The following is a 44,763-nucleotide window of genomic DNA, read 5'->3' as shown; positions in this document are numbered from 1 at the left end:
GCCGACCAGGGCCCCGTCGGCCCCGCCCCGGTGCTCCAGGCCCGAGCCCTGCGCCACTCCTACGGGGAGAAGGCCGGTGCGACCCTCGCGCTGGACGGCGTGGACCTCGACATCCGCGCCGCCGAGTCGGTCGCGGTGATGGGCCCCTCCGGCTGCGGGAAGACCACCCTGCTGCACGTGCTCGCCGGAATCCTGCCGCCCACCTCCGGGAGCGTCGTCCACGCGGGCGCCTCGCTGGACTCCCTCTCCGACGCCGCGCGCACGCGGCTGCGGCGCACGAGCTTCGGCTTCGTCTTCCAGGACGGCCAGCTCCTTCCCGAGCTGACCGCCCTGGAGAACGTGGTGCTCCCGCGCATGCTCGGCGGCGCCTCCCGTCGCTCCGCGAGCGCCGAGGCGTCGGCCTGGCTCGACCGTCTGGGCCTCGCGGGCATGCACGAGCGCCGACCCGGCCAGCTCTCGGGCGGCCAGGCCCAGCGCGTCGCGATCGCCCGCGCGCTCGCCGGCCGGCCCTCGGTGGTCTTCGCCGACGAGCCCACCGGCGCGCTCGACCAGACCACCGGCCACAGCGTCCTCCAGGTGCTCGCCGAGGCCTGCCAGGACGCGGGCGCGGCCCTCGTCATGGTCACCCACGACCCGTCGGTCGCCGCGACCTGCGAGCGGACGATCGCCATGCGCGACGGCCGCATCGCCCAGCAGTTCCACCGCGAGGGAGGCGCGCGATGAACCTCCTCAGCACTGCTCCTCTGGTTCTCCGGCGCCGCGGCGGGATCGCCACGGCCCTGCCGATCATCGGCTTCACGGCCTCGACCGGCATCCTCGCGACCGTCCTCGGCGGTCTCGGCGCCTTCGCCTCCCGCGCGGCCGCCGCGCCCGTCGGCGACGGGCCGCCCTCGGCCGAGGCCTCCAACCTGTCCTTCCTCATGTCCTGCGCGATCGTCGCGACCGTGCTGCTCGTGCCCAGCGCCATGGGCCTGGGAAGCGCCGCCGCGAAGCTCAGCCTGTCCCGCCGCGAGCGGGACCTCGCCGCGGTGCGCCTGGTGGGCGGCACCACCGCCCAGGTCGGCGCGCTCGCCGTGGCCGACGTCCTCGCGCAGGCGCTCATCGGCTCGCTGGTCGGGCTGCTCGCGCACCTCGCCGTCACCCCGGCGCTCACGGCTCTCGACTTCGGGATGGCCCCGTTCACCGTCGGCGAGCTGCTGATGCCGCTCTGGGCCTATCCGGTGCTGGTGATCGCGGCGACGCTGCTCGCGGGCGTCTCCGCCGGCATCGGCCTGGCGGGCGTCGCGATCTCACCGCTCGGGGTGGCCCGGGACTCGCGGATCGTGCGGATGTCCGTGGTGCGGCTGATCGTGTGGGCGGCGCTGATCGTGCTGTTCATCGCCGCGTTCCAGATCCTTCCCCAGATCGTGGGCGGGATCCCGAACGGGATCGGCGTGCTGATCGCCGTGCTCGCGATCCTCATGGCGCTCGTGCTCGGCAGCGTGAACATCGTCGGCCCGTTCGTGGTCTGGGTGGTCGCACGGATCATCGCCGCCGTCGCTCCCGGACCCGCCCTGCTGGTAGGGGCCCGACGGCTCGCGGCCGATCCCCGCGCCGGATGGCGCGCCGTCTCCGGCATCACCTTCGGGCTCGTCATCGCCGGGTTCCTGACGCTGACCAGCATGTTCGGGAACATGGACGAGACCGCCTCCGAGCGGGCGCTGAGCACCGCGCTGCACACCGGCGGGCTGCTCACGCTGGGCATCGCCGCCGTGCTGGCCGCCGTCTCCACCGGGGTCACGCAGACCGCCCGTGTGCTCGACCAGGCGCGCGTCTACCGCTCCCAGCACGTCGCGGGCGCGACGGTCAGCGCCCTCCAGCGCGCCCGCATCGCCGAGATCGCGATCCCGCTCGCACTCGCCGCGATCGTGGCGGGCCTGAGCGCCGCGGGCCTCCTCGCCCCCGTGATGAGCGGCGGCTTCTCCCTGGGCGCGGTCGTGCAGTACATCGCCTCGGCGATCGGCGCGCTCGGCCTGGTCGCACTCAGCGTCGCCGTGAGCGCGCCGCTCGTGGGGCGGGTCGCGCGGTCCGACGCGTGAGGAGGACGGGGCGCCCGGTCCGAGGCGTGAACGGGAAGGGTCGGACCGGTCCGACAGGTGAGCGGCACGGATCGGCCGGGTCGACGCGCGGGCAGCACGCGCCGCCCGTCGGCTCGTAGGCTGGGGGCCATGGACATCGAATCCGTGGCCCCCACCGAGATCCCCGAGGGCGCGCACCTCATCGACGTGCGCGAGGACGACGAATGGACCGCCGGCCACGCCCCGCGCGCGCAGCACGTGCCGGCGAGCTCCTTCATGGAGCACCTGGGCGAGCTCCCCGAGGACGACGACCCGCTCTTCATCGTGTGCCGCTCCGGCGGGCGCAGCTTCCAGGTCACCCAGTGGCTGAACCAGAACGGCTTCGAGGCGATCAACGTCGCCGGGGGCATGGACATCTGGTTCGAGTCCTCACTGCCGATGGTCAGCGAGACGGACGCCGAGCCCTACGTGCTCTGAGGCGCGGCCGATCCCGACCCGCCGCTCGCGCTCGTGCTGGCGCACAACCCCCGCGAGAGGTGAGTTGATGCGGCATCACCCCCGCGAGAGGTGAGTTGATGTCGCCATTCGCGCGTTTTGGGGACCACAACTCACCTCTCGGCGAGGTGCCGCCGAGCGCGTCACCGTCTCCGGGGCAGGCCAGCCCCGCCCAGTCCCAGCCCCGCTCAGCCCCGCCCAGCGCGGCTCAGCCCAGCAGCGCGCGCAGGTGGTCGTTGAGGAAGAGGCCGTGCGGGTCGAGCTCCGCGCGCACCTCGTCGAAGACGCCCAGCTGCGGGTAGAGCTCCTCCGCCCGGGCGCGGTCGAGCAGGTGCAGCTTGCCCCAGTGGGGGCGCGCGCCGAGCTCCTCGCCGATCGCGTCGGCCGCGGTGAGCAGCGGCCAGTAATCCGAGCTGGTCTTCGCGGTCAGCGCGATCGTCACCCGCGGCCCGCCCTGCGCGATCGAGAGGGGAGTGTCGTCCCCGGCGACCCAGCGCAGCTCGATGGGGTACTGGTGCTCCGGGAAGTCCTCCACGTTCAGCGAGGTCAGACGTGAGAACGCCTCGTCGGCCCGATCCGCGGGGAACGCGAGCTCCATCTCGTGGAAGGGCTTCGTGGAGCGGCCCGTGAACACCTGGTAGGCGGGTGCGGCATCCTCCTCGCCCTCCTGGGCGACGTGGAGGCGCCGCACGAGAGCCTTCCCCGCGGCGCTCGCGCCCTCCTCGACGTCCAGCTGCAGCAGCGCGGGCGAGGCATCGGCGGGGAACCAGTGGACCTGCACGTGGCGGGCGCTCTCCCCGAGCGCGGCCAGATCCGCCGACGAGGGGTCGAGATCCACGAGCTCGCGGCGATCTCGCAGGTGGAAGGCGGGAACCGTCTGCAGCTCGACCTCGAGGATCACGCCGAGCGCACCCAGAGAGACCCGTGCCGCGCGCAGGCGGTCCACGTCGTCCTCGCCGATCTCCACGATCCCGCCGCGCCCGTCGACGAGGCGCAGGCCCGTGATCGCCTCGCTCATGATCTGCGAGTCGGTGCCGGAGCCGTGGGTGCCGGTGGCCAGCGCGCCCGCGATCGACTGGGCGTCGTGGTCTCCCTGCACGGGCAGCGAGAGGCCCTGCGCCCAGAGCTCCTCGAACAGCTGGGACAGGGGAGTGCCCGCATGCGCGCGCACGCGCCCGCTCCCGGCGTCAACGCCGGTCAGGCCGCTCATCGCGCCGAGCTTCACGAGCACGCCGCCGGTGGGGATCAGCGGGGAGAACGAGTGTCCGGCGCCCATCGTGCGCACGGGCAGGCGGCGTCCGATCGCCCAGCGCACGGCCTCGACGACCTCGGCCTCGGTCTCCGGTTGGACCACCGCCTGCGGGGTGAAGCGGTGGTTGCCGCCCCAGTTGTTGGAGCGCTGCTCGATCGTGGCGTGCGGAGGCAGGGAGAAGACCATGCGCCCAGGCTATCGGCAGGAGGTGGGGAGGGGCATGGTGCTGGGTGCGCCCCGGCCCGAGCCCGCGTCCACGCCCTACAGACCCAGCACGCCCTTCAGCAGCGCGTATCCCACGAACGCCACCACATCGAGCAGCGTGTGGGCGGCGACCAGCGGGCCCACGCGGCGGGTGCGTCGGAAGCACTCGGTGAAGACCAGGCCCATCGCGAGGTTCGCGATGCCGGGGCCGATGCCCTGGTAGAGGTGGTAGCTGCCGCGCAGCACCGCCGTGATCACGAGGATCCCCGCCGTGCCCACGCCCAGGCGCTCGAGCCTCTGCACGAGATACCCGGAGACGATCACCTCTTCGAGCACGGCGTTCTTCGCGGCCTGCAGGATCAGCACGGGGACCGTCCACCAGTGCGCGTCCAGCGCCGCCGGGATCACCTCGAGGGTCGCGCCGATCGCCCGGCCCGCGTAGTAGACGGCGAGCCCCGGGATGCCGATGCAGGCCGCGATCACGACGCCGCGCACGCTGTCGCCGAGCGGCCTCGCGGGTGCGAGGCCGAGGCCCGCGAGGGCGGCCCGCAGACTGCCCGCGCTCACGCTCAGCAGGAGGATCACCAGTGCCACGGGTGCGAGGGTGAAGGCGATCCCGAGCAGCTGCTGCAGCAGGTCGAACCAGGGATTCGTGTCCTGCGAGCTGTTCAGCGTCGCCTGCTGGCTGCTCAGCGGCCCCGCTGCGAGCGACCGCGCGAGGGAGACGATCGAGTACACGCCCGAGCGCCCCAGGGACAGCGCCAGCACGATCACGATCTCCGCCACCAGGAACGCCGACGGCAGGTCGACACCCGGGCGGCTCATCGGTGCCGCGCCGCTCCGGGGCGTCCGCGGGTCAGGGCTGATCTCGTCCACGGACACATGGTGCCACCGAGGGGTGCGCGGGTTCCGCGCCGATGCGGACGCCGCCGTCCATGCCGACGCCGCCGTCCATGCGGATGCAGGCGCCGCGGGAATGCCGAGCCGCCCGGACCCGTTGCTCCCTGTCGTGAGCGAGAACGTGCAGCGACCCGACCGACCCGACCATGAGAACCCCTGGGAGATGCAGCTCGTGGTGCACCGCGTGAAGGCGGACCCCGCGCACCATGAGGACGTCGTCGAGGCCGCGGCTCAGGCCGTCGTGCAGCTCCTGGACGACGAGCGCTCCCGCACGGGCGAGTGGGCCGGGCAGGTCGAGCACTGGCGCGCGGGCTGGATCCGCAAGGTCGTGCGACGGGCCGACGGCGCCCGCTGGGACGCGGTGCAGTCCCTGCCCGGCGTCACCGTCACCCACGGCACCGCGCAGGTGCGCGCCTTCGTCCCGGGGCCGCTGCAGCCGCTGCCCAAGGACCTCGCGAAGCTGCAGGTGGGCGGCACCGAATTCCCCCGCGGCGACCGCGAGGATGCCTCCGCCTCCGCCGCACCCGCCGTCGCCGCTCCCACAGCCCCCACAGCCCCCGCGGCCTTCGTCGACATCGAGATCACCCCGCTCGAGGAGATCTCCACCGGCAAGACCGCCGCGCAGGCGGGCCATGCCGCGCAGCTCCTGTACGAGCAGATGGGGGAGCGGGAGCGCGCGACCTGGCGCGCCGACGGCTTCCGCGTCCAGCTGCTCCCGTCCGACGAGGCCGCCTGGGAGGATCCGGGCGATGCGGTCCGCGTGATCGACGCGGGACTCACCGAGGTCGACGGGCCGACGGAGACCGCCCGGGCGCACCGTCACCGCGCCCTGGGAGAATGACCGCATGAGCATCTCCGAGACCTCTCCCGCATCCGCCCGTCGGCCCGCCGTCCTCATCACCGGCGCCTCCCGCGGCATCGGCCGCGCCGTCGCCGACGAGCTCGCCGGCGACCACCGGCTGATCCTCGGCGGCCGCGACGCCGCGGCGCTCGCCGAGCTCGCCGCGTCCTATCCCGAGGCCGAGCCCTTCGCCGTGGACGTCACCGACTACCCGGCCGTGGGCGGAGCGGTCGCGGCGCTCGACCTGCCGGACGGTCTCGCCGGCGTCGTGCACAGCGCCGGCGTGCTGGTGGGAGGCACCACCGAGGAGATGGCGGTCTCCGAGTGGAACCGCTCGATGGAGGTCAACGTGACTGCGGTCGTCGAGCTCACGCGACTGCTGCTGCCCGCGCTGCGGAAGGCGCGCGGCACCGTCGTCGCCCTGAACTCCGGCAGCGGCTTCACCTCCATCGGCGGACGCGGCGCCTACTGCGCCTCGAAGTTCGCCCTGCGGGCCTTCACCGATGCCCTGCGCCTCGAGGAGCGCAAGCACGGGGTGCGGGTCAGCTCCGTGCATGCGGGCCGCGTCGACACCGACATGCAGCACGAGCTGCGGGGCATGGAGGACGGCCCCTACGAGATCGAGAAGTACCTCGAGCCGACGTCGGTCGCCTCCGCGGTCGCCCTCGCGATCCGCGCGACCGACGAGGCGAGCATGGACGTCATCTCTGTGCGCCCGCGGATGGGGTGAGGCCGCGCCCGTGCCCCACCTCCGCGGTCGCCCTCACGGCTGCGGTGTGAACCCCTCCTCGAGCAGCGTCGCGCGCCCGCACTCGAGGCGCGCGACGGGCACGCGGAACGGGGAGCACGAGACGTAGTCCAGGCCCAGCGAATGGAAGAAGTGGATGGAGGCGGGGTCCCCGCCGTGCTCCCCGCACACGCCGAGGGTGAGGTTCGGATTGGTGGCCCGTCCGCGCTCGGCGGCGATCCGCAGCAGCTCGCCCACCCCGTACTGGTCGAGGGACTCGAAGGGGCTGTCGGAGAGGATGCCGCGCTCCTTGTAGGTGAAGAAGAACCCGGCCTCGACGTCGTCGCGGGAGAAGCCCCAGGTGGTCTGCGTGAGGTCGTTCGTGCCGAAGCTGAAGAACTCGGCGGCCTCGGCGATCTCCCCGGCGCGCAGGGCGGCGCGCGGCAGCTCGATCATGGTGCCGATGCGGGTGGTGAGCTCCGCGCCGTCCCCGGCCCCGGCCCCGGCCGCGACCTCCTCGGTGACGTCGTCGATCTCGTGGCGGATCGACCGCAGCTCGCGCACGGACCCGACCAGCGGGATCATGATCTCGACGTGCGGGTCCCCGCCGTCGGCCCTGACCTCGAGCTCGGCCTCGAGGATCGCGCGCACCTGCATGCCGAACAGCCCGGGGATCGTCAGGCCCAGTCGCACGCCGCGCAGCCCCAGCATCGGGTTCTGCTCGTGCAGCCTCTCCACGGCGGCGAGGACCTTGCGCTCGTGCGGCTCGATCCTCCGTCCTGCCTCCTCGGCGCGGGCGATGCGCACCGAGAGGTCGGTGAGGTCCGGCAGGAACTCGTGCAGCGGCGGGTCCAGCAGACGGATCGTCACCGGCAGGTCGCCCATCGCCCGCAGCAGGCCCGCGAAGTCCTCCCGCTGGGCGGGCAGCAGCTCGGCGAGGGCCTCCTCGCGCTCGGCGGGGTCGCCCGCCAGGATCAGCTTCTCGACCTGCGCGCGGCGCTCGCCGAGGAACATGTGCTCTGTCCGCGCGAGGCCGATGCCCTGCGCACCCATCTGCCGGGCCCGCTGGGCGTCGGCCGCGGTGTCCGCGTTCGCGCGCACCTGCATGCGCCGCACCTCGTCGGCCACGCCCATGAGCCGGTCGACGGAGCGGACCAGGGCCGACGCACGGGGATCGTCGGCGGCCAGATCCCCCTCGAGGTACTGGGCGACCTCGCTGGGCTCGACGGGGATGCGCCCGGCGAAGACCTCGCCGGTCGCCCCGTCGATCGAGAGCACGTCCCCCTCCCGGGCGACGACCTCCCCGCCCATGCGGATCTCCCGCGCCTTCGGGTCGACGTCGAGGGACTCGGCCCCGCACACGCAGGTCTTCCCGAGCCCGCGGGCGACCACGGCCGCGTGGGAGGTCTTGCCGCCGCGGGAGGTCAGCACGCCCTCGGCGGCGAGCATGCCGCCGAGGTCGTCGGGGTTGGTCTCGCGCCGCACCAGCAGGCACTCGTGCCCCTCCTGGGCGCGGGCGATCACGGTCTCCGAGTCGAAGACGACCTCGCCGACGGCGGCGCCGGGGGAGGCGCCCATCCCGCGGGCGAGCACCTCGCGCTCGCCGCTCGCGAACCTCGGGAACATGAGCCGGGTGAGCTGCGCGCCGCTCACGCGGGTGAGGGCCTCGCGCTCGTCGATCGCGCCCTCGTCCACGAGGGTCGTGGCGATGAGGAAGGCCGCGGCGGCGGTGCGCTTGCCCACGCGGGTCTGCAGCATCCACAGCTTCCCCGACTCGATCGTGAACTCGATGTCGCACAGGTCCCGGTAGTGCTCCTCGAGCACGTCCATGGTGCGCAGCAGCTCCTGGTACGCATCGGGCAGCACCTCGCCGAGCTCCTCGAGGGACCGGGTGTTGCGGATGCCCGCGACGACGTCCTCGCCCTGCGCGCCCACCAGGAAGTCGCCGTAGATCCCGTGCTCGCCGGTCGAGGGGTCGCGGGTGAAGGCGACGCCGGTCGCGGAGCGGTCGTCGAGGTTCCCGAAGACCATCGCGACCACGTTCACGGCGGTGCCCAGCTCGTGGTCGATGTGCTCGGCGTTGCGGTAGATGACGGCGCGCGGGGCGTTCCACGACTCGAAGACCGCGCTGATCGAGCCGCGCAGCTGCTCCCGCGGGTCCTGCGGGAAGGGGCTCCCGGTCTCGCGCTCGATGATCTGCTGGTACCGACCGACGATCTCCTCCAGGGCGCCTGCGTCCAGTCCCGCGTCGTCGGCGGCTCCGCGCTCCTCGCGGACGGCCTCGAGCGCCTCCTCGAACATGCTCGCCTCGATGCCGAGCACGGTCGCCCCGTACATCTGCAGCAGACGCCGGTAGGAGTCCTGGGCGAAGCGCTCGGAGCCCGACTGCGCGGCGAGCCCCTGCACGGTCTCGTCGTTCAGGCCCACGTTCAGCACCGTCTCCATCATCCCGGGCATGGAGATCGCGGCGCCCGAGCGCACCGAGACCAGCAGCGGGTCCTCGCGATCGCCGAAGCGTCGGCTGATCTGCTGCTCGACGTCCTCGAGCGCGGCGGTCACCTGATCGGCGAGCTCGGGCGGGTTCTGGCCGTGGTGCATGACGTATCGGCAGGCGTCGGTCGTGATCGTGAAGCCGGGCGGGACGGGCAGGCCCAGCCGGGTCATCTCGGCGAGGTTCGCCCCCTTGCCGCCCAGCAGATCCTTCTGGTCCTTGGAGCCCTCGCGGAACGGGTGGACGAACGTGCTCATCCCCATCACCTCTCGACCTCTCCCCGCGGCGGGGAGTGAGGCGACGGCCCGGGACGGCCGGACCGTCCGGTGCGTCCTTGCACCTGTGTTCACTGTAGATTCACCAGCGGTTCAGGGGAAGAGGCGGGGCCGCCCTCCCGTTGCTACTCTCGCGCAGTGATGACCACTTCGCCCCCGCCGCAGCAGCTCGACATCGCGGCCATCGTCCCCTGCTACAACGAGGAGGCGACCGTCGCGAAGGTCGTGTCGGACCTGCGCAGGACGTTCGACGGCATCACGGTGTACGTCTACGACAACAACTCGAAGGACGCGACCCGGGAGCGGGCTCGTGAGGCCGGGGCGATCGTGCGCACCGAGACCCTCCAGGGCAAGGGCAACGTGGTGCGCCGCGCCTTCGCCGACGTCGACGCGGACGTGTACCTGCTCATCGACGGCGACGACACCTACGACGTCGCCTCCGCGCCCGCCATGGTCGAGGCGCTGCTCGAGGGCCCCTACGACCACGTGCTGGGCTGCCGCGTCGACGACCCGGACAACTCGGCGTACCGCAAGGGCCACGCCTGGGGGAACCGCTTCTTCAACAGCGTGGTCTCGAGGCTCTTCGGCGAGCCCGTCACCGACATGCTCTCCGGGTTCCGCGTCTTCTCCCGACGCTTCGTGAAGTCCTTCCCCGCGCTCTCGCAGCGCTTCGAGATCGAGACGGAGCTGACGGTCCACTCGCTGGCCACGCGCGTGCCCCAGATCGAGAAGCCGGTCGGCTTCGGCGAGCGGCCCGACGGCAGCGAGTCCAAGCTCAGCACCTTCTCCGACGGCCGACGCATCATCCTCACGATCGGCAAGCTCTTCGCCTTCGAGAAGCCGTTCGTGTTCTGGGGAGCCGCGAGCATCGTCGCCTTCGTGGCCGGCCTGATCAGCGGCATCCCCGTCATCTCGGAGTACGCGCGCACGGGCCTCGTGGAGCGCTTCCCGACCGCGTTCCTCGCCGCGATCTTCATGGTGATCGCCTGCCTGATGGTGACCGCCGGCGTGATCCTCACCGGCACCACGAGGAACCGGCACGAGGCGGCGCGGCTCGCCTACCTGGGACTCGCCCCGGTGACCACTCCGGGGCTCGCGCCGCGGCGCGAGGTGTCGCCGGAGGAGCTGCGCGCGCCGCACAACGAGCGCACGCCCGAGCCGGTCGTGCCCGAGAGCGCGCCGGTGGTGCGAGGCGAGGCCGACCGCCTTCAGTGTCGTGAGGGGCAGGGCCTCGGTGGCCGCTGAGCGCGCGACGTCCCTGCGCGCCCTCATCGGGCGCTTCCTGGTCTCCGGCGGCGCCATGGCGCTGCTCGACCTGTGCCTGTACTCGGGCGGAACGCTTCTCATGCACTGGCCGCCGATCGCCGCGCATGTCGTGTCCACGCTGATCACGATCTGCGTGAGCTTCGCGGTGAACCGCGCCTTCGTCTTCCGGGCGCACGGCACCGGCGTCCGGGCGTTCGTGCCGTTCCTGGCCGTCACCCTGGTGACCGCGCTCGTGATCCAGACGCTGATCATCACCGGAGTGGTGCACGCCTGCGGCGTGCTCGTCCCGCAGGCCCCCGAGGGCGTCGTGGCGATCGCCGCGAAGATCATCGCCGTCGGCGTCGCCGCGGTGTGCAACTTCGTCTGCTACCGCGTGATCTTCTCCCGCAGCGGGAGCGCCCGGGCCTGACGGCGGGTCGTGCTCGGGCCCGACCTCGAGTGTGATGGGATGCCTCGGTGGCACTCGAGGTCCTGCGCGGCGGCGCACGCAAAGCGGTGTTCGCGCTCGCGCCCGCTCTCCTCCTCGCTCTGGTCGACGTCCTCGCCGTCCCCGCAGCACAGATGCCGTGGAGCGGCGGGAGGATCGTGCGGCACCTCGTGGTCGCGGCGGTGATCGCCGCGGGGATGTGGATCCTGCTCAGCGCCGTGGACGCGCGCACCGCGAGGGATCGGCGCGCGGCGGGCGACCCCGCCTCGTGGCGATCGTGCCTGGGCATGGCGGGGATCAGCGCGGTGCTCTGGCTGCTCATGTGGGCGGCGGTGGGTCCGCTGGACGCGATGAACGACACCTATTGGAGCATCCGCAATCCCCTCGGCGTCGCGCCGCAGCAGCCGCTCGTCTACTCGATGGTCATCAGCGGCGTCGTGCACGGTCTGCGACTGGTCACCGGCAGCATGCTCCCGGGGATCATCGCCCTCGTGCTGCTCCAGGTGATCCTGTACGGCCTCGGCCTGGCCTGGACGCTGCGCGTGCTCTCGAGGATGGGGATCCCGCGTGCGGTCCTCGTCGTCCTCGCGGTGGTGCTCGGGCTCCTGCCGATCACGGCGAACTTCACGTTCGCCCTGGTCAAGGATGCCGCGTTCACGGGCTTCACGCTGCTGCTGGTGCCCGTGCTGCTGAGCATCCAGCAGACGGACGGGCGGTGCCTCCGCCGTCGGGGCTTCGTCTGCGTGATGGTGCTGTCGATGCTCGGCTTCGCCCTGACCCGGAACAACGCGCTCGTGATCCTCGCGCTGATCGGTGTGCTCCTCGTCGTGCTGGCGCGGAGGGCACGGCGCGCGGCGTTCCTGTGGGTCGCGGGCATCGTGGTGGTCGCGCTGCTCCCGCAGCAGATCCTGACCCTCGCCGCGGGCCCGCAGAAGAGCGTCGAGAGCCTGGGCGTGCCCCTGCAGATGGTCGGCAGCACCCTCGTCCACGAGCCGCAGTGCATCGCGCCGGAGGACGCCCGCACCCTGGATCGGATCATGCCGCTGCAGACCTGGCGCGACGTGTTCCGCCCGCAGAGCGTGGACCCCGTGAAGTACGACCCCGCGTTCTCCGAGAACGCCCTCCAGGGCTCCGGGGGCGAGTTCCTGTCGGTCGCCGCCCGCACGCTGGTCCGCTGCCCGGGGCCGATGCTCGCGGGATACCGCGATCAGACCTCGCAGCTGTGGCGATGGGACGCCGCCGGCGTCGGCGACACCTCGCAGTCGTTCTTCCTCGAGCCGATCTCGAACGCACCCGGGGATCGCGACGAGATCCTGGCGGATCTCGCGAGCCATGGCGTCGTGAAGCGACCTCTGCTGGGGGAGGCCGTCGGGACGCGGATGGAGTCCGTGTACCGCACTGGCCTGGATCTCACCCCGGGAGCAGGGACCTGGGTGTGGGCGCTCGCACTGGTCGTGGCGGCCGCCTGGTACGGACGACGAGGGGAGGTCCTCGTCGTCGCCTTCCCGGCCCTGCTGCTGTGGGCGACGCTGATGGCGGCCGCGCCCATCGCCCAGCCGTTCCGCTACGTGGCGTACCTGCCGTGGATCCTGGCGATCGCGGCGGTCGCCCTGATCTGGGGGCGGGCGAGGGCGGTCAGTCGTCCAGATGCCCCACGAGCCGCGGCGCGCGGCCGACGTACGTCGCCGGGGTGAGGGCGAGCAGACGATCCCGCTCGGCATCGGGCAGGCCCAGATCACCGATGAAGGCCCGCATGTCCTCGCCGGTCACGCGATGGCCGCGGGTGAGCTCCTTGAGCCGCTCGTAGGGGTTGTCCAGGCCCTCGTGGCCCTGGACGCCCAGGGTGCGCATGACGGACTGGACGGCCTCGCCGAGCACCTCCCAGTTGCCCTCGAGGTCGGCGGCCATCGCCTCGGCGTCCACGTCCAGGCCGGCGAGGCCCTTGGAGATGTTCTGGATCGCCAGCAGCGAGTGGCCGATCGCGGGGGCCACGTTGCGCTGCGTCGTGGAGTCGGTGAGGTCCCGCTGCATGCGCGAGGTGACCAGGGTCTGGCTGAGCACGTCGAGCAGCGCGCCGGAGATCTCGAGGTTCGCCTCGGCGTTCTCGAAGCGGATCGGGTTCACCTTGTGCGGCATCGTCGAGGAGCCCGTGCCGCCCTGCGCGGACAGGCGCTGGCGGAAGTAGCCCAGCGAGATGTACGTCCACACGTCGGTCGCGACGTTGTGGAGGATGCGGCCCGCGCGGGCCATGTCCGCGTACAGCTCGGCCTGCCAGTCGTGGGACTCGATCTGGGTGGTCAGCGGGTTCCAGGTGAGGTCGAGGTGCTCGACGAAGCTGCGGGAGATCTGCTCCCAGTCGGTGTCCGGCACGGAGATCGTGTGCGCCGCGTACGTGCCGGTCGCGCCGTTGATCTTCCCGAGGGTCTGGTTGGCGGGGATCCGCCGCGCCTGCCGCTGCAGGCGGTGCGCGAACACGGCGAGCTCCTTGCCCAGCGTGGTGGGCGTCGCCGGCTGGCCGTGGGTGCGCGAGAGCATCGGGACGTCGGCCGTCTCGCGGGCGAGCTCGGCGATCTGGGCGACCACGCCCTCGAAGGCGGGCAGCCACACCTCGTGGACGGCGCCCTTGATCATGAGCGCGTAGGCGAGGTTGTTGACGTCCTCGCTCGTGCAGTAGATGTGCACGATCTCTGCGAGCGGCTCGAGGGACGTGCCCTGCAGGCGGCGCTTGATGTAGTACTCGACGGCCTTGACGTCGTGCACGGTCTCGCGCTCGATCTCCTTGTGCTCGGCGATGCCTTCGGCGCCGAAGTCCTCGGGGATCGCGCGCAGCAGCGCGCGCTCGTCCTCCGTGAGGGTGCGCAGGCCCGGGATCGCCTCGTTGTCCAGGAGGTGGATGACCCACTCCGTCTCCACGATCAGCCGGGAACGGTTGAGGGCGGCCTCGGAGAGGTGGTCGACCAGCGGCGCGACCTGGTCGCGGTAGCGGCCGTCCAGCGGCGTGAGGGCGATCGGGGGCGTCAGGTCGGCGAAGCTCTGCGGCATGGGGCCATTGTTCCAGAGCGGCGCACGAGCACGCACCGCCGGCCGGATGGCGAGGCGGCCGACGGGCCGACGGGCCGAGGGGCCGAGGGGGCGACGCGCGGGATATCCCCCTGGTCGCTCACGGGCGGCTCTGGGAGACTTCCCCCATGTTCAGGTTCATCGGGCACCTCATCATCGTGGGCGTCGCACTCTGGCTCACCTCCCTCCTTCTGCCGGGCATGCACCTGGGGGAGGGCGGCGGCACGATCCTCGGCCAGGTCCTCACCGTCGCCGGCATCGCGCTGATCTTCGCGATCGTCGACGCGATCGTGAAGCCGATCCTCTCGTTCTTCGCCCTGCCGCTGACCTGCCTCACGCTGGGCCTGTTCATGCTCGTCATCAACGCGCTCATGCTCCTGCTCACGGCGTGGGTCGCGGGTCTGTTCGGCCTGCCGCTGGAGTTCGACAGCTTCTGGTGGGCCCTGCTCGCCGGCGTGATCGTGGGCATCCTCTCCTCGATCTTCGAGGCGATCCTCGGCGTGGACGGCGACCGCGACCGCGAGCGCGCCTGAGGGCAGGTCGGCTCGGGCGACGATCGGCCGGACGACGAGCCGCTGCGGACGACTATCTGGGCAGGTCTCCGTACGTTTCACCGTGATGAAAGGTACGGACACCCGCCCAGACTCCTGTGTGCGGTGCTCGCGCGGGTCTCGCGCGCGCCGGTGGTCCGGCGCGCACAGCCCCCGTCGGCCTAGCCTGGGGGCATGCCCGAGACTCCCGCCGAGAACATCCGCCTGCGCTCCGCCCTCGATGCGCTGCCCGCCTACGTGCCCGGGAAGCCCGCGGCCGACGACGGCGTGCGCCGCTTCAAGGTCTCCTCGAACGAGTCGCCGTTCGAGCCGCTGCCGCAGGTGATCGAGGCCGTCAACCGGGCCACCCTGCACGCCAACCTCTACCCGGACATGGGGGCCCTCGACCTGCGCGAGGCGATCGCCGCCCACCACAGCACGCCGCGCTCCGCCGTCGGCCCGGAGAACATCGCCCTGTCCACCGGGTCCGTCGCCGTCTCCGGCGACCTGGTGCGGGCGCTCGTGGATCCGGGCGACGAGGTCGTCTTCGCCTGGCGGTCCTTCGAGGCCTACCCGATCCTGGTGCGCAGCCACGGCGGCCTCGACGTCCAGGTCCCGCTCACCCCCGCCTTCGAGCACGACCTGCCGGCGATGGCGGCGGCGATCACCGAGCGCACCCGCCTGGTCGTCCTGTGCACCCCGAACAACCCCACCGGACCCGCTCTGACCACCGCGCAGATCGAGGACTTCCTCGCGCGCGTGCCCGATCACGTGGTCGTCGCCCTCGACGAGGCCTACCGGGAGTTCGTCGACCCCGTGCGCCTCGCCGACACCGCGCGCCTCTTCGCGGAGCACGGCAACGTGGTGCTGCTGCGCACCTTCTCCAAGATGCAGGGCATCGCCGGGCTGCGCGTGGGGTACGCGGTCGCGCACCCGCGCCTCGCCGCGGCGCTCGGCCAGGTCACGGTGCCCTTCGGGGCGAGCTCGATCGCGCAGGCCGCGGCGCTGGCGACCTTCGAGCCCGACGCCGCGGCCGAGCTCGAGCACCGGGCCGCATGGATCCGCGAGCAGCGCGGACGCCTCGAGCAGGTCCTCGCCGCCCAGGGCTGGGAGCTGCCCGCCTCGCAGGGGAACTTCGTGTACTTCCCGCTCGGGGAGCGCAGCGCCGAGTTCGCCGCCTTCGCCGACGCCCGCGGCCTGGTGGTCCGCGCCTACGGGGCCGACGGCGTGCGCGTCACCGTGGGGGAGCGGGAGGCGAACGACCTGCTCCTCGCGATCGCCCAGGAGTGGCGCGAGGCGCAGGAAGGCTGACCGCGGTCTGTCGTCCGCGATCGGGGCTCAGCGAGGACGGGGTGCGGGCCGCGACCCGTGCGCGTCCTCTTCGATCGCGCTGATCAGGCGGCTCGTCTCGGCAGGATCCAGCACGGCGGCCGGATGCGGGCCGCCCGCGAGCCAGCGCTCGCGCAGGCCCTCGGGCTCCGCACCTCGCGATCGCTCCAGCCCGGGCCCGGCGGCGAGCACCAGGTTGCCCTCGTCGAGCGAGCGCACCAGGTGCTCGTCGGCCAGGGTCCACACCCCCGCGAGGCCAGCGGCCTCGGTCGCGGCGTCGAGCGCCCGGGCCTGCGCCGCGAAGAAGCGCAGGCCGGCGTCGTCGCCCACGTTCACGGCCATCACCCCGCGTTCGGACAGGCGTCCCAGGACGTCGGCGAAGAATCCTTCGCGGGTGAGGTGCGCGGGCGTGCTCTGACCGCTGAACACGTCGACGACGATCACGTCGAACCGGCCTCTGCCGCCCGACCGGGCCGATCCGTCGGCCCCCATGTCCGCGAGCTCCTGGGCCGCATCGCCGATCCGCACCTCGAGGTCCGTGCCGCGCGGCAAGGGCAGCGCGGAGGTCACGAGGCCCGGGAGCTCCCGCTCGATCTCGACCACCGCCTGCGGGGAGCCGGAGCGCGTGGCCTGCACGTACCGGGCCAGGGTGAGTGCGCCCGCGCCCAGGTGCAGCACGTGCATCGGCGCCCCGGGCTCCGCGGCGGTGTCGACGACGTGGGCGATGCGCCGCAGGTACTCGTGGCGGATCACGGTCGGGTCCTCGAGGTCCACGTGCGACTGCTCGATGCCTCCGACGTCGAGTGCGAAGCCGTGCTCGCTGTAGCCGTCGGGCCGGATCCGGGCGAGGAGGTCCGAGGGCGCCAGGCGCGCGCTCCTGGCGGCTGGTCGCGGCGCGCGGTGGGTCACGCTTTCAGCCTAGACTCAGGGGACGAGTGCCGCGGATCACGAACGCGGCGGAGGGGAAGACCATGACCGGACCGATGCCCGAGGGCCCGCAGAACGGCCAGCCGCACCAGGACGGACAGGGGGAGGCCTCCCCCTGGCGGCAGCAGTACCCCGATCCCGCGCAGGGTCAGGGGAGTGCGCAGAGCCAGGACTTCCCGCAGGGCCAGGACTTCGCCCAGAGCCAGGACTTCTCCCAGAGCCAGGGCGGCTCGCCGCAGTCCTCCGCCTCGTGGCCGTCGAGCCCCGGAGGTCCGACGGGCCCAGGAGGACCAGGGCAGCCCGGCGGGCCGGGAGGATTCGGCGGATCGGGCGGTCCCGGCGACCCGAACCAGCCGCCCCGGTAGAGCCGTACGGGACTGATCATCGGGCTGGTCATCGCCGCCGTCGCGTTCCTCCTCGTGATCGTGCTCGTGGTGGTGATCGCGGTCGTCATCGGCCTGGGCAAGCGCGACGACGCGGGAGGCGGCGGGGGAGCCGCGAAGACCGCATCGCCCGAGGAGCAGGTGAGCGCGCTCGGGAAGGAGTACATGGACTCCCTGGTCGACGGGGATCCCAAGCCCGCGCTCGAGGTCATCCAGGGACAGGACCACTCGAACCAGGAGACCCTCGAGGAGGACGCCTACGCGAAGGCGCTCAAGGAGGCGCCGGTCGCCGACGTGACCATCGGCGAGCCCCAGATGTCGTCGCTCTCGGGGAAGGTGACGGTCGACTACACGGTGGGCGGCAAGCCCGCGAGCGGCGAGATCTCGATGCAGGACTACGACGACGACGGCACCTACGAGGTGGTCACCGGTCTCGAGTCGTACATGGACGTGCCCGAGGGCTTCTCCGGCCTGAGCCTCACGGTCAACGACGCCGAGGTGAAGCCCGGCACGGAGTACTCGGCGCTGCCAGGCTCCTACACGGTGGGCATGGACGAGAAGCTGTTCGGCCTCGACGGGGAGGCGACCCTGGTCTACGGACTGGGCGACGACTACCCGGACTGGCCCAAGGCGAAGCTGACGGACGACGGCCAGAAGGCCTTCCGCGGAGCCGTGAAGAAGTCGGTCGACAAGTGCGTGGAGCAGAACACGCTCAAGGCCGGCTGCGGCCTCCAGAAGATCCAGGGCACGTCGTCCGACGGCTGGAAGGCCAAGGACAAGACGGTCAAGCGCTCGCTCCCGGGGTCCACCCAGCGCAAGCTCGACAAGCTGACGGCCGAGCCCGGGTACGACGAGGTCACCTACGTGACCGCGAAGGACTCCATCGGCGGCGTGGACACCACGATGGAGTGCAGCAAGGGCAGCCAGAAGGGCACCTGCGACCTGCTCTACGGCGGCAGCCTGGGCAGGCCCTCCGTCGACCTCGCCGATGACAAGCGACCGGTGACCTGGGACTGATCGCACGCCGGCGCGCCGCGACCCGCAGGACGGCCGGCGGCGCGCCCGGCGGAGCGACCCGCCCACGGCGATCCCGTTGGAACTTACGGCTCCGTAGGTTAACCTCGTCCCCGTGAGCGTCTTCCGCACGACAATTCCCGAGCACGCCGACGACGAGCCCCTGATCCAGCTCGTCGCGCCGGACGGCACCCGCACACCCCACGAGGAGCTCGACGCCGCCGTCGCCCACCTCACGGGCGAGGACCTGCGCCGCTACTACCGCGACATGGTGATGATCCGCGCCGCGGACCTCGAGGCCACCTCCCTGCAGCGCCAGGGGCAGCTGGGCCTGTGGGCGAGCGCCCTGGGGCAGGAGGGCGCGCAGATCGGCGCCGGCCATGCGGCCCGCACCCAGGACTACCTGGTGCCCACGTACCGCGAGCACGGCATCGCCTGGGCGCGCGGCATCGAGCCCTGGCGCCTGCTGGACGTGTGGCGCGGCATCGCCCACGGCAGCTACGACCCCTACGAGCTGCGCACCCACCCCTACATGCTCGTGCTCGGCGCCCAGGTCCCGCAGGCCGTCGGCTACGCGATGGGCCTGCAGCGCGACGGCCTCGTGGGCACCGGCGACCTCGATTCCGACACCGCGGTGCTCACCCTGTTCGGCGACGGCAGCTCCTCGGAGGGCGAGGTCAGCGAGGGCTTCACCTTCGCCGCCTCCTTCCAGGCGCCGACGGTCTTCTTCACGCAGAACAACCAGTGGGCGATCTCCGTGCCCACCACCGTGCAGTCCCGGGTGCCGCTCGCCCAGCGCTCGCGCGGCTGGGGGATCCCCAGCGTCCGCATCGACGGCAACGACGTTCTCGCCGTCTACGGCGCCGTGCGCCTCGCACTCGACGCCGCCCGCGAGGGCGAGGGGCCGAGCTACATCGAGGCCCTCACCTATCGGATGGCCGCGCACACCACGAGCGACGACCCCACGCGCTACCGCGCCCGCGCCGAGGAGGAGGAGTGGGCGGCCAAGGACCCCATCGACCGCCTGCGCCGCTACCTCGAGACCCAGGACGAGATCGACGAGGAGTTCGTCGGCCGCTGCGAGGAGGAGGGCCACGACCTGGCGATGGCCCTGCACCACGAGATCCACGCGATGGCCGATCCCGACCCGATCGAGATCTTCAGCCACGTCTACGCCGATCCGCACCCGCTGGTCGAGGCCGAGCGCGCGGAGTTCGAGCGCTACCGCTCCCAGTTCGAGGACGCCGGCGACCAGGCCGATGCGGGGTCCGCCGCCGACTCCGCCGCCGACTCCGCCGCTGCTGACTCCACCGCCGCCGAGGAGGGCCGTCGATGAGCACCGTGAAGCTTCCGATCGCGAAGGCGATCACCGCGGGCCTGCGCGACGCCATGCGGGCCGACGAGAAGGTCATGCTGATGGGCGAGGACATCGGGCTGCTCGGCGGCGTCTTCCGCGTCACCGACGGTCTCCACGCCGAGTTCGGCGGCGACCGCGTCGTGGACACCCCGCTGGGCGAGGCGGGCATCGTGGGCACCGGCATCGGCCTGTGCTACCGCGGCTACCGGCCCGTCGCCGAGATCCAGTTCGACGGCTTCGTCTTCCCCGCCTTCAACCAGATCACCACGCAGCTCGCGAAGATGCACTACCGCACGCGCGGGCAGGTGCGGGTGCCGATGGTCATCCGCATCCCCTACGGCGGCGGCATCGGCGCGGTCGAGCACCACTCGGAGAGCCCCGAGGCGCTGTTCGCCCACACCGCGGGCCTGCGCATCGTCACCCCGTCGAACGCGCAGGACGCCTACTGGATGACCCGCGAGGCCATCGAGTCCGACGACCCGGTGATCGTCTTCGAGCCCAAGAAGCAGTACTGGATCAAGGGCGACGTCGACACGGACGTGCGCCCCGCGACCGGCATGCACAGCGCGCAGATCGTGCGTCCCGGAACCGACGCGACGCTGCTGGCCTGGGGGCCGTCCGTCTCCGTGGCCCGCGAGGCCGCCGAGGCCGCGACCGAGGACGGTCTGGACCTCGAGGTGATCGACGCCCGCTCGATCTCGCCCTTCGACGTCCCCACGGTCGTCGAGTCGGTGAAGCGCACCGGCCGCCTGGTGATCGTCCACGAGGCCCCCGTCTTCGGCGCCATCAGCGGCGAGGTCGCCGCCCGCGTCTCCGAGCAGTGCTTCTTCCACCTCGAGGCGCCCGTGCTGCGCGTGGGCGCCTACCACACGCCGTATCCGCCGGCGCGGATGGAGGAGGCCTACCTGCCCGACCTCGACCGCGTGCTCGACGCCGTCGACCGATCGCTCGCATACTGACGGCGCCCCACGGCGTCCGCCTCCCTGCGATGTTCCCTTCGCCCACTGACCAGCGCCCCGACAGCGGCGAGAACGGAAGGACCCGACGATGAGCACCCTCGTCATGATCACCCTCACCGACCCCGGCGAAGGACTCACCGAGGCCGAGATCCTCGACATCAAGGTGGGCGTGGGCGACACCGTCGCCATCAACGATCCCGTCATCGAGGTCGAGACCGCGAAGTCCGCCGTCGAGCTGCCCAGCCACATCGCCGGCCGCGTCACCCGGGTGCTCGTCGCCGTGGGCGACGAGGTGCAGGTGGGCGCCCCGCTCATCGAGGTCGACACCGATGCCGACGACACGAGCCCCGCGCCCGCGCCCGCCGACGCCGCCCCGGAGCCGGACCCGTCGGCCGAGGAGCTCGCGGCCCAGGCGCAGGAGGCGACCGGCGAGACCGCCGCGCCCGTCGACGCCGCCCCGGCCGCCGCATCCGCCGCGCCCGCCGAATCCGCCGCGCCCGCCGAATCCACCGCTCCCGCCGAATCCGCCGCTCCCGCGGCCGAGGATGAGCAGCCCAAGAACCTCGTGGGCTACGGCGCGCGACCCAGCAGCGCCCGCCGTCGGCGCCGCGCCGCCGCGCAGGAGGGCGAGGACCAGCAGGTCCCGATCGACCGCATCCTCGCCAAGCCGCCCGTGCGCAAGCTCGCCCGCGACCTCGGCATCGCGCTCGCCGACGTCTTCGCGACGGGCCCCGGCGGGACCGTCACCCGCGAGGACGTGCTCGCCGCGCAGCAGCGCGCGATCGGCGACGAGATGCCCGGTGACGGCGACTACTTCCCCGACGAGTCCCCGCAGGCGCCCGCCTCCCTGCACGGCACCATGAAGTCGGCGACCAGCCAGTCCATGAACCAGCAGTCGTTCTCGGGCGTGACCAGTGACGACCGGACCACGCGGGTGCCGATCCGCTCGGTGCGCAAGCGCACCGCCGAGGCGATGGTCTCGAGCGCTTTCACCGCCCCGCACGTGACGGTGTTCAACGAGGTCGACATGACCGCGACCATGGACCTGGTGCGCTCGCTGCGCGCCTCCCGCGAATGGGCCGACGTCAAGATCTCCCCGCTCGCGATCGTCGCGAAGGCGCTGCTCGTCGCGATCCGCAGGAATCCCGAGGTCAACGCCTCCTGGGACGAGAGCGCGCAGGAGATCGTCTACAAGCACTTCGTGAACCTGGGCATCGCCGCGGCCACCCCGCGCGGCCTCATCGTGCCCAACATCAAGGACGCCCACCTGCTCACCCTTAAGGAGCTCGCCGAGGGCATCAACGACCTCGCCAAGACCGCGCGCTCGGGCTCCACACCGCTGTCGGCGACGCGCAACGGCACCATCACCGTGACGAACTTCGGCGTCTTCGGCATCGACTCGGGCACACCGATCCTGAACCCGGGCGAGTCCGTGATCCTGGGCATGGGCGCGGTCAAGCAGAAGCCCTGGGCGGTCGACGGGAAGATCGAGATCCGCGAGGTCACCCAGCTCGCCCTGAGCTTCGACCACCGCCTCATCGACGGCGCGCTCGGCTCGGAGCTGCTGCGCGACATCTCCGCCGTTCTCGAGCAGCCCCAGCTGGGCCTCGTGTGGGGCTGAGCCCCCGCGCCCGCGCGGCCGTGGTGACCGTCCACGGCGCGCGCAGGTCCGCCCGCCTCCTCCTCGGTACCCTGGTGCGGTGACCACGCCTCCCGCACCGCGCCGCCGCGACGATCCGCGCATGCGCACCGTCGAGATGGAGGCCGTCAGCGTCACCGCCGAGGAGGAGGACGCCGAGACCCTCACCTCGGGCCCCGGCCTTCCTCCGCTGTCCTGGCAGCGCGCGATGCTGCTCGTGGCCTGCGGCGGCGTCGCGGGCGGAGTGCTGCGCGAACTCCTCACGCTGCTCATGCCCACGATCCAGACGCCCACCCTCATCGAGGTGCCGCGCTCGACGCTGCTGGTGAACGTGCTGGGCTGCGTGGGCCTCGGGATCCTCACGGGCCTGCTCGAGCGCCAGCCCGATGCGCCGCGCTGGATGCGTCCGCTGCTGGGCATCGGCTTCCTCGAGGGGTTCACCATCTACTCCGGCGTGGTGCTCGAGGGCTCCGCGATGATCGGCGCAGACTTCCCGGCGCTCGCGTTCGTGTACGGGGCGATCACCCTGTTCGGCGCGATCTGCGGGGTGCTGCTCGGACTGGGCCTCGCGGGCCTGCTGCACCGCCGTGGGATCCGGCTCGGCACGCACCCCTTCGCCGGGGGCCGCGCCCCACGACGCGCTCTCCCCACCCGTTCCCGCCGCTTCTCCCGCGTGCGCGCCGGCACCGCCTCCGGCGCCGCCTCGGGAACCGGAGCAGGAGCCGACGCCGACCCCGAGGGCGCGGACCCCGAGGGCGGCGGCGCCGAGGCCCTGACGCCCGAGCCCGACGCGTCGGACGCCCCGGCTCCCGTGCCCTCCCTGGACGCTCCGGGCGACGCCGAGGTGCACACGACGCTCTCCTCCGCGACGCCCGCGGCCCCGAGCCCGCGCTCGGCCGTGCCCTCGCCCCATCCCGAGGCCCCAGCGTCGGAGCGCCCCTCGACCCGCCGTCCGATGGAACGCCCGGGCGAGGGGGAGGGACGATGACGATCCTGCTGGGCATCCTCTCCGTGCTCGTCGTCGGCGCCGGATGCGGCATCGGCGCGGCCGCGCGCTGGGCCGTGCGCGAGAGCTTCTCTCGCGCCCTCGATCGGCGCGAGAGCCCCTCGATCCTGCTCGAGGTCGTGCCGTGGCCGACGATGATCGCGAACGTCGTCGCATGCTTCCTGCTGGGCATCGTCGTCACCCGGATCGGCGCGGAGCCGACGGGCGGCGTGCGCTACCTGTTCCTGCTGCTCGGAGCGGGCGTGTGCGGCGGACTGTCGACCCTCGCGGGCGCCGCCCTCGACGCCGTCCAGCTCGCCCGGCGCGGCACCCCGGTGATCTCCGTCGGCTACCTGCTGGTGACCGCGGCGCTCGGGATGGCCGCGCTCTGGCTCGGCGTGCTCGTCACCCAGGGCATGGGCTCGGCGGGCGCGTGAGCACCATCCCTGTGCTCGCCGTGCTCCATGTCCTCCTGGGCGTGATCGAGGACCTCGCCGCGGCCGGCGCGCTCGGCGCCTCCCTGCTCGCCGGTCTGCTGCTGGTCGCGCCCGCGGACCGCGCCCGCGCGATGACCCCGCTCGCGGTGCTCGGCGGCGTCTGGACCCTCACCCAGCTGCTGGCCCTCGCGCCCGCCCCGCGCCTGCTGCCCGCTCTCGTCGCCGCCCTCGCCGCGCTCATCACGCTGCTCGCAGTGGGACTCGGCACCGGCGCCCGTGCCCGGACCGTCGGCCGGCTCACGGGAGTGCTCGCAGTCCTCGGGATCTCGATCCGGGTGCTCGGCGATCAGGGCTTCCTGCTTGCTCAGGCGGGGCAGGCCGTGCCGGTGCTCGTGCACGTGCTCGCGATGTCCGTGTGGGCGGGCGGGCTCGGCGCGATCCTGCTGCTGCGCGCCCGCGGCCCGCTCACGGACTCGTCCTCCGTCATCGTCCGCTTCTCGCACCTGGCGCTGCTCGCGTGGTGCGTGCTCGCCCTCAGCGGGCTGTGGGCGCTGCTGACCCGCCTCGGCTCGCCCATCGACCTCGTGACCACGGCCTTCGGCCTCGTGGGCCTCGCGAAGATCATGCTGCTGCTCGCGCTCGGAGTCCTCGGCGCGCTGCAGCGGAGGCGTCTCGCCGTGCGGACGGGGGCCGACGGGCCGGGGCGTCCGTTCCTCCGCCTCGCCGGCATCGAGCTGGTGCTGATGGCGGCGGCCGTGGTCCTCGGCGCCCTGCTCGCGCTCCTGCCGGTCCCCGGTGGCGCGGCGGCGACGGGCCCGGCGGCGGATCTCACCGGCCACGCCCTGCCGCCCGCCCCGAGCGCGGCCTCGCTGCTCGCGTCCTGGCGGCCCGACGCCCTGGTGATCGCCCTCGCCCTCACCCTCGTGTGGGCGCTGCGCTTCCCGCGTACGGGGCCCCGGGCGGCCCCCCGCGCGCGCTCGGCCGAGCTGCGCGTCGTCGTCGGCGCCGTGCTCCTCGTGCTCGTCGTCTGCGGGCCGCTCGGCGTCTACGGCCCGGTGCTGAGCTCGGCGCACCTGTTGCAGCAGGGCCTCCTGCTCGTGCTCGTCGGGCCCCTCCTCGCCGGCGCCGTGCCCACACCCGGCGGTCTCTCCCGTCTGCTGCACCGCGACCCCTGGACCGCCCCGCTGCTCGCGCTCGGGCCGACGGGCCTGCTCGCCCTCGTGCACGCCACGCCGTGGCTGCTGGGGCCCGCGCTCGCGACGATCCCCGGGCACGAGCTGCTGCTCCTGGCCCCGGTGGTCCTGGGCGCGCTCACCTGGTGGACCGTGGAGCCGGGCGCGGATGCCCGGCGGGACGGGGACAGCGGCGCCGATCCCACGCTTCCCGCGGGGCCGAGCGCGCGCCTCCGCGTCTGGCGCACGGTGCTGGCTGCCCTGCCCGTCGCGGGGCTCGCGGCGAGCGGCCTGGCCCTCGCTCTGGGCAGCACGCTCCTTGCCTCCGACCGCTTCGGCGCGACGGGGCGCACCTGGCGGGCCGACGCCCTCGCGGACCAGCAGACGGGCGGCTGGATCCTCGTCGGCCTCGCCGTGCTCGCGGGGATCGCGCTCGTGGGGATCGCGCTCGCGGGTCGGGCCATCGCATCGCGGACGACGCGCCGCGGCGCGCGCGCACGCGAGTGACCTGGACGCCTCAGCAAGCGGCCGATCAGCCGATCAGCCGATACGCACGTCGGCCGAGCACCGCGCCGCCCGACGGGCCCGCCCGACCGATCAGTCGAAGAGCTCGCGCACCGACCGCAGGCGGGCGAGCAGCAGCTCGCGATCCACGAAGGGGACGAGAGCGCGGTCCCCGTCGGCCGCACCGGAACCCGATGCGCTCCGGGCCGACGCCCCCGACCCGCGGCGGTCCTCCCGGCGCGGTGGCAGCAGCGCGCCGAGGCGGCCGCGCAGACCGGATTCGGCGGGCAGCGGCACCTGGGAGTCCGCGCCCTCGCGCAGGCGCCGGAACTGCGCGGCCTGGGGGGTGCCCTCGCGCTCGGCGTGCAGGGCGTAGGCGGCGACGTCGGCCTGCTCGACGAGCAGCGGCAGCACGCCGCCGTTCACCCGCTGCTGGCCCAGCATCACGAGGTCGGAGCGACCGCGCGGGAAGGCGCCGAGGAACAGGTCGAGCGCACCGCTCGCGGTGCGGGGCACCACGTCGTCGGGCAGGTAGTCGGCGCCCTGCTCGTAGCCCGTCGCGAAGACGATGACATCGGGCGCGAAGTCCGCGTGGGCGCGGCCGCGGCCGGTGAAGGACACCGTGCCGTCCTCGCCGATCGCCTCGACGTCGCCGGTGGGCGTCACACGGCCGTCGCGGATGCGCGGGGCGATCTCGTCGGAGACGATCACGGCGTCCTCGAGCAGGGGGGCGGCGGGCCTGGGCAGGCCGAGCGACTCCGGGTCGCCGACGGCGCGGCGCACGACCTGCTCGGCGATCTTCTCGTTCAGCCCGCCCAGCACGGAGGGCTCGTGCGAGGCGGCGACGTCGCCCGGCTTCCCGCCGATCGTGCGCGGGACGATCCAGTGGCCGGTGCGCACCGACCAGCGCACCTCGAGCGCCCGGCGGGCGGCGTCCACGGCGATGTCGGCCGCGGACTGGCCGGAGCCGACCACGAGCACGCGCCGGCCCTCGAGGCCGTCGCTGCTCTCCCACTGCGAGGAGTGCAGGGTGCGGATGCCCTCGGGCACGTCACCGGCCCATTCCGGCAGGTGAGGGCGGGAGGAGACGCCATGGGCGGCGACGATGGCGCGGTAGACCGTGACGCGGCCGTCGGAGAACTCGACCTGCCACACGCCCTCCTCGAAGGGCTTCGCGGTGCGCACCACGAGGCGCGGCAGGAAGTGGTCGGTGAGGTCGTAGCGCGCGGCGTAGGCGCGCAGGTACTTCGACATCTGCGCGGGGCGCAGGAAGGTCGGGAAGGAGACCGGCTGGATCATGTCCTCGTACTGCGTGAACTGCGTCGAGGAGATCATCTCCATGGCCGGCCAGACGGGGGAGTCCTCGCGCGAGGTGCTCCAGATGCCGCCGACATCCTTGCCCGCGTCCACCAGGTCGAAGGGCACGCGGAGCGCCTTCAGCGCGGCCGCCGCGGCGAGGCCCGCGGGGCCCGCGCCGACGACCAGGACCTTCTCGCGACTGGGGACGTCGACGCCGACGTCCTCGGCGGAGGTCTGCTGCGTGGCGGAGGCGTGGGACATCGCGGAGGGCCTTCCGATCGGGGCTTGCGGAACGTGGCCCCCGGCGCGCAGGTCCCGTCGGACGCGAGGGTCCGGGCGGGGCGCCGACGCCGTGGGGCGCGGCCATCCTATCCGCGACCCCGGCCGCGGGGTCCCAGCGCGTGGTGATCCTCCTGCAGTGATCACGCCCCAGGGATCACCCCGCAGCGATCACAGGACCGTGATCACGACGGAGATCCCGAGCGCGACGACCACGGAGGTCATCACGTGCCCGAGCAGCGCCTGCAGCCGCACCAGGCGACGGGCCCCGCTCGTGAGCGGCACGTTCTCGTTCGCCGATCCCGAGACCTGCACGATCATGGACACGTAGAGGTACTCGTCGAAGCCGCGCCGCGGTGCGCGCAGCTCGAAGGCGTCGCCGTGGCCGTCCGCCGCGGCGTACTCGACGGCGAGGGTGACGGCCGTGGAGTACCAGGTGCACAGGATCGCGGCGATCGTCGTCACCAGGAGCACCACCCGATAGGGGCCGGGCTCGCTGAGCAGGAGCAGCAGGATCGCGAGCACCGCGAGCAGCACGAGACCCAGGGCCTCGGAGCTCACCGATCCGCGCCCCGCGACCCACCGCAGCCAGACGGAGGTGCGCCGCGCCCGGGCCAGGCGCGCCGCGATCACGACGTCCCGCCGCGGGAGGCGGTGGAAGGTCCAGTGCGTGAGCAGCGCGAAGCTCGCGGCGTACACGGTGATCGCGATGACGGCGAAGGCGCCCGGCAGGGAGATCGCCGCGCGCTCCCGCTCGCTCGGGAACAGCGAGCTCAGCGCGAAGGTGGCGGCGAGGGACAGGATGACGGTGAGCGTGAGGGCGACCGTGTTGCGACGGCTCTCCGAGCGCAGACGGAGCGCGAGGTCCGCCTCCCGCTCGACCCGCCGGGCGCGGCGCTCCCGCGCGCGGCCCAGGCGCTCGCGGCGGCGGCGCGCCGAGGCCGCCGCGGATTCCCGCGCGCGTGCGCGAGCCTCTGCACGGGGGTCGGCGGGTGCATGGGGGTCATCGGGCGCCGAGTCCTCCGCGGGCGCGCTCATCGGATCGGGCCGATGGCGCCGTCGGGCCCGCCCGCCGCCTCGCGCGCCAGGCGGAGCGCCCCGGCGAGTCCGTCCTGGACCGGGGCCACGGTGCGCCCTGCCGCCTCGAGCCAGGTCACGAGGTCGTCGTGGATGGGCCCGGGGGTCGTGAGCACGCCGCCGGCGAGCACCACGGGCAGCGCCGCTTCGGGGTCCAGGCGCTGCACGGTGCGGGAGAAGTGCCGGCCCGCGCCGTCGAGGATCCCGCGGGCGACCTCGTCGAACTGGTCCTCGCACAGTGAGCCGGGCAGCGGCGCGAAGCGGCCCAGCTCGGCGGGGGAGAGCGGGTCGATCGCGGCGACCAGGTCCTGCCGCGGATCGCCCGTGGGGGAGCGCGGCACGAGCCCGTCGCGCAGATCGAGCTCGAGCACGTCGCCCAGGGACTCGGTGAGGCGGGTGCGCGGCCCGCGGCCGTCGATGTCGGCGGCGACGGCCTGCAGCACGGCGCGCCCCAGCCAGACCGCGGAGCCCACGTCCCCGAGCAGCCACCCCATCCCGTCGCAGCGCTCCGCGGGACGGCGGTCCTCGAAGCGCACGCACACGGAGCCGGTGCCGGCGAGCAGCAGCAGGCCGTCCTCGCCCACGTCCGCGCTGAGGAAGGCGGTGAGGTGGTCGTCGGTCGCCGTGAGGCGGTCCGGCTCGATGCCCAGCGGCGCGAGCGCCTCGGCCACCGCGGCCGTGATCTCCCGTCGGCGGGCCGCGCCGTTGCCCGCGAGTCCGAGCACCGCCGCGCCCACGCGCTCCCGCGCGGCCGCGGGGCCGTCGATCCCGGCCTCCTCGAGGGCCCGACGGGCCGGCTCGGCGAGCGCCGCGAGCGCCCCGGGACCGCTCGAGCGCAGGTTCGCACCGGGCCCTGTGACGGGCTCGGCCATGAGCGGCGGAACGTCCGGAACGACCGGCGCGACGAGGAATCTGCTGCGGGTGCCGCCGACGTCCGCCACCAGCACGACGGGCGACGTCACAGCTCGGTCACGGTCCTGGGGAGCCTGCACGGGACCTCCTTCATCGTGGTAACTTCAGCATAGAAGATCGGCGAGGGAAGTTTTCTTGACGTTCGGCTCCGGGAGCGATCCCGGAGGGTGTCATCCCCGGGTCCCCGGATCCTCGATGACGCTGCTTCTCGACGCGGTTCCCGCATCGCTCGACGACGAGACGATATCCACAGTGCCGCCCGGCACGTGCCGACCCGACAGCTGTGAGGAGTTCCGATGATCTCACGACGAGGTGTTCTCTCCGCCGGGGCCGCCGGCTCCGCCGCACTGGGCCTTGCCGCCTGCTCGGGCGGCTCGGGCGGCAGCGACCCGACCGACACCGAGGCCAACGCCGACAAGACCATCACCCTGTGGATCATGCAGGGCACCAACGCGAAGACCGACGAGTACGTCGACGCGATCACCAAGGCGTTCAAGGACAAGACCGGTGCGACCCTCAAGGTCGAGGTGCAGCCCTGGGACGGCGCGCACGACAAGTTCGTGACCGCCATGAGCGGCGGCACCGGCCCGGACGTCGCCGAGGTCGGCACCACCTGGGTCCCCGAGTTCGCCGACGCGGGCGGCCTCGACCCCCTCACCAAGGACGTCGACGAGGCGGGCATCGGGGACGGTCTCGTCCAGGGCCTCGTGGACGCCGGCACCCTGGACGACGAGCTCTACGGCATGCCCTGGTACGCGGGCGTCCGCTCGATCCTCGCCGACAGGAAGATCCTCGAGGACGCGGGCGTGACCGAGCAGCCCGGCAGCTGGGACGACCTGCTCAGCATGATCGAGACGCTCAAGAAGAAGAACCCCGACATCATCCCGTTCCCCGTCGCGGGCGGCTCGATCTTCGCCGGCATGCCCTTCGTGTGGGGCGCGGGCGGCGACATCGCCAGCGAGTCCGGCGGGACGTGGAAGGCCACGATCAACTCGACCGAGTCGGTCGAGGGCATCACCTGGTACACGGATCTCGCGCTCAAGCACGACGCGTCGACCGCGGCCGCCTCGAGCTGGCTCGAGACGGACTCCCTGGCCGCCTTCCAGCAGGGCAAGGTCGCCATGTTCATCACCGGCTCGTGGGTGCCCGCGACGATCAAGGCCGACGACGAGGAGCTCTTCAAGCGCCTCGTCGCCTTCACGATCCCCGCGAAGGACAAGGCCGTCGCGCCCTCCTTCCTGGGCGGCTCGCTCCTGTGCCGCTTCACCGAGACCGAGGAGCCCGAGCTCGCCTTCGAGCTCATCAAGCTCATGTCCACCGGTGAGTTCGCGACCCAGTGGGCCAAGGACACCAACTACTTCCCGGGCGAGCAGAAGGCCCTGGACCAGGTCGTGGCCGACGGCGACGACCTCACCAAGGTGTTCGCCCAGCAGATGACCGAGGGCGGCACCACCGTCCCCGTCACCCCGGCCTGGGGGCAGATCGAGGGCAAGAAGACCCTGTCGACCCTGTTCAGCGACGTCCTCGGCGGCACGAAGCCGCAGCAGGCCGCCGACGCCGCCGCCACCGAGATGGACAAGATCTTCGGCGGATGAGCGCGGCCACCTCCACCCCGAAGAACGCCGCGAACGCCACCGGGACCCTCGAGCGCCGACGGGTCCCGGTGCGCCGCCGCCTGCAGCGCGGCTCCGCGCCCTGGCTCCTGCTCGCCCCGGGACTGGTGACCCTCGCCGTCCTGCTGCTGTGGCCGCTGGTGCGCGTGCTGAACCTGTCCATCCAGGACTACCGGCTGCGCAACCTCATCCGCGGCGACTCGAACTACACGGGCCTGACGAACTACCGGGAGATCCTCTCCGATCCGTTCCTGTGGGGCACGGTGCTGCCTAACACGGTGGGCTTCGCGATCGTGTGCGTGGTGCTCACGATGGTCGTCGGGATCGTGGTCGCCCTGTTCCTGAACAGCCTGGGCACCTGGTGGCGCAGCATCTGCACCACCGCGATCATGGTGGCGTGGGCGGTGCCCGCGATCACCGGCACCTACGTGTTCGTGTGGCTGTTCGATCCCCTGAACGGCCTGGTCGCGAGCACCCTGGACCAGCTGGGGATCATGGAGGCCGGCTCCTGGAACTGGTTCGCCAACCGCTGGGCTTTCTACGCGATCGCGACCGCGAACGTCGTCTACCACGGATTCCCGTTCATCGCGGTCACGGTGCTCGCGGGCCTCGGCACCGTCCCCAAGGAGCTCTACGAGGCCGCGGCGCTCGACGGCGCGGGCCCCCTCTCCCGCTTCCGCAGCGTGACCATCCCGGGCATCCGCCCGATCCTCGCGGTCTGCATCATCCTGTCGACCATCTGGGACTTCAAGGTCTTCACGCAGATCTACCTGATGCCCGGCGGCAACGGCACCAACCGCGACGTGATGAACCTGGGCGTGTGGTCGTACTCGGAGTCCTTCGCCCAGGGCCTCTACGGACGCGGATCGGCGATCGCCGTGCTGCTGACGCTCCTGCTGCTGGTGATCTCCGTGATCTACATGCGCTCGCTCATGAAGGAGGACGAGCTGTGAGCACCGCCCCCGCCGACCGCACCGCCCCCGTGGGACCCGTCGGCCCTGCGGGGCCCGTCGGCCCCGCGCCCACCGCGGCCGAGCGCACCGCCCAGCGCGCGGCGATCCGTCGCCGCAGTCCGCGGCGCATCGCGACCGCCCTCGGCAAGGCCGTCGGCGTCGTGCTGGTGCTCGTGTTCTCGCTGTTCCCCTTCTACTGGATGCTCTCCACGGCCGTGGACCCGAATCCGCTGGGGCGCGGCGCGAGCTGGCTGCCCACCGGCTTCACGCTCAAGAACTTCCGGTTCGTGCTCGTGGACGCCGGGTTCCTCGACTACGTGAAGAACTCGGCGGTCGTCGCCCTGGGCACCGTGCTGATCTCCGGCGCGATCGCGCTGCTGGCCGCCGTGGCGGTGGCCCGTTTCCGCTTCCGCCTGCGCACCCAGGTGCTGATCCTCGTGCTGCTCGTGCAGATGGTGCCGCTCGAGGCGCTCGTGATCCCCCTGTTCCTGCAGGCGCGCAACCTGCACCTGCTGAACTCGATGCTGGGCCTGATCATCGTCTACCTGGCGTTCTCGCTGCCCTTCGCGATCTGGAACCTGCGCGGCTTCGTGGCCGCGGTCCCGAAGGAGCTCGAGGAGGCCGCCTACGTGGACGGCGCGAACTGGCTGCGGATGTTCCGCTCGATCCTGTTCCCGCTGGTCGCCCCTGGTCTGGTCGCGACCAGCGTGTTCAGCTTCATCACCGCCTGGAACGAGTTCATCTTCGCGCTGACCTTCATGCAGGACAGCTCGAAGTACACCGTGGGCGTGGGGCTGCGCAGCTTCTTCACGCAGAACACGGCGAACTGGGGGGCCGTGATGGCCGCCTCGACGATCATCGCCCTGCCCGTGGTGATCTTCTTCGTCCTCGTCCAGCGGAACCTCGCGAGCGGCCTCACCCAGGGGGCGGTGAAGGGATGAGCGGGGTGCCCGGCTGGGACCGAGACGTCCTCACCCTGCTCATGGCCCCGCTCGAGGGCACGACGCTCCCGGACTGGGCGGGCGAGGCGCTCGACGCGGGCCTCGGATCCATCATCCTGTTCGGCTACAACACGCCGGATCCGGAGACGGCCGCCGCCCTCGCCGCCTCGATCCACGAGCGCTGCGACGAGGTCCTCGTCGCGATCGACGAGGAGGGCGGGGACGTCTCCCGCCTCCAGGCCGCGACGGGCTCATCCCTGCCCAGCGCCTGGGCCTTCGGGCAGATCGACGAGGTCGCGCTCACGGCCCGCGCCGGCGAGGCCCTCGGCGAGCTCCTCGCCGCCTGCGACATGGACCTCGTGCTCTCCCCGGTGCTCGACGTCTCGACCGACCCGGCGAACCCCGTGATCGGCACCCGCTCGTACGGCGACGACCCCGATCGCGTCTCCCGCCACGGCCGGGCCATGGCCAGTGGCCTGCGCAGCGCCGGACTGGGCGTGACCGGCAAGCACTTCCCGGGGCACGGCGCCACGTCCGTCGACTCCCACACCACCCTGCCCCGCATCGACCTCGACGAGCGCGACATGCGCCGCGAGCACCTCGCGCCCTTCCAGATCGCCCCGTGGCTCGACGCGGTGATGACCGCGCACATCCTCGTGCCCTCCCTCGGCGAGGGGCCTGCCTCGCTCTCGCGCTGGTCGACGACCCTGCTCGACGAGGTCTCCGGGAACGGCTTCCACGGGCTCGTCGTCACCGACGCCCTGGACATGGCCGCCGTCGCCGCCGATCCCGGCTTCGGCGAGGCCGCCGTGCGCGCGCTCGAGGCGGGCGCGCATCTGCTGTGCCTGGGCACCTCGCTGCGCCGCGACGCCGCGCAGATGGTCCGCGAGGCCCACGACGCGATCCTCGCCGCGCTCGAGAGCGGGCGCCTGGACCGCGAGGAGATCGGCCGACGGGCCGCGCAGACGCGCGCCGCCATCCGTTCCCTGCGGATCCGCCGCGGGGTCGAGCCGCGCCGGAGCATCCTCGATGCCCTGCGCGAGCTCGAGGAGATCGGGGCCGACGCCGCGCGCCGCGCGGTCACCGCCCGCCACGCCGCCCTCGGCGGGGGACCGGTGGTGGTCGCGGACGCCCGCGTCCGCGCCGACCACGCCTCCGGTTCCCGCAGCCCGCACCTGGTCGGCGCCCTCCGGGAGCGCGGGATCGACGTCACCGAGGCCCAGTACCCCGGCGATCTCTCCGGCGCCGCCGAGGTCCTCGTGGTCACCCGGCTCCCGCGCTCCGACGCCGCCGAGGCCGAGCGCGTCGCCGAGGCGCTGCGCGTGCGGCCCGACGCGATCCTCGTCCACACCGGCGTCCCGGACGCCGCCCTCGAGCACCGGGAGAGCGTGAGCACCCTGGGCAGCTCGCTGACGATGATGCGCGCGGCCGTCGACCTGCTGCTGCGCGCCGGGCGGGAGCCGCGATGAGCGAGCCCGTGACGATGCGTGTCCTCGGCATGATGTCCGGCACCTCGGCCGACGCCGTCGACACCGTCCTCGTCGACCTCGCGCGCGACCCCTCGGACCCCGACGTGCTCACGGCCCGCCTGCTCGACGTCGACGAACACCCCTGGCCCGGCCCGCTGCGCGAGGCGATCCTGGACGTGCTCCCGCCCGCGAGCAGCGACGTCGCCACCTGGGACATGCTGCACGCGCAGATCGGCGCCCACCTCGGCGAGGTCGCCGCGCGGGTGCTCGAGCGCGCGGACGGCGAAGGCGGCACGGGCAGCGCAGGCGGCACGAGCAGCGCAGGCGGCGCGGGCGGCGCCGACCTCGTCGTCACCCACGGCCAGACCCTCCACCACTGGGCCGCTCCGGACGGCCGCGTGCTGGGCACCCTGCAGATCGGGGACGCGGCGCGGATCGCGGAGGCGACGCACGCGAGCGTCCTGCACGACCTGCGCAGCGCGGACGTCGCCCGCGGGGGACAGGGCGCCCCGTTCGCCCCGGTCCTCGACGTGATGCTCCTGGGGGAGGACGGGGGAGCCGTGCTCAACCTCGGCGGGATCGCGAACGTGACGCTCGTCGAGGCCGCCGGATCCGCGGATTCCGCCGCTGCCGCCCCGGCCGACTCCGCCCCCACCGACTCCGCCCCTGCAGACTCCGCCGCTCCCGACGGCGCGTCCGGCGCCGCGTCGCCGACGGTCCGCGCCGGTGACGTCGGCCCCGCCAACGCCCTCCTCGACTCCGCCGTGCGCCGGGCCACGGCCGGGCGCATGCACTGCGACGAGGACGGCCGCCTCGCCGCCTCCGGCACGGTCGACCACGATGTTCTCGACGAGCTGCTCGCCGACCCCTTCTTCGCGCTCCCGCTGCCGCGCTCGACGGGCCGCGAGCACTTCGACGCCGAGTACGTCGAGCGCATGAGCCCCCGCGCCGCGCGGCTCGACCTGCCGGACCTGCTGGCGACGCTCACCGAGCTCACCGCCCGCACCGTCGCCGATCTCGTGCGCGAGTCCGGCGCCCCCGTCGTGCACGGCTCCGGCGGCGGCATGCGCAACCCCGTGCTGCGTGCGCGTCTGGAGGCCCTGCTCGACCCGGTGCCGCTGCGCTCGAGCGAGGACCTCGGCGTCCCCTCGGACGCCAAGGAGGCCCTGCTCATGGCCGTGATCGGCTGGCTCTCGGTGCACGGCATCCCCGCCCTGCCCGTCGGCCCCGACGGAGGGCCCGTCACCGGCGCCCGCAGCGCCGCCGTGCTGGGCTCCCTCACCCCGCCGGTGCCCGTCACCGGCCTCGATCCGTGCTGCGCCGCCCCGCGCGGCACGTCCGACCCGTCCGACGCCCCCGCCGCGCGCCGAGCCCCACGGCGCCTGCGGCTGCTCGGACCCGACCACCGCACACCGGGAGGTGCCCGTTGACCGAGCAGACCGAGCCCGACGCCCCCACCGAGCTCGACGCCCCCACCGCGCCGGCCGCCCACGCAGACCCGGCCGTCCGCAGGGAGACCGCCGAGCGCTGGCAGGACCTCATCGCGCTCGCCTCGCCCACGGAGGAGCGCAACCCGCGCACGCACGAGCTCGACACCCTCGACGCCCCCGACCTCGTCGACACGATCCTCGCGGAGGACACCCTCGTGGCCGGTGCCGTGCAGGCGGTCTCCGCGCCCATCGCCCGCCTCGTCGACCTGTGCGTCGAGGCCATCGCGGGCGGCAGCACCGTGCACTACGTGGGTGCGGGCACCTCCGGGCGCCTGGGCGTGCTCGACGCCGTCGAGCTCCTCCCCACCTACAGCGCGACCGAGCAGATGGTCACCGCGCACCTCGCGGGCGGCATCGCCGCGATGACCCGCGCCGTGGAGGGCGCGGAGGACGACGCCGACGCGGGTGCCGCCCTGGTCGCCGAGCACTGCGGAGAGGGGGACGTGGTGATCGGCCTGGCCGCGAGCGGGCGCACGCCGTTCGTGCGCGGGTCCCTCGCCGCGGCCCGCGAGAGAGGCCTGTCCACAGGCCTGGTCGCGGCCAATCCGCAGGCGCCCCTCGCACGTCTCGCGGACGTCGCGGTGCTCGTGGACGTCGGCCCCGAGGCCGTCACCGGCTCGACCCGCATGAAGGCAGCGACCGCCCAGAAGCTCGTGCTCAACGCCCTGTCGACCGCGACGATGGTGCGGCTCGGCACCACCTTCCAGAACCTCATGATCGATGTGCGGCCGACGAACAAGAAGCTCGTCGCGCGCACCGTGCGGATGCTCGTGCAGGCCACGGGCGAGTCGCCCGAGCGCGCCGCCGAGGTGCTGGAGGAGGCGGGAGGACGCGTGCGCGTCGCCCTGGTGGCGCTCCTCGCGCACGCGGATGTCACGGATGCGGAGGTCGCCGCAGTACGCTTCGGGAAGGACCCCGGGCGACGGGGCGACCCGGCGGGCATCCGCAGCGCGGTCGCGAGCCTCACGACGAAGGAGTCACCATGAGCACGCAGCAGGACACGCCGTCCACGGACCGGCGATGAGCACCCCGCCGCTCCTGCTGAGGCTGCGCAGCCTGCGCGGCGACCTCAAGCCAGCTCTCGCCCGCATCGCCGACCTCATCCTCTCCGACCCGGCGGGCGTCGCCTCGATGACCATCGGCGACCTCGCCCGGGAGGCCGACTGCTCGGAGGCGAGCGTCGTGCGCTTCGCGCGCCAGCTCGGCTTCCGCGGCTACCGCGACCTGCGCTTCCGCCTCCACGAGGAGGCCGTCGCCGCAGCCACCGCCGGGGAGGACCACAGCAATGACGGCGACATCGACCCCTCGGACGACATCGCGACGATGACCGGGAAGATCGCCGCGGCGGACTCCCGTGCGGTGCACGACACCGTGCGCGGGCTCGACCTCGAGGCGCTCACCCGGGTGGCCGACGCCGTCGCCCCCGCCCGCCGCATCGTCCTCTTCGGCGTCGGCGCCTCGGGGCTCGCGGCCACGGACGAGCAGCAGAAGCTCGCCCGGCTCGGCCTGCCCGCCGTCGTGCACACCGAGGCCCACAACGGGCTGCCCGCCGTCGCCCTGCTCGACTCGGACGACGTGCTCATCGCCTTCTCCCACTCGGGCCGCACCGCCGAGCTGCTCGACGCGACGCGCATCGCCCACGAGGCAGGCGTCCGGGTCGTCGCCGTCACCGGCGCCGCGGGCTCCCCGCTCGCCAAGGCGGCCGACGACGTCCTGCTCACCGCCGCCGTCGAGTCGGAGCTGCGCTCGGGGGCGACCGCCTCGAGGATCGCCCAGCTCACCGTCGTGGACTGCATCTTCGTGGCCGTCGCGACCCGCGTGCCGGATCTGGGCCGCGAGGCCCTGCGCCGCACACGCGCCGCCGTCGACGACCGCCGCGTGCACTGAGCACGGCGCGGCGCCCGGGTGGGCCGACCGGCTGGGCCGGCCCGCAGCCGGCCCCCGTCGCCTGCCGGCCCCCGTCCGCGCGGCCGCCGTCGGCGCGGCCCCGGCACCCGCTGATGAGGTGGCCGACGTCGTCGAACGGTCGTGAGCGGACGTCTCTGCCATATATGGCAGAGATGTCCCATATACGCCGGTCGGCGACATGACCGCGCGCCGCAGACCCCCGTCACAGACCGAGGCTGCGCTGGACCTCCCGCAGGGCATCGGCCGAGGCGAGCAGCCGTGTGCGCTCGCCCTCGTCCATCGGCACCTCGAGCGTCCGCTCGACGCCGGCCCGCCCGACGATCGAGGGCACGCTCATCGCGACGCCCGAGATCCCCTGGTAGCCGGTGAGCGGGCTCGAGACCGGCAGCACCGCGCGCTCGTCGCGCAGCACGGCCTCGACGATGCGGGCGGCGGCGACGCCGATCGCGAGGTTCGTCGCCCCCTTGCCCTGGATGACCTCGTAGGCGGCGCCCGCGACCTCGTGGCCGAGGCGGTCGAGCTCCTCGCGGGAGAGGGCGGGGGAGTCTGCCGCGCCCGCTGAGCCCGCTGCGCCCGCTGCGTCCGCCGCGCCCGCCCCGTCGGTCCAGTCCCGCAGCGGCACCTGGCCGATGTGCGCCGAGGACCACAGGGGGAACTCGCTGTCGCCGTGCTCGCCGATGATCGTGGCGTGGATGCTGCGCGGGGCGATCCCTAGCCGCTCCGCGAGCCGCCACCGCAGACGCGAGGTGTCCAGGACGGTTCCCGAGGCGAAGACGCGTCCGCGCGGGAGGCCCGCGAGTGCGTCGGCCGCGACGGTCAGCACGTCGCAGGGATTCGTGACCAGGATGAACACGGCATCAGGGGCCTGCGCGAGCAGCTGCGGCATGAGGCTCTCGAGGATCTTCACGTTGGTGCCGGCGAGGTCCAGACGGGTCTGCCCGGGAGCCTGCGCGGCGCCGGCCGTGATGACGACGACGTCGGCCCCGGCGATGCACGCGACGTCGTCGCCGCCCGTGATCTCCGCGCCGCCCGCGAGAGGGGAGCCGTGCGCGAGGTCGAGCACCTCGGCGCGCACCTTCTCGGCGCGGATGTCGTACAGCGCGATGCTGCGGGCGCTGCCGCGCAGCATCGCGGCGTAGGCGACCGAGGAGCCCACGGCTCCGGCGCCGACGACGGCGAGGCGCCCGCCGGTGGGCGGCGCGGCGGCGCTCGCGTGGTCGGGAGCGGACGACGGACGGGGCTGCGGGGCGTGCGATGCGCTCATGGCCCCATCCTCACGCTCTTCGACCCGGCCCACCAGGGTCGGAGGTCCCGATCCGGCGAGCCGGTCCGCCAGCTGCTCGGCCGCTCAGCCGACTGCCGTCAAACAACCGACAGCCGACAGCCGACTGCCGTCCGACAGCCGCCCGTCGCCCGTCGCCCTCACAGCCCGACCATGCGCATCCCGTTCTCGTCGTAGCGGTCGCCGGCGACGCCCACTTGGGCGGCCAGGGCGTCGAGCGCGGCGACGTCGTCGGCCGAGAGGCGCACCTGCGTCGAGCCCGCGTTCTCGACGAGACGCTCGCGACGGCGGGTGCCCGGGATCGGGACGATCGACGGGGACTGCGCCAGCAGCCAGGCCAGCGCGATCTGCGCGGGGGAGGCCTCGCGCTCGTCCGCGAGCGCGCCCACCGCATCGAGGAGCGCCTGGTTGCGGCGCAGGTTCTCGGCCTCGAAGCGCGGGACGCGGGCGCGGATCTCGCCGTCGCCGAAGTCCTGGTCCGGGGTGACGGTGCCGGTGAAGAAGCCCTTGCCGAGCGGGCTGAAGGGCACGAAGCCGATGCCGAGCTCGTGGCAGGCCGGCAGCACCTCCGGCTCGGGATCGCGGGTCCACAGCGAGTACTCGCTCTGCACGGCGGTCACGGGCTGGACCGCATGGGCGCGGCGGATCGTCTCCGCGCCGGCCTCGGAGAGCCCGAAGTGGGCGACCTTCCCCTCGGTGATCAGCTCGCCGACGGTCCCCGCGACCTCTTCGATCGGGACATCGGGGTCGACGCGGTGCTGGTAGAACAGGTCGATCTGCTCGATGCCGAGCCGCTCCAGGGACTCCTCGGCGACCTTCCGGATCTGCTGCGGACGCGAATCGGTGCCCTGCATCGTCCCGTCCACGATGTTCCAGCCGAACTTGGTGGCGACCACGACCTGGTCGCGGATCGGGGCGATGGCCTCGCCCACCAGGCGCTCGTTGTCATAGGGCCCGTAGACCTCGGCGGTGTCGATGAAGGTGACATCGTGCTCGACGGCGAACCGCAGCACCCCGATCATGTCCTCGCGGCTGCCGGGGTTGGGGCCGTAGGACTGCGACATCCCCATCGCACCCAGTCCGATCGCGGAGACCTCGAGTCCCTGTCCCAGTGTCCTCGTGTGCATCTGATCCTCCTCGTGCTGGTGGCCGGCGCCCGGGCTGCTGCCGCGGACGGTCGTGGGATCCATGCTCCGCCCGGGTGCCGGGCGGTGACAGTCCCTGGCAGTACCCCCGCTCCGCGAACCCTTCGTGTCCCGGTTGCGGCACCGGCGATGACCTGCACGAACCATGCCCCACAGGGTGCGCGCCGGGGCGTCGTCGGGGCGTCGACGGCGAGGTGTCGGCCCGTCGCCGGCCGAAAATCCCTGTCGGCACGGCCCCGGCACGGGCTAGCGTGAGGGCCATGAGCATCTGATCGGCATCCCCGTCCGCGTCCCGACGACACCCCGGAGCCGATCCATGACCTCATCCACCCCGCGCACCGCCGCACCCTCGAGCACCACCCCCGGTGCGGAGCGCTCGGGCGCATCGGCCTCCAGCGCCGCCTCCGGCCCCGCCTCCCGCGCCGATTCCACGCTCCATCTGCGGGCCGACGGGATCTCCCACCGCTACGGCGCCCGCCGCGTGCTCACCGACGTCTCCCTCACCGTCCCGGCCGGCACGCCCACGGGACTGCTCGGGGAGAACGGCTCGGGCAAGTCGACGCTGCTGCGGATCCTCGCGGGGGTCGAGGAGCCCGAGTCCGGCGAGGTGCAGGCGCCCGGCCCCGTCGGCCTCCTGCGTCAGGAGCTCCCGCACGACCCCGCGACGACCACGCTGGCCCAGGTCGTCGAGGAGGCGCTCACTCATGCGCGTCGGCTCGAGGAGTCCCTCACGGAGGCGGGGGCGGAGCTCGCGGTCGACGACTCGCCGCGCGCCGCCGCCCGCTACGACGCGCTGCTGGCCCGCGCGACCCTGGCCGACGTCTGGAACGCCGAGACCCGTGCCGCCGAGGTCCTCTCCGGCCTGGGGCTGGCCGACGTCCCGTCGAGCCGTCTGCTCGCGGAGATCTCCGGCGGGCAGCGCGGACGTCTTGCCCTCGCGCACCTGCTGATCACCCGGCCGACGACCCTGCTGCTCGACGAGCCGACCAACCATCTCGACGACGCGGGCGCGCGCTTCCTCGCGGGTCTGCTCGCCGAGCACCCCGGTCCCGTGCTGGTGGCGAGCCACGACCGCGCCTTCCTCGACGAGGCCACGCGTGCCCAGCTCGACCTCGACCCGTCGCCCACGCCGCTGGGGGAGGAGGTCGGCGGCCTCACGGCGTACACCGGCACCTTCACCGACTACCTGCATGCGCGCCTGGACGCGCGCGAGCGCTGGGAGAGGCGGTTCCGCGACGAGCAGGAGGAGCTGGACCGCCTGCGGGAGAGCGTGAAGGCCGGCCACAGCGTGGGCCACGAGGGCCGCGCACCGCGCACCGAGGCGAAGGCCGCCAAGAAGTTCTACGCGGACCGCCACGCGAGCGTCGTCTCCCGGCGAGTGCGCGACGCCGAACGACGCCTCGCCGAGCTCGAGGAGTCCCAGATCCGCAAGCCCCCGGCCGAGCTCCACTTCACCGGCATGCCCCGTGGGGACAGGCGCCGCAGCGCCGGGGAGGTCCTCGTCTCCGTTGCGGACGCGGGCCTCGCCCGCCGCCTCGCGCCGACGTCCCTGAGCGTCTCGGCGGGGGAGAAGCTGCTGATCACCGGGCCCAACGGCTCGGGGAAGTCGACCCTGCTGTCCCTGCTCGCAGGGCTGCTCGATCCCGATCGGGGAACGGTCTCGGTGACGCGGGATCGCGCGCTGCTCGCCCAGGACGAGGAGATCGACGAGCGCTCGAGCGTGCGGCGGATGCTCGGAGGGGCCCCGGAGGACGAGGGCGTGCCGGACCTCATGGGCCTCGTGCATCCGCGCGACCTGGACCGTCCGCTCGGCGAGCTCTCCCGTGGCCAGCAGCGCCGGGCGGCGCTCGCCGCGCTGCTCACCTCCCCGCCGTCGCTGCTCCTGCTGGACGAGCCCACCAACCATCTGAGCCTCGACCTCGCCACCCGGCTCGAGCGCGCGATCGGGCAGTGGGAGGGGACCGTGATCATCGCGTCCCACGACCGCTGGCTCCGCCGGCGGTGGACGGGCCGGGTGCTCGAGCTCGACGGGCCCACCCGATGACGGTCCCGATCCTGGCCAGTGATGCCTTCCGTGCGAAGGTCCTCGGAATCGACGACAGCTGCGCGTCGTGGCTGGAGAACCTTCCGCAGCGCCTGGACGAGGTGCTGGGGATGTGGGGCCTGCACAGGGACGGTGACCGCGCTGAGGGCGGCACAAGCCTGATCTTCCCTGTCCGATGCCGCAACGGAGGGCGAGCTGTTCTGAAACTCGTCTCACCTGTCGCCGAGGCCGACGAGGAAGCGCGAGCACTGCGCGTCCTCGCCCCCGCGGGCGCTGTCGCGCTCCTCGACCATTCCCGGCCTCACGCGGCACTTCTCCTGGAGAGGCTTCCGGGACCGGCTCTCTCACAGGTGCCGGATCCCGTGCACGCGGTGGCGGTGGCCGGCGAGGTCGCGGCGCGCATCGCAGCCGTCGACGCACCCGTCGGGGCACGGTCCCTGGCGGATGGCGCCGTCGGTTGGCGAAGACAACTGCGGAACCAGCATGCGAGGGCGTGTGCGGAGGAACGTGTCCTGGACGGCCGTGTGGTCGACGCCGCGCGAGAAGCGATCGAGGCGCTGGCCGGCTCGACATCGCTCACACTGACCCACGGCGACCTGAGCCTCGAGAACGTCATGGCCAGGTCGGACACGGAATGGGCGCTCATCGATCCGCAGCTCCTGTGCGGCCCCCTCGAGTTCGAAGCGCACACCGTGGTTCGGGGACTGCTGACTCATGTGCTGGCGTCGACGTCGCCCTCACGCCGCCTGCGGTTGCTCGTACGGTCGTTCTGCCGACCGTCGGGCGCCGACCCGGGCTTCGCGCTTGCCCTGTGCGCGGCAGGACTCGTCGCCTCCCACTATTGGGAGGTCGAACACGGTGCGCCTCACGAGCAGACAGATCAGCTGGCTGCGGCGGCCGCTGTCGCGGTCGACGCGATCACGCTTGCTCCGCGATCTCGAAGCTGACGACGTCCACCGGGGCACCGTCCTCCAGCCCCGGGTAATGCCGCGCGAGCGCCTCCTGCAGCTCGCCGAGGTCCGTGAAGCCGTCGCCCTTCGCATCGGCGGCGGTGAGCGCGTCGCGCGTCGTCGGCCGCACATCGGTCACGGTCGCGGGTAGCACCACGTCCTCGCCGCCCTCCTTCTCGAACACGATCTCCGCGGGCCCCGGGCGGAAGGGATCGTCGATCCGGATCGTCCGGCGCTTGGCGCCCGAGCGGATCAGAGCCTCGTAGCCCTCCCACATGAAGATCCGCTGCGGGCGGCCGTGGTGGCTGGGGTCGTAGGCGAAGGGAAGCAGCTCGCGGGCGGTGCGCGTGAAGAGCCCGGAGGCGTCACGCACCACGAAGCGGATGCCCGGGTCGATGTCGTGGAGCACCTGGCGGCACTTGCCGCAGGGGGCCAGCACATCGCCCGTCGGGCCGTGGACGGCGGCCGACGCGACGATCGGATCGTGGGCCGCGCTCGCCGCGTGGTTCGACAGGGCCGCGATCTCGCCGCAGGGCCCGCCGAGGAAGTGGAACGTGTTCATCCCCAGCACGATCCGACCGGAGGCGGTCAGCAGGCCGCCGGCGACCGTGTGCGCGGCATCGTCGTGATGCGCCTTCGCGTGCTCCGCAGTGCGTCGGACCAGATCGCGTTCGATGTCGGTGAGCATGCTGCGATGCTCGCAACGAAGCGCCGCACGGGGCAACGGGATATACCGGCGCCCGCTGCGGACTTGCGCGGGCGTCACACCCGTTCACGTTCGCGCGCGATCCTTGCGCTCGCGCGCGGTGCTCGCCGACGGTGTCCCCATGCCAGACAACGACACCGCCCCCGCCCCGCACTTCGAGACCCTCGCGATCCACGCCGGCCAGGCCCCGGACTCCGACACCGGCGCCCGCGCGCTGCCGATCTACCAGACCACGAGCTTCGTGTTCCCGAGCGCGCAGGCGGCCGCCGACCGCTTCGGCCTGGCCGAGCTCGGCCCCATCTACACCCGCCTGACGAACCCCACCCAGGAGGCGGTCGAGAACCGCATCGCGGCGCTCGAAGGCGGCGTCGCCGGGCTGCTCGTCGCCTCCGGCCAGAGCGCGATCACGCTGTCGATCCTCAACGTGGCGCAGGCGGGCGACAGCATCGTCGCCTCCCCGAGCCTCTACGGCGGCGCCTACTCGCTGCTCAAGCACACCCTGAGCAAGCTCGGCATCGAGACGGTCTTCGTCGAGGACCCCGACGACCTCGACTCCTGGCGCGCCGCGGTCCGCCCGAACACCAAGGCCTTCTTCGCCGAGTCCATCCCGAACCCCCGCCAGGACATCCTGGACATCGAGAACGTCTCCGCCATCGCGCACGAGGCCGGAGTCCCCCTGATCGTCGACAACACGATCGCGACCCCCTACCTGCTGCGCCCGCTCGCCCACGGGGCCGACGTGGTCGTGCATTCCGCGACCAAGTTCCTGGGCGGCCACGGCACCGCGATCGCCGGCGTGATCGTGGACGGCGGCAGCTTCGACTTCTCGGCCGATCCCGAGAGGTTCCCCCTGTTCAACGAGCCCGACCCGGCCTACCACGGCCTCGTGTACAGCTCGATCGCGCCCGACCTGCCTCCGTACGCCATCCGTGCGCGCGTGGCGCTGCTGCGCGATCTCGGACCGGCGGTCTCGCCGCACAGCGCCTTCCTCATCGCGCAGGGCGTCGAGACCCTGCCCCTGCGCATCGAGCGGCACGTCGAGAACGCCCAGAAGGTCGCGGACAACCTCACCACCAGGCCCGGGGTCACCTCGGTCGCCTACGCGGGCCTTCCCGACTCGCCGTACCACGAGCGCGCGCAGAAGTACCTCCCGAAGGGCGCGGGCTCGGTGCTGGGCTTCGTGCTCGAGGGCGGGCGCGAGGCGGGAGTGGCCTTCGTCGACGCCCTCGAGCTGCACTCGCACGTGGCGAACATCGGCGACGTGCGCAGCCTCGTCATCCACCCGGCCTCGACCACGCACTCGCAGCTCACGGAGGAGGAGCAGCGCGCCGCGGGCGTCGAGCCCGGCTTCGTGCGGCTCTCGGTGGGCCTCGAGCACATCGACGACATCCTCGCCGACCTCGACAAGGGCTTCGCGGCGGTCGCCGGGCTCTGAGGCGGGGACGGGCTCGGGCAGGCCGGGTC

The 44,763-nt window shown here is 73.1% G+C and carries 39 protein-coding genes; 28 read left to right on the top strand and 11 right to left on the bottom strand.

Annotation, left to right across the window (positions count from 1 at the left end; translation table 11 throughout):
* The 3 genes from MHY49_RS11235 to MHY49_RS11225 form a co-directional block, all read left to right on the top strand.
* Window positions 1–723: ABC transporter ATP-binding protein (locus tag MHY49_RS11235; protein WP_255719865.1), on the top strand; the 723-nt coding region annotated here is incomplete at its 5' end.
* Window positions 720–2,078 carry a permease gene (locus MHY49_RS11230; protein ID WP_239204112.1) on the top strand — a complete coding sequence of 453 codons (1,359 nt, stop codon included), beginning with the start codon at window positions 720–722 and terminating at the stop codon, window positions 2,076–2,078. The genes MHY49_RS11235 and MHY49_RS11230, both read left to right, overlap by 4 nt.
* Before the next feature lie 129 nt (window positions 2,079–2,207).
* Complete coding sequence (locus MHY49_RS11225; RefSeq protein WP_200502862.1) at window positions 2,208–2,534, top strand: rhodanese-like domain-containing protein; 327 nt, start codon at window positions 2,208–2,210, stop codon at window positions 2,532–2,534.
* A gap of 226 nt (window positions 2,535–2,760) precedes the next feature.
* On the opposite strand, the gene MHY49_RS11220 is transcribed toward MHY49_RS11225, so the two are convergent.
* Both MHY49_RS11220 and MHY49_RS11215 read right to left on the bottom strand, forming a co-directional pair.
* Window positions 2,761–3,990 carry a D-arabinono-1,4-lactone oxidase gene (locus MHY49_RS11220; RefSeq protein ID WP_239204110.1) on the bottom strand — a complete coding sequence of 410 codons (1,230 nt, stop codon included), beginning with the start codon at window positions 3,988–3,990 and terminating at the stop codon, window positions 2,761–2,763.
* Window positions 3,991–4,065: 75 nt separating this feature from the next.
* Complete coding sequence (locus MHY49_RS11215; RefSeq protein WP_239204118.1) at window positions 4,066–4,833, bottom strand: CPBP family intramembrane glutamic endopeptidase; 768 nt, start codon at window positions 4,831–4,833, stop codon at window positions 4,066–4,068.
* 184 nt (window positions 4,834–5,017) lie between these two features.
* Here MHY49_RS11215 and MHY49_RS11210 point away from each other — a divergent pair, with 184 nt between their 5' ends.
* Both MHY49_RS11210 and MHY49_RS11205 read left to right on the top strand, forming a co-directional pair.
* Entirely contained in the window at window positions 5,018–5,749 is a 732-nt protein-coding gene (locus MHY49_RS11210) for a peptidyl-tRNA hydrolase (RefSeq protein WP_239204108.1), read from the top strand.
* A gap of 4 nt (window positions 5,750–5,753) precedes the next feature.
* Entirely contained in the window at window positions 5,754–6,479 is a 726-nt protein-coding gene (locus MHY49_RS11205; protein ID WP_239204106.1) for an SDR family oxidoreductase, read from the top strand.
* A 33-nt stretch (window positions 6,480–6,512) separates the two neighbouring features.
* On the opposite strand, the gene ppdK is transcribed toward MHY49_RS11205, so the two are convergent.
* Window positions 6,513–9,224, bottom strand: coding sequence for a pyruvate, phosphate dikinase (ppdK, locus tag MHY49_RS11200; protein WP_239204104.1), 2,712 nt, complete (start codon window positions 9,222–9,224; stop codon window positions 6,513–6,515).
* A 159-nt stretch (window positions 9,225–9,383) separates the two neighbouring features.
* Here ppdK and MHY49_RS11195 point away from each other — a divergent pair, with 159 nt between their 5' ends.
* The 3 genes from MHY49_RS11195 to MHY49_RS11185 are packed head-to-tail and all read left to right on the top strand — an operon-like array spanning window position 9,384 to window position 12,629.
* Window positions 9,384–10,487 carry a glycosyltransferase gene (locus MHY49_RS11195; protein ID WP_239204102.1) on the top strand — a complete coding sequence of 368 codons (1,104 nt, stop codon included), beginning with the start codon at window positions 9,384–9,386 and terminating at the stop codon, window positions 10,485–10,487.
* A complete protein-coding gene (locus MHY49_RS11190; RefSeq protein ID WP_239204100.1) occupies window positions 10,477–10,917 on the top strand; it encodes a GtrA family protein in 441 nt (146 codons plus the stop codon). Before MHY49_RS11195 ends, MHY49_RS11190 begins: the two co-directional genes overlap by 11 nt.
* 47 nt (window positions 10,918–10,964) lie before the next feature.
* Complete coding sequence (locus tag MHY49_RS11185; RefSeq protein WP_239204098.1) at window positions 10,965–12,629, top strand: DUF6020 family protein; 1,665 nt, start codon at window positions 10,965–10,967, stop codon at window positions 12,627–12,629.
* On the opposite strand, the gene purB is transcribed toward MHY49_RS11185, so the two are convergent.
* Entirely contained in the window at window positions 12,571–13,977 is a 1,407-nt protein-coding gene (gene purB, locus MHY49_RS11180; RefSeq protein ID WP_239204096.1) for an adenylosuccinate lyase, read from the bottom strand. The two genes, MHY49_RS11185 and purB, sit on opposite strands and share 59 nt — an antisense overlap.
* Before the next feature lie 146 nt (window positions 13,978–14,123).
* On the opposite strand from purB, the gene MHY49_RS11175 reads away from it, so the two are divergent.
* Window positions 14,124–14,528, top strand: a complete 405-nt coding sequence (locus MHY49_RS11175; RefSeq protein WP_239204094.1) for a phage holin family protein — start codon at window positions 14,124–14,126, stop codon at window positions 14,526–14,528.
* Window positions 14,529–14,720: 192 nt separating this feature from the next.
* A complete protein-coding gene (locus tag MHY49_RS11170) occupies window positions 14,721–15,836 on the top strand; it encodes a histidinol-phosphate transaminase (protein ID WP_239204092.1) in 1,116 nt (371 codons plus the stop codon).
* A 27-nt stretch (window positions 15,837–15,863) separates the two neighbouring features.
* Here MHY49_RS11170 and MHY49_RS11165 read toward each other — a convergent pair whose 3' ends face one another.
* Window positions 15,864–16,763: a fused MFS/spermidine synthase gene (locus MHY49_RS11165; RefSeq protein WP_239204090.1), complete on the bottom strand. Its 900-nt coding sequence runs from the start codon at window positions 16,761–16,763 to the stop codon at window positions 15,864–15,866.
* A gap of 62 nt (window positions 16,764–16,825) precedes the next feature.
* On the opposite strand from MHY49_RS11165, the gene MHY49_RS11160 reads away from it, so the two are divergent.
* From MHY49_RS11160 to MHY49_RS11125, 8 genes are all read left to right on the top strand, one after another.
* Entirely contained in the window at window positions 16,826–17,146 is a 321-nt protein-coding gene (locus tag MHY49_RS11160; RefSeq protein ID WP_239204088.1) for a hypothetical protein, read from the top strand.
* A 54-nt stretch (window positions 17,147–17,200) separates the two neighbouring features.
* A complete protein-coding gene (locus MHY49_RS11155; protein ID WP_239204086.1) occupies window positions 17,201–18,181 on the top strand; it encodes a hypothetical protein in 981 nt (326 codons plus the stop codon).
* 112 nt (window positions 18,182–18,293) lie between these two features.
* Window positions 18,294–19,514, top strand: a complete 1,221-nt coding sequence (locus tag MHY49_RS11150; protein WP_239204084.1) for a thiamine pyrophosphate-dependent enzyme — start codon at window positions 18,294–18,296, stop codon at window positions 19,512–19,514.
* A complete protein-coding gene (locus MHY49_RS11145) occupies window positions 19,511–20,494 on the top strand; it encodes an alpha-ketoacid dehydrogenase subunit beta (RefSeq protein ID WP_239204082.1) in 984 nt (327 codons plus the stop codon). Before MHY49_RS11150 ends, MHY49_RS11145 begins: the two co-directional genes overlap by 4 nt.
* Window positions 20,495–20,582: 88 nt before the next feature.
* A complete protein-coding gene (locus MHY49_RS11140; RefSeq protein ID WP_239204080.1) occupies window positions 20,583–22,115 on the top strand; it encodes a dihydrolipoamide acetyltransferase family protein in 1,533 nt (510 codons plus the stop codon).
* A gap of 79 nt (window positions 22,116–22,194) precedes the next feature.
* On the top strand, window positions 22,195–23,121 hold the full coding sequence (locus MHY49_RS11135) for a CrcB family protein (protein ID WP_239204078.1): 927 nt from the start codon (window positions 22,195–22,197) through the stop codon (window positions 23,119–23,121).
* Window positions 23,118–23,555, top strand: a complete 438-nt coding sequence (locus MHY49_RS11130) for a CrcB family protein (RefSeq protein ID WP_239204076.1) — start codon at window positions 23,118–23,120, stop codon at window positions 23,553–23,555. The genes MHY49_RS11135 and MHY49_RS11130 overlap by 4 nt, the downstream gene beginning before the upstream one ends.
* On the top strand, window positions 23,552–25,234 hold the full coding sequence (locus tag MHY49_RS11125; protein WP_239204074.1) for a CopD family protein: 1,683 nt from the start codon (window positions 23,552–23,554) through the stop codon (window positions 25,232–25,234). The genes MHY49_RS11130 and MHY49_RS11125 overlap by 4 nt, the downstream gene beginning before the upstream one ends.
* Window positions 25,235–25,324: 90 nt before the next feature.
* Here MHY49_RS11125 and MHY49_RS11120 read toward each other — a convergent pair whose 3' ends face one another.
* From MHY49_RS11120 to MHY49_RS11110, 3 genes are all read right to left on the bottom strand, one after another.
* Window positions 25,325–26,791 carry an NAD(P)/FAD-dependent oxidoreductase gene (locus MHY49_RS11120; RefSeq protein ID WP_239204072.1) on the bottom strand — a complete coding sequence of 489 codons (1,467 nt, stop codon included), beginning with the start codon at window positions 26,789–26,791 and terminating at the stop codon, window positions 25,325–25,327.
* A 189-nt stretch (window positions 26,792–26,980) separates the two neighbouring features.
* Complete coding sequence (locus MHY49_RS11115) at window positions 26,981–27,847, bottom strand: hypothetical protein (RefSeq protein WP_239204070.1); 867 nt, start codon at window positions 27,845–27,847, stop codon at window positions 26,981–26,983.
* Complete coding sequence (locus MHY49_RS11110; protein WP_239204068.1) at window positions 27,844–28,878, bottom strand: BadF/BadG/BcrA/BcrD ATPase family protein; 1,035 nt, start codon at window positions 28,876–28,878, stop codon at window positions 27,844–27,846. Before MHY49_RS11110 ends, MHY49_RS11115 begins: the two co-directional genes overlap by 4 nt.
* Window positions 28,879–29,094: 216 nt before the next feature.
* Between MHY49_RS11110 and MHY49_RS11105 the strand changes: the two genes are divergently transcribed.
* The 7 genes from MHY49_RS11105 to MHY49_RS11075 all read left to right on the top strand — a co-directional run bounded on the left by MHY49_RS11105 (window position 29,095) and on the right by MHY49_RS11075 (window position 37,151).
* Window positions 29,095–30,393: a sugar ABC transporter substrate-binding protein gene (locus MHY49_RS11105; protein WP_239204066.1), complete on the top strand. Its 1,299-nt coding sequence runs from the start codon at window positions 29,095–29,097 to the stop codon at window positions 30,391–30,393.
* On the top strand, window positions 30,390–31,364 hold the full coding sequence (locus tag MHY49_RS11100) for a carbohydrate ABC transporter permease (RefSeq protein WP_200502831.1): 975 nt from the start codon (window positions 30,390–30,392) through the stop codon (window positions 31,362–31,364). The genes MHY49_RS11105 and MHY49_RS11100 overlap by 4 nt, the downstream gene beginning before the upstream one ends.
* Before the next feature lie 104 nt (window positions 31,365–31,468).
* Window positions 31,469–32,305 carry a carbohydrate ABC transporter permease gene (locus tag MHY49_RS11095; protein ID WP_239204116.1) on the top strand — a complete coding sequence of 279 codons (837 nt, stop codon included), beginning with the start codon at window positions 31,469–31,471 and terminating at the stop codon, window positions 32,303–32,305.
* Window positions 32,302–33,774, top strand: a complete 1,473-nt coding sequence (locus tag MHY49_RS11090; RefSeq protein WP_239204064.1) for a glycoside hydrolase family 3 N-terminal domain-containing protein — start codon at window positions 32,302–32,304, stop codon at window positions 33,772–33,774. Before MHY49_RS11095 ends, MHY49_RS11090 begins: the two co-directional genes overlap by 4 nt.
* Window positions 33,771–35,204, top strand: a complete 1,434-nt coding sequence (locus MHY49_RS11085) for an anhydro-N-acetylmuramic acid kinase (protein ID WP_239204062.1) — start codon at window positions 33,771–33,773, stop codon at window positions 35,202–35,204. Before MHY49_RS11090 ends, MHY49_RS11085 begins: the two co-directional genes overlap by 4 nt.
* Window positions 35,201–36,250 carry an N-acetylmuramic acid 6-phosphate etherase gene (locus tag MHY49_RS11080; RefSeq protein ID WP_255719864.1) on the top strand — a complete coding sequence of 350 codons (1,050 nt, stop codon included), beginning with the start codon at window positions 35,201–35,203 and terminating at the stop codon, window positions 36,248–36,250. The genes MHY49_RS11085 and MHY49_RS11080 overlap by 4 nt, the downstream gene beginning before the upstream one ends.
* 34 nt (window positions 36,251–36,284) lie before the next feature.
* Window positions 36,285–37,151: a MurR/RpiR family transcriptional regulator gene (locus tag MHY49_RS11075; RefSeq protein ID WP_239204060.1), complete on the top strand. Its 867-nt coding sequence runs from the start codon at window positions 36,285–36,287 to the stop codon at window positions 37,149–37,151.
* Window positions 37,152–37,374: 223 nt separating this feature from the next.
* On the opposite strand, the gene MHY49_RS11070 is transcribed toward MHY49_RS11075, so the two are convergent.
* On the bottom strand, window positions 37,375–38,436 hold the full coding sequence (locus MHY49_RS11070) for an L-lactate dehydrogenase (protein ID WP_239204058.1): 1,062 nt from the start codon (window positions 38,434–38,436) through the stop codon (window positions 37,375–37,377).
* Window positions 38,437–38,594: 158 nt separating this feature from the next.
* Window positions 38,595–39,581, bottom strand: coding sequence for an aldo/keto reductase (locus MHY49_RS11065; protein ID WP_239204056.1), 987 nt, complete (start codon window positions 39,579–39,581; stop codon window positions 38,595–38,597).
* Between the two features lie 334 nt (window positions 39,582–39,915).
* Here MHY49_RS11065 and MHY49_RS11060 point away from each other — a divergent pair, with 334 nt between their 5' ends.
* Window positions 39,916–41,643, top strand: coding sequence for an ABC-F family ATP-binding cassette domain-containing protein (locus MHY49_RS11060; protein ID WP_239204054.1), 1,728 nt, complete (start codon window positions 39,916–39,918; stop codon window positions 41,641–41,643).
* Window positions 41,640–42,590 (top strand): aminoglycoside phosphotransferase family protein, encoded by a 951-nt coding sequence (locus MHY49_RS11055; RefSeq protein ID WP_239204052.1) that lies wholly within the window; start codon window positions 41,640–41,642, stop codon window positions 42,588–42,590. Before MHY49_RS11060 ends, MHY49_RS11055 begins: the two co-directional genes overlap by 4 nt.
* Here the strand turns inward: MHY49_RS11055 and MHY49_RS11050 are convergent.
* The gene (locus MHY49_RS11050; RefSeq protein ID WP_239204050.1) at window positions 42,562–43,281 is read right to left on the bottom strand and encodes an ASCH domain-containing protein; all 720 of its coding nucleotides are present in this window, start codon (window positions 43,279–43,281) and stop codon (window positions 42,562–42,564) included. The two genes, MHY49_RS11055 and MHY49_RS11050, sit on opposite strands and share 29 nt — an antisense overlap.
* A gap of 139 nt (window positions 43,282–43,420) precedes the next feature.
* On the opposite strand from MHY49_RS11050, the gene MHY49_RS11045 reads away from it, so the two are divergent.
* Entirely contained in the window at window positions 43,421–44,734 is a 1,314-nt protein-coding gene (locus MHY49_RS11045) for a bifunctional o-acetylhomoserine/o-acetylserine sulfhydrylase (protein ID WP_239204048.1), read from the top strand.
* Window positions 44,735–44,763 lie beyond the last annotated feature (29 nt).

Origin of the sequence: Brachybacterium sp. ACRRE (genome assembly GCF_022346485.1) — a bacterium.
GTDB classification, from domain to species: Bacteria; Actinomycetota; Actinomycetes; order Actinomycetales; family Dermabacteraceae; genus Brachybacterium; species Brachybacterium halotolerans.
The sequence above is the reverse complement of the archived record's forward strand: the minus strand, read 5'-3'. Positions and strand labels throughout refer to the sequence as shown.

Bases quoted from the DNA above. Each gene is read 5' to 3' on its own strand.
- MHY49_RS11230 (WP_239204112.1), top strand. From the start codon at position 720: ATGAACCTCCTCAGCACTGCTCCTCTGGTTCTCCGGCGCCGCGGCGGG.
- MHY49_RS11225 (WP_200502862.1), top strand. From the start codon at position 2,208: ATGGACATCGAATCCGTGGCCCCCACCGAGATCCCCGAGGGCGCGCAC.
- MHY49_RS11220 (WP_239204110.1), bottom strand. From the start codon at position 3,990: ATGGTCTTCTCCCTGCCTCCGCACGCCACGATCGAGCAGCGCTCCAAC.
- MHY49_RS11215 (WP_239204118.1), bottom strand. From the start codon at position 4,833: ATGAGCCGCCCGGGTGTCGACCTGCCGTCGGCGTTCCTGGTGGCGGAG.
- MHY49_RS11205 (WP_239204106.1), top strand. From the start codon at position 5,754: ATGAGCATCTCCGAGACCTCTCCCGCATCCGCCCGTCGGCCCGCCGTC.
- ppdK (WP_239204104.1), bottom strand. From the start codon at position 9,224: ATGAGCACGTTCGTCCACCCGTTCCGCGAGGGCTCCAAGGACCAGAAG.
- MHY49_RS11195 (WP_239204102.1), top strand. From the start codon at position 9,384: ATGACCACTTCGCCCCCGCCGCAGCAGCTCGACATCGCGGCCATCGTC.
- purB (WP_239204096.1), bottom strand. From the start codon at position 13,977: ATGCCGCAGAGCTTCGCCGACCTGACGCCCCCGATCGCCCTCACGCCG.
- MHY49_RS11175 (WP_239204094.1), top strand. From the start codon at position 14,124: ATGTTCAGGTTCATCGGGCACCTCATCATCGTGGGCGTCGCACTCTGG.
- MHY49_RS11170 (WP_239204092.1), top strand. From the start codon at position 14,721: ATGCCCGAGACTCCCGCCGAGAACATCCGCCTGCGCTCCGCCCTCGAT.
- MHY49_RS11160 (WP_239204088.1), top strand. From the start codon at position 16,826: ATGACCGGACCGATGCCCGAGGGCCCGCAGAACGGCCAGCCGCACCAG.
- MHY49_RS11145 (WP_239204082.1), top strand. From the start codon at position 19,511: ATGAGCACCGTGAAGCTTCCGATCGCGAAGGCGATCACCGCGGGCCTG.
- MHY49_RS11140 (WP_239204080.1), top strand. From the start codon at position 20,583: ATGAGCACCCTCGTCATGATCACCCTCACCGACCCCGGCGAAGGACTC.
- MHY49_RS11130 (WP_239204076.1), top strand. From the start codon at position 23,118: ATGACGATCCTGCTGGGCATCCTCTCCGTGCTCGTCGTCGGCGCCGGA.
- MHY49_RS11120 (WP_239204072.1), bottom strand. From the start codon at position 26,791: ATGTCCCACGCCTCCGCCACGCAGCAGACCTCCGCCGAGGACGTCGGC.
- MHY49_RS11115 (WP_239204070.1), bottom strand. From the start codon at position 27,847: ATGAGCGCGCCCGCGGAGGACTCGGCGCCCGATGACCCCCATGCACCC.
- MHY49_RS11105 (WP_239204066.1), top strand. From the start codon at position 29,095: ATGATCTCACGACGAGGTGTTCTCTCCGCCGGGGCCGCCGGCTCCGCC.
- MHY49_RS11100 (WP_200502831.1), top strand. From the start codon at position 30,390: ATGAGCGCGGCCACCTCCACCCCGAAGAACGCCGCGAACGCCACCGGG.
- MHY49_RS11090 (WP_239204064.1), top strand. From the start codon at position 32,302: ATGAGCGGGGTGCCCGGCTGGGACCGAGACGTCCTCACCCTGCTCATG.
- MHY49_RS11085 (WP_239204062.1), top strand. From the start codon at position 33,771: ATGAGCGAGCCCGTGACGATGCGTGTCCTCGGCATGATGTCCGGCACC.
- MHY49_RS11075 (WP_239204060.1), top strand. From the start codon at position 36,285: ATGAGCACCCCGCCGCTCCTGCTGAGGCTGCGCAGCCTGCGCGGCGAC.
- MHY49_RS11070 (WP_239204058.1), bottom strand. From the start codon at position 38,436: ATGAGCGCATCGCACGCCCCGCAGCCCCGTCCGTCGTCCGCTCCCGAC.
- MHY49_RS11065 (WP_239204056.1), bottom strand. From the start codon at position 39,581: ATGCACACGAGGACACTGGGACAGGGACTCGAGGTCTCCGCGATCGGA.
- MHY49_RS11060 (WP_239204054.1), top strand. From the start codon at position 39,916: ATGACCTCATCCACCCCGCGCACCGCCGCACCCTCGAGCACCACCCCC.
- MHY49_RS11055 (WP_239204052.1), top strand. From the start codon at position 41,640: ATGACGGTCCCGATCCTGGCCAGTGATGCCTTCCGTGCGAAGGTCCTC.
- MHY49_RS11050 (WP_239204050.1), bottom strand. From the start codon at position 43,281: ATGCTCACCGACATCGAACGCGATCTGGTCCGACGCACTGCGGAGCAC.
- MHY49_RS11045 (WP_239204048.1), top strand. From the start codon at position 43,421: ATGCCAGACAACGACACCGCCCCCGCCCCGCACTTCGAGACCCTCGCG.